The organism is Carboxylicivirga mesophila, from assembly GCF_018271975.1.
Lineage (GTDB): Bacteria > Bacteroidota > Bacteroidia > Bacteroidales > Marinilabiliaceae > Carboxylicivirga > Carboxylicivirga mesophila.
The window spans coordinates 57,672-110,756 of the sequence record NZ_JAGUCN010000022.1 but is presented as its reverse complement, the minus strand read 5'-3'; the positions used below and the strand labels follow the sequence as shown (position 1 = coordinate 110,756).

Annotated in this window: 40 protein-coding genes (1 of these 40 cut by a window edge); 9 read left to right on the top strand and 31 right to left on the bottom strand. The window is 40.2% G+C overall.

From position 1 onward, the window contains the following. Positions 1–568: 568 nt before the first annotated feature. From KEM09_RS17250 to KEM09_RS17235, 4 genes are all read right to left on the bottom strand, one after another. Positions 569–907 (bottom strand): heavy-metal-associated domain-containing protein, encoded by a 339-nt coding sequence (locus KEM09_RS17250; RefSeq protein ID WP_212230182.1) that lies wholly within the window; start codon positions 905–907, stop codon positions 569–571. A 22-nt stretch (positions 908–929) separates the two neighbouring features. Then, positions 930–3,182: a TonB-dependent receptor plug domain-containing protein gene (locus KEM09_RS17245; protein ID WP_212230181.1), complete on the bottom strand. Its 2,253-nt coding sequence runs from the start codon at positions 3,180–3,182 to the stop codon at positions 930–932. A gap of 143 nt (positions 3,183–3,325) precedes the next feature. Beyond that, positions 3,326–3,778 carry a hypothetical protein gene (locus KEM09_RS17240; protein ID WP_212230180.1) on the bottom strand — a complete coding sequence of 151 codons (453 nt, stop codon included), beginning with the start codon at positions 3,776–3,778 and terminating at the stop codon, positions 3,326–3,328. An 80-nt stretch (positions 3,779–3,858) separates the two neighbouring features. Beyond that, positions 3,859–4,950 carry a hypothetical protein gene (locus tag KEM09_RS17235; protein WP_212230179.1) on the bottom strand — a complete coding sequence of 364 codons (1,092 nt, stop codon included), beginning with the start codon at positions 4,948–4,950 and terminating at the stop codon, positions 3,859–3,861. A gap of 111 nt (positions 4,951–5,061) precedes the next feature. On the opposite strand from KEM09_RS17235, the gene KEM09_RS17230 reads away from it, so the two are divergent. Together KEM09_RS17230 and KEM09_RS17225 are read left to right on the top strand one after the other, a co-directional pair. Further along, a complete protein-coding gene (locus KEM09_RS17230) occupies positions 5,062–6,246 on the top strand; it encodes an ATP-grasp domain-containing protein (RefSeq protein WP_212230177.1) in 1,185 nt (394 codons plus the stop codon). 45 nt (positions 6,247–6,291) lie between these two features. Next, positions 6,292–7,623, top strand: a complete 1,332-nt coding sequence (locus tag KEM09_RS17225; RefSeq protein WP_212230175.1) for a GH1 family beta-glucosidase — start codon at positions 6,292–6,294, stop codon at positions 7,621–7,623. A 213-nt stretch (positions 7,624–7,836) separates the two neighbouring features. Here KEM09_RS17225 and KEM09_RS17220 read toward each other — a convergent pair whose 3' ends face one another. The 6 genes from KEM09_RS17220 to KEM09_RS17195 all read right to left on the bottom strand — a co-directional run bounded on the left by KEM09_RS17220 (position 7,837) and on the right by KEM09_RS17195 (position 13,070). Then, positions 7,837–8,550 (bottom strand): phosphatase PAP2 family protein, encoded by a 714-nt coding sequence (locus tag KEM09_RS17220; RefSeq protein ID WP_212230173.1) that lies wholly within the window; start codon positions 8,548–8,550, stop codon positions 7,837–7,839. A 164-nt stretch (positions 8,551–8,714) separates the two neighbouring features. Then, positions 8,715–8,909: a sporulation protein Cse60 gene (locus KEM09_RS17215; protein ID WP_212230171.1), complete on the bottom strand. Its 195-nt coding sequence runs from the start codon at positions 8,907–8,909 to the stop codon at positions 8,715–8,717. A gap of 101 nt (positions 8,910–9,010) precedes the next feature. After that, positions 9,011–10,006: a tetratricopeptide repeat protein gene (locus tag KEM09_RS17210; RefSeq protein WP_212230170.1), complete on the bottom strand. Its 996-nt coding sequence runs from the start codon at positions 10,004–10,006 to the stop codon at positions 9,011–9,013. A gap of 93 nt (positions 10,007–10,099) precedes the next feature. After that, positions 10,100–11,116 carry a DUF4837 family protein gene (locus tag KEM09_RS17205; RefSeq protein WP_212230169.1) on the bottom strand — a complete coding sequence of 339 codons (1,017 nt, stop codon included), beginning with the start codon at positions 11,114–11,116 and terminating at the stop codon, positions 10,100–10,102. A gap of 202 nt (positions 11,117–11,318) precedes the next feature. Continuing rightward, on the bottom strand, positions 11,319–11,984 hold the full coding sequence (locus tag KEM09_RS21965; protein ID WP_244825085.1) for an energy transducer TonB: 666 nt from the start codon (positions 11,982–11,984) through the stop codon (positions 11,319–11,321). A gap of 405 nt (positions 11,985–12,389) precedes the next feature. Further along, entirely contained in the window at positions 12,390–13,070 is a 681-nt protein-coding gene (locus tag KEM09_RS17195) for an energy transducer TonB (protein ID WP_212230168.1), read from the bottom strand. Between the two features lie 329 nt (positions 13,071–13,399). Between KEM09_RS17195 and KEM09_RS17190 the strand changes: the two genes are divergently transcribed. The 6 genes from KEM09_RS17190 (at position 13,400) to KEM09_RS17165 (ending at position 20,236) form a co-directional block, all read left to right on the top strand. Then, positions 13,400–15,172 (top strand): sigma-54 interaction domain-containing protein, encoded by a 1,773-nt coding sequence (locus tag KEM09_RS17190; RefSeq protein WP_212230167.1) that lies wholly within the window; start codon positions 13,400–13,402, stop codon positions 15,170–15,172. A gap of 187 nt (positions 15,173–15,359) precedes the next feature. After that, positions 15,360–15,626 (top strand): (2Fe-2S) ferredoxin domain-containing protein, encoded by a 267-nt coding sequence (locus KEM09_RS17185; RefSeq protein ID WP_212230166.1) that lies wholly within the window; start codon positions 15,360–15,362, stop codon positions 15,624–15,626. Then, on the top strand, positions 15,617–17,326 hold the full coding sequence (locus KEM09_RS17180) for a [Fe-Fe] hydrogenase large subunit C-terminal domain-containing protein (protein WP_212230165.1): 1,710 nt from the start codon (positions 15,617–15,619) through the stop codon (positions 17,324–17,326). Before KEM09_RS17185 ends, KEM09_RS17180 begins: the two co-directional genes overlap by 10 nt. Continuing rightward, positions 17,319–18,506: a SpoIIE family protein phosphatase gene (locus KEM09_RS17175; RefSeq protein WP_212230164.1), complete on the top strand. Its 1,188-nt coding sequence runs from the start codon at positions 17,319–17,321 to the stop codon at positions 18,504–18,506. The genes KEM09_RS17180 and KEM09_RS17175 overlap by 8 nt, the downstream gene beginning before the upstream one ends. A gap of 13 nt (positions 18,507–18,519) precedes the next feature. Then, the gene (locus tag KEM09_RS17170) at positions 18,520–18,789 is read left to right on the top strand and encodes an NAD(P)H-dependent oxidoreductase subunit E (RefSeq protein ID WP_212230162.1); all 270 of its coding nucleotides are present in this window, start codon (positions 18,520–18,522) and stop codon (positions 18,787–18,789) included. Further along, entirely contained in the window at positions 18,776–20,236 is a 1,461-nt protein-coding gene (locus tag KEM09_RS17165; protein WP_212230161.1) for a monomeric [FeFe] hydrogenase, read from the top strand. Before KEM09_RS17170 ends, KEM09_RS17165 begins: the two co-directional genes overlap by 14 nt. Before the next feature lie 271 nt (positions 20,237–20,507). Here KEM09_RS17165 and KEM09_RS17160 read toward each other — a convergent pair whose 3' ends face one another. The 4 genes from KEM09_RS17160 to KEM09_RS17145 all read right to left on the bottom strand — a co-directional run bounded on the left by KEM09_RS17160 (position 20,508) and on the right by KEM09_RS17145 (position 25,248). Next, complete coding sequence (locus tag KEM09_RS17160; protein WP_212230159.1) at positions 20,508–21,206, bottom strand: LrgB family protein; 699 nt, start codon at positions 21,204–21,206, stop codon at positions 20,508–20,510. Then, a complete protein-coding gene (locus KEM09_RS17155; RefSeq protein WP_212230156.1) occupies positions 21,199–21,552 on the bottom strand; it encodes a CidA/LrgA family protein in 354 nt (117 codons plus the stop codon). Before KEM09_RS17155 ends, KEM09_RS17160 begins: the two co-directional genes overlap by 8 nt. A 198-nt stretch (positions 21,553–21,750) precedes the next feature. After that, a complete protein-coding gene (locus tag KEM09_RS17150) occupies positions 21,751–23,145 on the bottom strand; it encodes a sigma-54-dependent transcriptional regulator (RefSeq protein WP_212230154.1) in 1,395 nt (464 codons plus the stop codon). A gap of 12 nt (positions 23,146–23,157) precedes the next feature. Beyond that, on the bottom strand, positions 23,158–25,248 hold the full coding sequence (locus KEM09_RS17145) for a tetratricopeptide repeat protein (RefSeq protein WP_212230152.1): 2,091 nt from the start codon (positions 25,246–25,248) through the stop codon (positions 23,158–23,160). Between the two features lie 244 nt (positions 25,249–25,492). Here KEM09_RS17145 and KEM09_RS17140 point away from each other — a divergent pair, with 244 nt between their 5' ends. Then, positions 25,493–26,266 (top strand): hypothetical protein, encoded by a 774-nt coding sequence (locus KEM09_RS17140; protein WP_212230151.1) that lies wholly within the window; start codon positions 25,493–25,495, stop codon positions 26,264–26,266. Positions 26,267–26,340: 74 nt separating this feature from the next. Here the strand turns inward: KEM09_RS17140 and folK are convergent, their stop codons facing one another. The 17 genes from folK to KEM09_RS17055 form a co-directional block, all read right to left on the bottom strand. Further along, positions 26,341–26,733 carry a 2-amino-4-hydroxy-6-hydroxymethyldihydropteridine diphosphokinase gene (gene folK, locus KEM09_RS17135; RefSeq protein ID WP_212230149.1) on the bottom strand — a complete coding sequence of 131 codons (393 nt, stop codon included), beginning with the start codon at positions 26,731–26,733 and terminating at the stop codon, positions 26,341–26,343. 20 nt (positions 26,734–26,753) lie between these two features. Further along, positions 26,754–27,104: a FolB domain-containing protein gene (locus KEM09_RS17130; RefSeq protein WP_212230147.1), complete on the bottom strand. Its 351-nt coding sequence runs from the start codon at positions 27,102–27,104 to the stop codon at positions 26,754–26,756. A 34-nt stretch (positions 27,105–27,138) separates the two neighbouring features. Continuing rightward, positions 27,139–27,858, bottom strand: coding sequence for an SDR family NAD(P)-dependent oxidoreductase (locus tag KEM09_RS17125; protein ID WP_212230145.1), 720 nt, complete (start codon positions 27,856–27,858; stop codon positions 27,139–27,141). Continuing rightward, positions 27,858–28,319 carry a GAF domain-containing protein gene (locus KEM09_RS17120; protein ID WP_212230143.1) on the bottom strand — a complete coding sequence of 154 codons (462 nt, stop codon included), beginning with the start codon at positions 28,317–28,319 and terminating at the stop codon, positions 27,858–27,860. The genes KEM09_RS17125 and KEM09_RS17120 overlap by 1 nt, the downstream gene beginning before the upstream one ends. A 158-nt stretch (positions 28,320–28,477) precedes the next feature. Continuing rightward, on the bottom strand, positions 28,478–28,978 hold the full coding sequence (locus KEM09_RS17115) for an RNA polymerase sigma factor (protein WP_212192222.1): 501 nt from the start codon (positions 28,976–28,978) through the stop codon (positions 28,478–28,480). A 249-nt stretch (positions 28,979–29,227) separates the two neighbouring features. Then, complete coding sequence (locus KEM09_RS17110) at positions 29,228–33,190, bottom strand: T9SS type A sorting domain-containing protein (RefSeq protein WP_212230141.1); 3,963 nt, start codon at positions 33,188–33,190, stop codon at positions 29,228–29,230. Between the two features lie 48 nt (positions 33,191–33,238). Continuing rightward, positions 33,239–33,643 (bottom strand): hypothetical protein, encoded by a 405-nt coding sequence (locus KEM09_RS17105; RefSeq protein WP_212230139.1) that lies wholly within the window; start codon positions 33,641–33,643, stop codon positions 33,239–33,241. A 123-nt stretch (positions 33,644–33,766) separates the two neighbouring features. Next, complete coding sequence (locus KEM09_RS17100) at positions 33,767–34,564, bottom strand: DUF4984 domain-containing protein (RefSeq protein WP_212230137.1); 798 nt, start codon at positions 34,562–34,564, stop codon at positions 33,767–33,769. 10 nt (positions 34,565–34,574) lie between these two features. After that, the gene (locus tag KEM09_RS17095; RefSeq protein ID WP_212230135.1) at positions 34,575–35,957 is read right to left on the bottom strand and encodes a RagB/SusD family nutrient uptake outer membrane protein; all 1,383 of its coding nucleotides are present in this window, start codon (positions 35,955–35,957) and stop codon (positions 34,575–34,577) included. Between the two features lie 21 nt (positions 35,958–35,978). After that, positions 35,979–38,981 (bottom strand): SusC/RagA family TonB-linked outer membrane protein, encoded by a 3,003-nt coding sequence (locus tag KEM09_RS17090; RefSeq protein WP_212230133.1) that lies wholly within the window; start codon positions 38,979–38,981, stop codon positions 35,979–35,981. 482 nt (positions 38,982–39,463) lie between these two features. Further along, positions 39,464–40,276: a hypothetical protein gene (locus KEM09_RS17085; protein ID WP_212230131.1), complete on the bottom strand. Its 813-nt coding sequence runs from the start codon at positions 40,274–40,276 to the stop codon at positions 39,464–39,466. A 23-nt stretch (positions 40,277–40,299) separates the two neighbouring features. Beyond that, positions 40,300–41,769, bottom strand: coding sequence for a SusD/RagB family nutrient-binding outer membrane lipoprotein (locus KEM09_RS17080; protein ID WP_244825082.1), 1,470 nt, complete (start codon positions 41,767–41,769; stop codon positions 40,300–40,302). Between the two features lie 10 nt (positions 41,770–41,779). After that, the gene (locus KEM09_RS17075) at positions 41,780–44,956 is read right to left on the bottom strand and encodes a SusC/RagA family TonB-linked outer membrane protein (RefSeq protein WP_212230129.1); all 3,177 of its coding nucleotides are present in this window, start codon (positions 44,954–44,956) and stop codon (positions 41,780–41,782) included. Between the two features lie 1,067 nt (positions 44,957–46,023). Further along, the gene (locus tag KEM09_RS17070) at positions 46,024–47,670 is read right to left on the bottom strand and encodes a RagB/SusD family nutrient uptake outer membrane protein (protein WP_212230127.1); all 1,647 of its coding nucleotides are present in this window, start codon (positions 47,668–47,670) and stop codon (positions 46,024–46,026) included. Positions 47,671–47,701: 31 nt separating this feature from the next. Continuing rightward, entirely contained in the window at positions 47,702–50,830 is a 3,129-nt protein-coding gene (locus KEM09_RS17065) for a SusC/RagA family TonB-linked outer membrane protein (protein ID WP_212230125.1), read from the bottom strand. A gap of 312 nt (positions 50,831–51,142) precedes the next feature. Further along, positions 51,143–52,657, bottom strand: a complete 1,515-nt coding sequence (locus KEM09_RS17060; protein ID WP_212230123.1) for a RagB/SusD family nutrient uptake outer membrane protein — start codon at positions 52,655–52,657, stop codon at positions 51,143–51,145. A gap of 11 nt (positions 52,658–52,668) precedes the next feature. Continuing rightward, positions 52,669–53,085 carry the 3' end of a SusC/RagA family TonB-linked outer membrane protein gene (locus tag KEM09_RS17055; RefSeq protein WP_212230121.1) on the bottom strand. It continues 2,727 nt past the right edge of the window, so 417 of the gene's 3,144 nt are visible here — the last part of the coding sequence; the start codon falls outside the window, past its right edge — the gene reads right to left on this strand; the stop codon is at positions 52,669–52,671.

Below are 53,085 nucleotides of genomic sequence, written 5' to 3'. Positions count from 1 at the left end.
TACTTTTTCGCTTTCCCTCGTTTGAGAAGCGGCTGCAAAGGTAAAAACTTTTTGAGCTATTCTCCAAATGTTTTTTCAGGTTTTTTTGAAGAAAAAGATTCAAGACTTAAAACCTAATATGTAAGACTTAATTTCATCTTCTAAAACCCTCTCAATACCCCGCCGTATCTAACAACCCTTGTTGTTTTTTGCGGCTGCAAAGATAAAGGTTTTTATTTGCAATATCCAAAACTATTTTTGAAAAACTTTTAGCCTTTTTTTGAGTCAGGAAAGCTAAGATATCACCTCTTATCTGCCTTGTCAAGACTATGCCCTTTTTACCTTTCAATATGTTATTGATATATACCTGTAAGCCTTATCAATCCTGCTTTTCGCGACAACCGTTGTTCTCAAAAGCGGGTGCAAAATAACACAGGATTTTTTTATTATCCAAATGGAAAATCGAGAAAAAAGATAAACCCGTTGTGAGTTTGATGGCTTAGAGGCTGAATGGGTGGGTGTTGGAGAGAAGAAAAAATATAAAAAAAGCTCCCGAATGGGGAGCTTTGATTTTTTCAGTAGATAATAATTAGTGGTGATGCCCTTCACAACACTTGGCTTTGGGGTTAACGCATTCTCCATCCTTTAATTCTTCAACCTCAAACTCGAGTTTCTCAAAAGCTTTAACCAGATTTTCTTTAGTTGTCTTATCTTCACGGTATTTAACGGTGACCGTCTGGCCTTCAAAGTCAACTTTCAGATCTTTGACCCCTTTCTCGAAAGGCATATTCTTGGTAATCTTATTAACACAACTTTGGCAATCCATTTCCACTTTATAGGTTACCTCTGTCACTTTTTTCTGCTTATCGTCGGCATATGTGCTTACAACAAATAATGCCATCACAACTAATACTAATAGTTTTTTCATGATTCTATGATTTATAAAATTATTAATCTCTATCTATTGAAAAGCGGAGCCCGAAATAAAAACGGCGCCCCATGATTGGTCCCCATATAAGAGAGCTGTCAAAATAGTTGCCAAATGGGTCATCACCAGCAATTATCGGATTATCTTGCTTGAAATTTCCCAGGTTTTCAGCTCCGACATACACATTCCATTTACGAAAGTATTTTGTCACCTGTGCATTAACAACCTGATATGCATCAAAAGACTCCGGGCGTTGATATTCTGCAGGATTATCAGCTACTGAAGGCACACGCCCTTTACCATTGAACTGGGTAGTAAAATCAAATTGCCACTTTTTAAGGGGCGTTGAGTACGAGAGATTTATTAATCCTTTTGTACGACTTATCAACGGACGGTCCATTAACTCTCCACTGTAAGTAGCTTTAACATCATTCAAACGCCAAGCAGCCACCATATCCAAACCTCTTAGCAGTTCATACTTTCCTTCTATCTGGAAATTATTGGCATAGGATTTACCATCCAGGTTATAGAAATAAACCGCACTTGAGCTTTGATCCATATCGACAATCAGCTGATTTTGAAAATCCGTCCGATAATACTCTGCGTTTAACGTCAGCTCTCTTCCTCCAACCTTTATATACTGTGTAATATTTGCACCATAATTCCAGGCTTCTTCCTGATCTATATTATTGGCGATATTAATTTCACGAGCACTGGCCAGTAAATAGCTGTTTTCGGCTAAAACATTAGGTGTACGGTAGCCTTTACCTGCCGAGGCCCTCAAAATAGTATTAGGTAATAAATTGTATTTGATATGCAAACGAGGAGTCAGTAGCGTGCCAAATTCGTTATGAAAATCAGCACGTCCACCTGCAATCAACGTTAATTTGTCGGGCAACGAATAGGTGTACTGAAAATATGCACCGGGCACCAGCTCTTTTCTGCCCAACATTTGCACATCGGCTGGTGACGCAAAATTCATCATGAGCGTTTCATCGAATTCATCGGACTGAAAGCTAAACCCTGTATTAAATTTGTTATTATCATTACCGATGACTGACTGAAAAATCAGGTTGGCATAGAACGATTTTTGCTCAGCATCATATACTTTTCTTCCATAGAAAGAGTTTTGCTGGTGATAAGCATAGTTAGCCACCAGCGCCAAACTGCTTACCTCATCGTCAAAAACAAAGCCTGCTTTATAGAATCCTTCATATCGGCGGGTATCAATATTGATGCCATACAACTGGCCTGATGCTCCAATCTGCTGATCTTCGGGCTGCGTTCCATCAAAACCCATTTGACCACCCAAGCGATTCTCATCCAAAACCTTAATACCTATTTGAGATGTAAATCCGTTCTTATTATTGTAGTCCCATCGGTTTATAAAGTTCACTTGTTTCAACAAAGGCTCATCACGAAAGCCATCATTATTATCATCAGTTGATTTCTGATCTTCAGAATAATGTGCCAAAATAGCAGTCGTCCATTTGTCATTAATATGGATGGAACCATTCACATTACTTTCCCAACGACCAGTATGATTGGCATACACATTCAAAAAGAACTTTTCAGAATTGACCGGTTTTTTGTATTCGACATTTATTTGACCAGTTAATGACTCATATCCATTGACAACCGTTGATGTCCCTTTGGAGATCTGAATCGATTCCATCCAGGCACCTGGTATGTAGTTTAAGCCATATAAAGTTGCTAAGCCTCTGAAGTTGGGAATATTCTCGGTCATCATTTGCACATAGTTACCTGACAGACCGAGTAACTGAATTTGCTTGGCACCTGTTGCCGCATCGGAGTAGGACACATCAACTGATGCATTCGTTTCGAAACTCTCGCTCAAGTTACAGCAGGCAGCTTTACAGAGCTCAGCGCCCGTGATGTTCACCTTCGTCAGCGGATCGATACGCGACATGTGGGAGCCTGCTTTTTTGCCGGCAACCAATACCTCATCCAATTCATCGCTTTTAAGCACAACCTCCAAAGGTCGGTCATCGTTAACAATTAAAGTATCCGGTTTATACCCTATATAACTAATCACCAGCAGTCTATTACCCTTTGGTTGCTCAATTACGAACTCGCCATTAAAGTCAGTCACCGTACCAATTTGAGTATTGGCCCAGTACACATTGGCACCAACCAGCTCAAGGGTTTTATCCTTTTCGATGGCTTTAACAACGCCGGTAATCTCCTTTGTAGCCTGAGCATAAAGTGATAGTTTACAAACTACCAGCAGTAAAATAAAAAATATTCGATTCATTTTTAATTGGTTCATCGGGCCATTCGCACCAGATATGTGCAAAAGACCATGTTATTAGGTTGATAACACAGGTTAGCCAAATAGCGAGTACTCCAACAAAGTACCCATCTATTTAATTTCAAATACATGAACTGATGAATGAATCATAAAAGAAAAACGCAATTCATCTCCGGCGAAGGCTCGTCGGGTACTTTTTGAATTACGTTATAATGATTTTTTGCGGTTTTATGAGATACAACCTCTAATTCGGCATAAAACTTTTCATGAAACAAGACCTCAAGCGCTGCAGCTTCTAAGCGAATCTGGCCTATATTTGTTTTTGCCAGCAAGGAAGCTTTCTTAAAATCATGCTTGCAGTTCCCCTCGTCTGATGCGTGGTGATGAACATGCTGACCCGTTTCCTCCTGACATGTCATGCACTGATGATCGCAACTACAATCGCTGCAGGCATGGTCGTGCGAATGCATGGTAGTGATGATGCGCGTTATTGTTTCGTTTTCGTCACAACCATTACAATGATGCTGAAATATATGCACACCCAATACCGATGGCAAAACAGCCATTACCAGTAACAGGCTCAAAACCCTATATTTCATTGCATACTTCTTCATCGCATGCAAAACAACAAAATTTTGCAATGCCACCCAAAATTTTAACAACTGATTTACATCACTGACTAATCTTCACTTATGCCATCCCATCCACTGATGCGGGCTAAAATCCACCACATGGCATAAGCTTTACGATTGGCTGTAATATGCTGTGTGGTATGTTGCCCGAAGGCCACTTTGTTGTTGGGATAAACCTTGTTTTCAAAATAATCAATCCCCAGCTGATGCGAGTCCTGCCAATCATGATAAAAATAGCCCTCTTCAGCAGTGCTATTGTTGTATTTATAGGAATTTCCATCATCCCCGGCATCATCCCAATAATTATCATTCATACAGTGTGAATCAATACTGAAATAATCAAGGCATAAGAATTGATTCTGCTGACAATATTCATTAACAATGGCTGCCTGCGGAGCAGGGTCGCCCTCATCAAGGTTACCGCTATCACTTGCATGCCCGGTCATAAAAACAAAATACACCGGATTCTGGCGCTGTCCATCACCATTGCCTATTTTGGTTCCACCTACACCATACTCGTCAATCAACGTTTTCATTCCGGGCAGATAAACACCCTGCAAATCATGATTTCGAATACTGCACCAGGCCCACATCACGACGTTTATTTCTGCATTATCAGGATCATCCAGGTAATTGCGAGTGGTTTGAATAAATGCGGTCTCATCACGGCTCAAATCAGAAGCATCAACGCCGTCCTCAGCATAATATTCAATTACATAATCCTGGAGATCCAACTTCCCCTGCTCTGAGTTATCATTGAATTTTCCGTCTTTATCTACGTAAGACTTTGTAACCGCAAACAATGCATCATCACCTGTTTTATAATCCTGAAGACCAAACAGTCCGTATGTAACGTGCGTTCCGTGCGATGTATGCTGATAGGCAATGTGCAGATTGTTTCTGGCGATATCGATATATTTCTGTGGTATCGACCTTAACACTTCCTCCTTTGCAACCAGATAATCAGCTATAAATTTATCACCGGTCAACTCGTTTAATTCAAAATCTCCAACCACTTCATCCTGTTCCTCAATTCCTTCCTCCTGCTCATCAACAGGCTTACTACTTTCCTTTTCATTACAGCTAAATAGCGATACCGACATGCTAAATGCCAATAAATAGATACATGTTAGTTTCATAGTCATCAAGTTTGAGCAGGAAGATATTTAAGAATTTCGCATTAGTCAAGTTATTGGTGAAATTACCTGCATAAGTTCATTATTCATTTTTTCCATCTAATTTTGCCCTTGATGGCAACACTTTTCATATACAATCCGACTTGCGACATGGCTGTTGAAAACGGGACATTCAGTTATATGCCCCCGCAACAACTTGCTAAATTCGAAGCAGACATCAGCCCCTTAATGGCATTTTTAGGACAAGCCAACGACTTTGTGTTATCTGAAAGTGAAAGTTCCTTAGGTTTTGAACAATTCTGGAAAAAGCTAAAGGTGAACTTACCACAGTTCATCAATAAAGAGCATCTGCAAAGCATTGTCGTTGATCAGGTTTTCCCATGGGGATGGAGTCAACTTATCGGACATCGGTATGGAAGGCTATGCCAATCAGAATCACTGCAAATAAATGCTAGTCCGGACACTTTCAAGAACTTCTTTAGCAGACAAACCAGTGTAAACCTGGTCAATGAATTAAGCAGTCATACGCTACCTCACTTTATTGAATTACCAACACTTCCCAAAGTCGTTTCTGACATTGAGGACATCTATCAGCGGTTTCATCATTCCAGCCAGGGCATTGTGCTAAAAACCCTTTGGAGCTCCTCGGGACGCGGACTACTTTTTATCCGTAACCAACAACAGCTGCAAAGTGGCACTAAATGGGTCGAGGCGCAGATTAAAAAACATGGTTCATTAATACTGGAGCCTATCTACACAAAAATTCAGGATGCCTCTCTTCAGTTTAATGTATTGGCCAACGGCTCCATTGAGTTTTTGGACATTAACTTTTTTGATGCTAATAGTAGTGGACATTTTGACAAAGAATATTTCCATGTTCCTGACACTATAAAAAAATACCTTCCCAAAGACAAAAACTGGTTAAGGTTGATAGCCGACAAGATTATCCTGAGCCTGCAAGCATTGCATATTCCTGATTCCTACCAGGGTCCAATAGGTATTGATGCCATGTTTATTCTTAATGATGACCATGCAATCCGATTTTACCCCTTGGTAGAAGCGAATTTAAGATGCAACATGGGCTTAGTCAACCTGAACATTAAACACCTGCTACATCCAAAAGCATCGGGAAGCTGGCAAATATCACAGTTTAAACCAGGTGAAGCGGATGAATTCTACCACAGGCAACTTCAGGCTCACCCCATTGAAACAAGTGATGGTAAAATCACTAAAGGTTTTTTTCCGCTAACCCCTTTTCTTTCAAGCAGTCGATTTGCCGCCTGGGGCATCGTAAATTAAATTGCAATTAACATACAACTCATCAAGGGCATTTACTTTTGCTCCATGATGAAACGTGAACAGTTCGGCGCTAATTTCAAGTGGGGTGTTACTATCAGCGCCTTTCAAAATGAAGGTGCAGCCAGTGCCGATGGCAAGGGCCCATCAATATGGGACACATTTACCGAAAATATAGAGCAGATTAAAAACAACGACCGCATAGGAGAGGCAAGTCAATTCTACACGCGTTATGAAGATGACATAGCATTGGCCAGGCAGCTTGGGCTCAACACCTTTCGTTTTTCCATCAGCTGGTCACGCATTTTACCTTTTGGCATCGGAAAAATCAACCAATCTGGCATTGACTATTACAACCGCGTCATCGATTGCTGCCTTTCGAATGGATTAATGCCCTTTGTGACACTCTATCACTGGGATTTACCGCAGGCACTTGAAGATAAAGGTGGCTGGACGAATCGTGATATAGTGGAATGGTTCACCAATTATATTGAGATATGTGTGACAAACTTTGGCAAGCTCGTAACCAACTGGATAGTGATGAATGAACCCATGAGTTTTACCGGACTGGGTTATTTCATGGGTTACCACGCGCCTCAGCGAACGGGGATCAATACGTTTCTGAAAGCCGCTCATCATACTGTTTTATGCATGGCACTGGGTGGTGCCAAAATAAGGGAACTGCAACCTCATGCCAACATTGGTGTGGCCCTGTCATGTTCCTATATTCAACCAGTGAACCAATCACCAAAAAACAGGCGTGCCGCTAAACGCATTGAAGCTATGCTTAACCGGTTTTACCTGGAGCCACTTTTGGGCTTGGGTTACCCCTTCGATGTAATGCCGGCACTAAGTATTATCAAGTCCTTTTTTAAAGACGGTGATAAGCAGCGAATGGTTTTTGATTTTGATTTTATCGGTATCCAATATTATTTCAGAGTGGTAGCCAAACACAGCCTGACACCTCCAATTCTTTTTGCCAAAGAAATTGAACCAACCACCCGAAAAGCCAAACTGAACAGCATGGACCTGGATGTTTACCCCAAAGGACTCTACAAACTTTTAAAGTTTTACAGCCGCTATCCACAAATTAAGGAGCTACTGATTACTGAAAGTGGGGTGTGCTACCCTGATTACCTGGTAAGAGACCATGTTTATGATGTCAGACGTACCAGATATCATCAGAAAATGCTTAAACAAGTTTTAAAAGCGCAACGTAAAGGCATTAACATCAATGGATATTTTATATGGACCCTGGTTGATAACTTTGAATGGCGCGAAGGTTTTGAACCGCGCTTTGGCCTAGTACATGTTGATTTTGAAACGCAAAAGCGAACCATCAAACATTCTGGCAGGTGGCTTAATGCGTTCTTAAAATAAAAAACCGGCCTTACTCGTTAGTAAAGCCGGATTTTCAATAACCTAAACCCAAATCTATGAAAAAAATCTACTGATAGGGTTATTTCAATATGCGTGCCAAAAAACACCACAACGCACGCTTTAGATTTTTTTAATACATGCGTTAAAATACCTTTACTGTTTAGGTGATTACAAGCAATATTATTGACATCTAATAACCTATCTTTATCATTATTAGAAGAAAACAATTACTCCATTGGCAGATACCTGCACATTACTCCTGGGATGATGCGTAAACATCCATCCGCTTAAAAATCCCAGACCGGCCCCCAAAACTGTATCTGAAAGCCAATGTTTGTTTTTATACATACGCGCAAAAGCTACTGATACCGGAGCAACATACAGCCAGCGACTATAGGTCTCGGCATAAGGCGTAAAAGCTGCAAAGGCCAGCGACACATGCCCTGAAGGCATTGATTTATAAGCATCATTGCCATTGAATGGATCAAATTCAAATGCACCTTCGCCTACAAATGGCCTGGCACGACCAAGAGAAATTTTTATGATCTCAGTAGCTATAGCAGTAGTGGCAATCGCCTTTATGGCGTTCCAGGAAGTTGAACGCAGCTTTTCATCCTTAAAGACATATCCTGCGCCATAAGATAAGCCTACAGCCGGCACAATGAATAGCTTCTCACCAAACACATTTGCCACATCGGAAAGTGCATCACCTGCACCTCCCTGATTATTTTGCATCCATGTATTAAGTGGCTGATCCACTAAAAAAGCCAAGGCTACACACGAAGTGCCGATAACAGAAATACGGGTAACGTTTTTTCGGTAGTTTTTCAGTTGCAACTGATAATCCTGTGTTTTATCAGCGTACTGGGCATGCATGGCATAACAGACAAGTATACCAACCAATGCTAAAGTGAATTTTTTAATCATCAAACAAAGATAGCAATTGACCATAAAAGCCACCACTGTCAGCTTTGCATTAAACGATTGAATAGAAGAGGGAATATACTGAGTTTAACTTTGGTAGTTGACTCAGACAAATAAAATTGGGATGAAAAGCATCACTTATATGCCATTCATCCCAATAAATACATTTAGCTTTTCTTATAAAGCAACAATGCCGAATAGGTGGCCACTCCCTGATCAGAGTGTCCACTAAACTTAATATCTATCAAATTATCGGTTGTTATTGCTTCTTTAGTAATAAAGTCATTGATTTGCTCATCTAAAGACTTATCAAAATCATCCGTTCCGGTATATTGAAAATGCTTTGTTAGTACGTTACTCATAACACCTCTTTTTAAAATTCAACATCAATTTCCTACTCCTACGGCTGAGGGCTATTTAAGATACAAAAAGATTTTCAATTTTTGACGAAATAACCAATTGCTTACTGCTGCAGCTCCATCCAGTTTATGAATGCACTAAATTGCGATTGGTTATCGCTTAACCACAGCAAAACTTCTGTACTATATTTGGCATTGCAAATAAAGTAAGCATACGACTGCGCATGGCCAGCAACATATAACTGCTTGAAAAAATCGACATATTGAATATCAAAAAAATCCATCTCCCCTGTTTGCTCCTCATTCAGCATAGAAAACAGCGCCAATGTTTGATTTATTAGGGTATAAGGTTCATCAGGATTATTAACTACTACTTCCCTGGCAATGGCATTTAATTTTGATTCAGCCACCTTTAAACCCGATACTCTTGCATGCTTACTCACCGGAGCTGCGAAAGCTGGCTTTTGAACCATGGCCACATGCCATCTCACCTGCAGATCATCAAGTAATACCACTTTATTCTGCTCATCAACTTCAATCAATAAACAGTAATACAATGGCAACATACTTTTCAGCACTTCACCACGATACTTCATAATGGATGACAGAAGCAGATGACTGGGAATATGATTGTTATTTAATCGTAATGCTTTTAATAGTGCGTCTTCTGCCTTTTCACCTTCATTGATACGCTGGTAACTTTCTGCTATGTTATAATAAAGCAAATACTCATCCGGGTACTTCTTAAGTGCCTTGTTATACTCTCTGATGGCGCCTTTGGCATTACCTTTATTATTAAGCACCGCGCAATATATTAAAAGGGCATCCAGCCAATAATCACTTTTCTCGCCTAACACATTTCGACTATAAAACAGGGCCTCGTCATAATCCTTAATCGCCAAATAAGTATATGCCAACTCATAATGAGCTTCTACGCATTTCTTATCAAAAGCGATTGCCTGCTTATATTTATTGATGGCATCCTGATACAATTCATGTCCGAATAATGCCTGTCCCTGCCTGATAAATTTTTCAGGTTCGCTCTGCTGAGCCTTTACAGAGAAAAAGCCCATCATCAGCACCAATACTATATATCTCATGCTGTAATGATAGACTTTTATTTGTTATCCATCAAACTTTTTCAACCTGCGGCAACTCTTTAACGCTTGTTAACTTAATGGCCCACTCAACTTCTAATTGACATGGATGGTTTTTAAAACAGCTTCAACCTCGCGCATAAAAATACCCTTTTTAGGTTTGGCTGGTGCATAAACATACCCGCTAATCATCAGTAGTTGGTTGTTTTCGGTATCCTTATAGAAATAATCAACAAAAGGGCCTCCCATAAAATCGCCTTGCACTTTCCATAGGCCACGAAGCTCTATCCACTGCCGGTTGGCAAACTTCGCTTTATTAACTGATACCGGAAACTGCTCTTCAGTAGTCATAAACGATCCCCGGTTCTCTCCAGGCACCTGTTTGCGCAATAAATTATTCCGGAAGCGCAATAAGCTTTGGGCATTGATTTCTCCCAAAGAGTCTAAGGGGCATTGATAAACAAAAATTCCCAGTTGACTCCCCAGTCGCTGAGCATCGAGCCAGCTAAACTGTCCTTTGTTTTTCTTGAGTTTAAAACCCTTGGGAAAATAAATGGTGAACGGGTAGTTGGACTGTATATGCGATACGGCTTCTGGTTGATAAAGATTGATGTATGAATCGGCCATTGACTGAATATCTCCACCATAAAAGAACCCTTTCATGGTTGGCCATTTTTGCTCAAGCAGCGACTCCAAATCGCCTGCCGACCGAACAATCACCTCAGCCACATATTGGTTAATGGCCCATTCATGCTTGCGATACTCCACCCTATTGACAACTTCTTGCGGGCGAACTGATACTAACATGATATTACGATACGTTCGGAAGTGCCGCTTAAACTGTTCATAATTAATGCGCGTTTTTTTGAACATGGTTTCTTCTTGCGGCAAAGCAGGAAACTCGTCCTTTAAAATGGCTTTTAGATATTGTCCTTCATCAGCCTCCCAATACTTATCTTCTACCACCACCAACAATTCGCCAGGCGAGCCAATGGCACGAGTTTTAAATGTCGTTGGCTCATCGGCACAAGCAGCAACAATAATAATCGACACCACTACGGTAATAGCCAATAACCAAATACGATTGCTAATATTATTCATATAGTTTTTCATACCATTGGGGTTTTGAGTTAATATAAATGAGGTCAGTATCAGAAGCTTTCTGATAAAGCTAGGGTTGTCATTAATAAAGTAAGGTTGCAGAAGGAAAACGACACCGGCTAAGCTTTTATAATCGCTTAATCTTTAGGCACGGATGAAACAATTTTTCTTAGCCCAACCAGTGTCGATTCTATATATAGATTGGTTTGAAGAGTTATTGTAAAACAAAGTTGACAGGAATGGTGTAGGCTACGCGAACCGCTTTATCTCGCTGTCTGCCTGGTGTCCATTGAGGCATATTATTAACCACGCGCAAGGCTTCGGCTGATAAATTGGCATCAGGGCTACGAGCCACCTTTGCTTCAACCACCTCGCCCTTTTCATTTACTACAAACGAGATGAAGACCTTTCCGGTAATGCCAGTCTCCACACAAATCACCGGATACTTTATACTTGTCGCTATATATTTCAGTAAAGCAGCCTGGCCACCCGGAAATTCAGGCATGTGTTCCACCACGTAAAAAGTAGATGGTTCGGCATCGGGTTCAGGAGCAACCTCAGGAATTTCAAAAGGCTCCCCGGTATCTTCACCAATAATAACCGGATCACAATCGGGCCCATCAAAAGTGTCATCAACCAGTATTAAATCCGTAAGAATTTTTGGCTTTGGTAATTCTTTTTTAGGCTCTTCAGGATGCGTTATCGGTATAATATCCTGTACCTCAAAAGGATCATCTTCAATAGTTTGATATGGTACTGAAGCGGTGGTTCCCCATTCAAAGGCGGCCAAGGATGCCCCCAATGCAACAATTAAACCAACCTGAAAAAAGATACCTCTCTTATTCTCTAAATCTGCGTGTCTGTATTTTTTTGCTTTCATGACGATGTAGTTTTGTGAGGTTACTAATGTTAGTTGTCTGATTAGTTTCAAGCAGCATTCCATTAATTGTATTGCCGCGAATAAAAATCTTCACCAAACCCCCTAACAGCTCTTTTACAGAACTTTACAAGTCTCAATTTTTCACTTATTGAATTAAATGCCAGCCAACCAAACTTTATTCAAATCGCCCGGCCGGGCGATATCGCCCATGTCTTATCCGCAAAATCGCACAATAAAGCCGATGGGTTCACCTTTTGTCTTTCGATTCGAATATTGCAGGGTCGTTGTGAACTCATCGGCTTTTATTCTGAAAAATTATTGAGAACGTTTTCTCAACTTTAAAAAGGGTCTTCATTAAATTATTTCGTCATACACAATACTTTTTACATAAGTTAAACATCACTGCTATTGCAGCTTAAATACCACAGGAACAGAGTATGATACTTTAACGGGTCGTCCACGCTGCTTGCCCGGCTTCCATTTGGGTAATGACTGAACAACACGTATAGCTTCACGCTCCAGATTGGGATCGACGCCACGATAGGCTTTCACATTGGTGACCTCCCCTTTTTCATTAATGACGAATGAAACACTTACCCTTCCCTGTACGCCATTCTCCTGGCAAATGACCGGATATTTCACATGTGAGGTAATGTACTTGATTAAGGCCGCATCGCCCCCCGGGAACTCGGGCATCTGCTCAACAATTATAAAGATCTGGTCATCGGTATCTTCCTCTTCCATGTTTAGTTCTGATAAGTCAACTTCGAAATCTTCATCAACGTCAACATCATCAATTTCCAGCTCTTCATCCAGTTCAACATCATTATCCACTATCTGAATAATATCTGTTGCACGGGGTGGTGGAGGCGGTGGCGGAGGTTTTACCTCTTCCTGTCGGGTTATTGGTGGAGCTTCTTCTTCCAGTACCTCCTCATCCACCCATGCCAGGGCATCAGATGTGGCATCCATACTACTCCACTCAAAAGCCACTAATATGGCTCCCAAGGTAATGATCAGTCCTATTTGGAAAAACAGAGACCGCTTGCGCTCCAGGTCGGCTTTTTTACTTTTCTTTACTTCCATAGGCTACGGATTTTTAAAAGTTATACATCATCATTGGTCGCATTGCTACTATCAGCGCAATTAACCAATGGGGTATTCATCTATTGCCAAGTAGCATACCAAACCTTGCTTTTAAGCCATCAACTCACGCCACAACAAGTGTCAACTTACTAAATTTATGACAGTTAAACCCTAAAGCAAATACACTGAGTTAGCCTTAACACCAGATTCCATTGTGCATTAATGCCGCCCAGCTGGGCGAAAACAGACTGACTACTTAGGCGAATGAGAATTAAAAGAGTAATTTTGCAGACAACACAGACAACAAGCGAACAACAAACTGACTTACAATGAAATCAAGCAAAGTCTCATCTTCACACAAACTGCTGCTTAATGAAGCTCTAAACATGTTTGTTAAGAACATGGACACTGCGTTTTTTAAACTGGTGGTAGTTGATGAGCAAGGCCATATTATGCAGCTACATGGCAACTTGTCCTTTCCAAAGAAGTTTACCCTTGCCACAGGGCAAAACTGGATGATGCTTGAAGAACGTATTCAATGGGAAGCCACCAAACATCAGGGTATAGTTCGTTTGGGTAACTCTGTTTACAACCTCATCAAGTATGAGGAAGAAGACACAGTGCAACTGCCTTACAAGGTGTTTCTTATTTCATCGATCGATATTGATTTTCCATGGCTAAAACTGGCTACCTCAGTAATCAACACTAATATTGGGGCCTTACTAAAAGGAGCTGACCTGCAAAAGCAGATGGATGATACCCATCAGTTTACCTTTGCGATGATGAATGCCTTAAAAGTAGGGATTATATCGGTCAGCACTACTGGTGAGATACGATACGCCAATAATCAGGCCTGTCAATGGATCAATATTCGCAGGCGCGATTTGCTGAAAATCCCCATTAAAAACCTCATCCCGAACTGGAAAAATATTTATCAGCTGGTGAGTTCAGGCGAAAAGTTCCTCAATGAAGAAATCGCCATTACCACACCCGACCGCAAAGCCAAATTTAACGTTACAGTTACACCCATTCTCAACCAGGAGCAGGTAAGCCTGATTGGGATGGTTATTGCTATACGCGAATTGGAAAATGTGTATCACCTGGTGAATAAATACACCGGTATGCAGGCGCGCTTTACCTTTAAAGATATTATTGCCAAAAGCCAAAAGATGCGCAAACTGGTGGACTTTGCTAAAAATATTTCTGACAGCCCATCAACTATATTGATAGAAGCCGAGAGTGGAACGGGCAAGGAAGTATTTGCGCAAAGCATACATAACGCCAGCTGCAGACACGACAAAGGATTTGTCGCCATTAACTGCGCGGCCATCAGCGACAACCTGATTGAAAGCGAATTATTCGGATACGATGACGGGGCCTTCACCGGTGCTAAAAAAGGTGGTCATCCTGGCAAATTTGAACTGGCCAATGGCGGTACATTATTCCTGGATGAAGTAGGCGACATGAAACCTGAAGTACAGGTTAAGCTGTTACGCGCCATACAGGAAGGTGCTATTACACGTGTAGGGGGAGAAAAAACCATTCCCGTTGATGTGCGCATTATTGCTGCCACCAACAAGAATCTGAAAGAAGAAGTTGAAAAGGGTCATTTTCGATTAGATTTATTCTACAGACTCAGCGTTATTCCTTTAAAGATACCGGCATTAAGAGAGCGAATGGAAGATCTGCCATCACTTATCCGCTTCTTCCTGAATAAAAAATCAGTACGCCTGCAAAAACAAGTGCCACAAATTCGCTACTCTACTTTACAACAATTTCTGGATTACGACTGGCCTGGCAATATCCGCGAATTGGAAAATGCCATTGAACAATATGTTATTTTGGATGGTGATATTTCTTTCGAAAACCTGAAGAAAGAGCTTGAAAGTCCGCAGCCCGTTGTGCAAGCCACAAACACTCCTCAGACCAATGACAGCGACATATCGCTTAAGCTGACCACCGTAAAAGAAATGGAACGCGAGCTCATTTTAAAAACCATCAGGCACTTCAACAATAACATGACACACGCTGCCAATTCCTTAGGAGTAAGCAGAAATACCTTATACCTCAAGATTAAAAAGTACAAACTGCCGATTACTTAATGCAAGTGTACTATTTTATTACACTGTACTATTTTATTACATTTTTCAATTGCAAGTGTGTATTTTTAGTACACTGAATTTGCTGTATCCCCACTATAATTAAAGATGAATTTCTTTATTGCCTGAAATACTTACTATTAAGTCTTTTGGCACACCCTTGGCTCTTATGCTATCAAACAAAATGACCATGGAAGCAACAATTTCTCACAAGATTCTGATATGCCTCGGCAGCTCATGTCATTCCAGGGGCAATGCCGAGAACCTAAAAATCATACAGGATTTCGTGAAAGAGCGAAAAATTGATTCTCAAATTGATTTTAGAGGACACCTGTGTCATGAGATGTGCAATAGGGGCCCAGTTATTGAACTTGATGAAGTTGTTTTTGAAGAAGTCACCCCAAGCAACCTGCCCACTATTTTATCCAACCATTTTGATAAGGCCGCATGCATTTAAAACCCATATACACCGAAACAAACGACTGCAAGGATTGCTATAAATGCATTCGCGAGTGCCCAACCAAAGCCATTAAGGTTAGCGACAACCGGGCTTCGGTGGTTGATTCCTTATGCATCTATTGCGGGCATTGTGTGGCCATTTGTCCGACCGGTGCAAAAAAAGTAAGAGATGGAATTTCCAGGGCAAAATTGCTACTCAAAGAAAAAAAAGAAGTATATGTATCACTGGCACCATCATATGTAGCTGAATACGGCACAGACTCACAACACATCCTGAATAAACTTAACGCTTTGGGATTTACAGGTGTTTCTGAAACTGCTATTGGAGCTCAGGAAGTATCCAGACAAGTAGCTAATTACCTGAATGTGCGACAATCAGGTGTATATATTTCATCGGCTTGCCCGGTGGTGGTTGAGCTCATCCGCAAATACTATCCTCAACACACTATGGCCATTACACCCTACATGTCGCCCATGCTGACACATGCACGCATGCTACGACAGTGGTATGGTCAGGAAATAGGTGTGGTATTCATTGGTCCGTGCATTGGCAAGAAATCGGAGGCCGATTATTCCGATCTAGTGGATGTATCCTTGACCTTTCAGGAGCTGAATGACTGGATCGAATCAGAAAAAATCAATACACAAACAGATAAACAAATATCCTTTAGCCCTTACCAGGCTCATGAAGGTGTCATTTACCCGTTGGATGGTGGCATGGTAGAAACAATCAAACGTGAGAATAAAAATGATGAAAGCACCTTCATGAGCTTTACTGGTCAGAACATGGTACGGAATGCACTGGACAATCTGGATGAACTGGGGCACGACAAACCTCTGTTTTTGGAGTTGCTAGCCTGCGAAACGGGCTGCCTTAACGGTCCGGGCATGAGCGCTAAATCAGCTATTGCCAGTAAATACCTGCAGGTACGCAACAGTTTTTGCCAGCGTCAGACCTGTGGCGATACGGAGAGAAAAGAAGAGCAGGCTGTGAATATTGAACGTGACTTTTTCAATATAGAAACGGTTGAGAAAGAACTTTTCAGGGCAGAACAAATAAAAGAAGCCTTGCATAGCATTGGCAAAAACAGCGTGGCTGACGAGCTCAACTGCAGCGGTTGCGGTTACGATACTTGTCGTGATTTTGCTCATGCACTGTTAAGTGGCAATGCCGAAACAGCCATGTGCGTATCATACATGCGTATGGTAGCCCATCATAAAGCAACTATTCTGCTTCAAAAAATTCCATCGGGGGTAGTCATAGTGGATGAAAACTGCAAAGTGGTGGAGATGAATGCCAGTTTTGCTCGTTTAATGGGCAACGAAACAGAGTTATGCTACGAGGCCAATCCAGGTATGAGAGGAGCTGACCTAAGTAAACTAAGTGCTTTTGCCAAGCTGTTTAAAACGGCACTTCTAACAGGTAAGGAATACTATGAGCTGCCTGTACAAGAAAACAACCGCAACCTGCAGCTATCGGTATTTAATATCCAAAAACATAAACTGGTAACCGGTATTATCCAAAGTGCCCAACAACCACAATTCAGAAAAGACATTGTTGAGAAAAGAACTAAAGAGGTAATTAAAAAGAACATGGAGACCGTTCAGAAAATTGCCTTTTTACTGGGCGAAAATGCCTCTTACACCGACTCGCTTTTGAATTCCATTTTAGATGCCCAAAACAACGAGCATGCATAACCGGTGTTTTTACATAGAAGCTGAATTGTGCCAGGAGACCAAAGCCTTACAAAACGTTTGCGGTGATTCATGTGAGTCGCGCAAGCTAAAAGAGGAAGACAGGTTGATCACGGTATTGTCTGACGGATTGGGATCGGGCGTAAAAGCCAATATACTGGCCACCATGACCACCAGCATGGCCCTGCAATTTACTGCCAAGAACGATCCGTTGGAGCACACCTCCGACTTTATAATGAATACGCTACCGGTAGATTCGAAGCGCCAGATAAGTTATTCTACCTTTAGCATCCTGGATATTAACTGCTTTGGCGATGCCAATATTGTAGAATACGATAATCCGCCCATACTGATTTATCGCAACGGTGACTTTATCGATCTTAAGCCAACCGCTAAAAGAGTGCAGCGCCCCGAGGGTCAGTCGGCCGAGGTTTTGTATTCGAGCCTTAAATTACTGAAGGAAGATCGCATTATTATGGTGTCGGACGGCATCACACAATCGGGCATGGGCAATGCTAGCACCCCTTTTGGCTGGGGCACAGATGGATTAAAACAATTCATCAAACAAAATATAAAAAGTTGCCCTGATTTGTCGGCCCGCCAGCTGGCTCGTAAAATAATGCAACGTGCCAAAGCCAATGATGCCAATAGCTTTAAAGATGATGCCACCTGCCAGGTCATTTACTGTCGCGAGCCGCGTAAACTGGTACTGGCATCGGGACCTCCATACTATAAAAATTGTGATGCCTTGCTGGCTGAACGCATTGATAACTTCAGAGGTAAGAAGATTATATGCGGAGGCACCACCTCCAAAATTATTTCGCGCGAACTAAAACGTGAAATACGTATCGAACTCAATAATTACAACCCCGAACTGCCGCCAATTGCCGAGATGGAAGGCATTGACCTGATCACAGAGGGCATCCTGACACTGGGAAAAGTATCATCCATACTGGAGCAATTAAACAGTCATTCGGTCAATGGCGACGGACCGGCTGAAAGAATGGTCAAGCTCTTTCTTGACAGCGATTCAATACTCATACTGGCGGGCACACAAATCAATAATGCCCATCAGGATCCCAATCTGCCCGTTGAATTGGAGATACGACGCAACATCATTAAAAAGATAGCGGCCATACTGGAAGATAAGTTTTTAAAAACATTGGAAATAGAATACCTATAAGCAACAATCAATTATGCTGACAACACCAAAATACAAAGTTCAGATATGCTGTGGCACCATGTGCTACATAATGGGTGGTGCCGAGCTGCACTTGCTTATTGAAGCACTGCCTGCCCAATTAAAAGACAAAGTCAGCATCGAAGGTATTCCTTGCTTTGGCAAATGTGACACCAATGAGAAACTACACCCCTGCGTACTGATCAATGGTGCAGAACTAAACAACGCAAGCACACAAAAAATCATAAAACAACTACTAACACTCGATAATAATGACCTATTATAACAATGCTGTTATAACAAAACGGGAGCTACTGGTGCGCCTGATTAAGCTGTTGAACAATGACACCCTGCTGGATGAGATTGATCGGATTCCGCTGCAGATGCGGCCACGCACCAACTCACCCATCCGCTGCTGCGTGCATAAAGACAGGGCTGTACTCAAGTACAAGATTATGGCGCTGCTGGGTTTTAACATTGCCGATGAGGAGGATGAGCTAACGCCACTACGTGAGTATGCCGAACAGGCATTGAAAGGCTATACACAGAACGGTAATTTCCTGACAGTTGTGGATGAAGCATGCAGCTCGTGCGTACAGGTCAACTACACAGTGAGTAACTTGTGCCAAGGGTGTGAAGGACGCCCTTGCCAGGTCAACTGCCCTAAAGATGCCATTATGGTGATTAACGGCAAAGCTAATATTGATCATCAGAAGTGTGTTAATTGCGGCATTTGCCAAAAAGCATGTCCCTTTCACGCCATCGCATACTTGCCGGTCCCTTGCGAAGAATCGTGCCCGGTAAAAGCCATTCGCAAGAATGCAGATGGCATTGAGGAGATTAACTTTGATAAATGCATCCATTGCGGCAAATGTATGACGGCCTGCCCTTTTGGTGCCATCTCAGAGAAATCACAGATTCTTAATCTTTTTTATAATATCAAGCATCAAAAAGAGAAAACGGTAGCCATGGTGGCACCTGCCATACTGAGCCAGTTTAAAGCCAGTGCTAAACAAATATTAAGCAGTATAGAGTCAATTGGCTTTGATGCAGTGATTGAAGTAGCCGAAGGGGCTAACATGACAACCGACCACGAGACCAGCGAACTACTGGAACGCCTGGAGGAAGGGGCTCCCTTTATGACCACCTCATGCTGCCCGTCATATGTACAGTTTTCTGAAAAGCATGCACCGGAATTGAAACCATTCATCAGTCACACGCCATCACCAATGGCATATACTGCCCAGTTAGCTAAAGAACGCTATCCCGAGCATAAAGCAGTATTTATTGGGCCTTGTTTGGCAAAACGTTCCGAAGCCTATCAGCATCCGAATATCGACTATGTGATTACCACCGAAGAGCTGGGCGCCCTGTTTGCCGCGTTGAAAATTGATCTGGAAACAGTAAGTCCCAACGCTGGTATATCTGATAATGTGCGCCCCGAAAGTCGTGGCTATGCCGCCTCGGGTGGGGTAACCAATGCCATTCGGTCGGTATTGTCAGCCGGCCTACAAATCAGTACCGAACTGATAGACGGCATCGACAAAAAAAGTATTCGCCTGCTGAAAGCGCTGCCAGCTAAAAAACAACATACCACGGCTTTTTACGAGGTAATGGCCTGCGATGGCGGGTGTATCAATGGCCCGGTGAACGTATCGCCTCTAAAAGTGAGCCAGACAAAACTTAAAAATGCTATCAGGGAAATTGAACCCGCTGAAGCGCTTAACGAGTAATTGCACATAAGCGAATGGCCGCTGCTAACGAGCAGTCACACACCCATTCGGTTATTTTTTATACATTCCTTTTGGTTATTTAAACCCATCCGGTCTCCACATGCCGGGTGGGTTTAATGCATTATAGAAATTTGGGTTATTCTATGGCTTAATCACTCACAGGATCATTATTCCCCATAAACTGCAATAACCAAACAAATATACTTGCCCCTATAGGCTTTTCTACAAAATGTGCATTAACCCAGCCTTAACGTCACATGTACATAACAACTCAGTACCAGCCTGCCATTTGCATAACAGCTACCAACACAACAGTAGTAATCGCCGCCACACCTATAGACAAGCTACTGACAGCCCCTTCGGTTTCACCCAGTTCAATGGCTTTAGAGGTGCCAATGGCGTGGGCCGATGTACCTAGGGCCAAGCCCCTGGCCACAGGGTGTGTAATGCGTAACAAGCGAAAGAACACGCCTGCCACCGAAGCGCCTATTAGTCCGGTCAGGATGATGGACACTACCGTAATCCCTTCCATCCCGCTTATATCGTTACTCACGGCAATACCAATGGGCGTTGTTATGGAATGTGGCAGCAGGGAGCGCTCCAGCATGTTATTGAGGCCAAACACACGCCCCAAAAGCAACACCGAAACAAGAGAGGCCAACACGCCGCTGACAATACCACTGATAATAGCCAGCTTATATTTCACCAACAGCCTGCGCTGGCGATACAAGGGTAAGGCCAGCACTACCGTCACGGGTCCCAGGAAATCGTGAATAATCCCGGCTCCCTGCATGTATTGCTCGTAGGGTATTTGCGCCAGCTTCAACAGCAGCACAATCACAAATACACTTATAAGCAATGGGTTGATCCAGTTCTTACGAAAATGGTTACGCAATGCCATACCGCCGTAAAACAAGCCTACGGTAAGCAATATGCCAAACAGGTGATTATTGGATAATGCCTCAATCATTGTTCTTCTTTTTAATAATAACCTGGCTTACCAGTGCCGAAACCACTATTACAAACAGGGTAGATAGCACAATAGTACCAATAACCGCTGCCAGGTGGCCGTCAATAAACTGGTAAGCCACCATTACACTCACCCCGGCAGGAATAAAAAAGAATGGCATCTTCTCAAGAAAGAAGTTGGCCGTCTCGGCAATATGCACCTCTTTTACAACTCCGGTCAGTAAAAGGACAAGCAAGATAAGCATGCCCACAATACTGCCGGGTAAGGGCAATGACAAGCCTTTACTAAGAAGTTCGCCCGCAAAATTGATTGATAGTATAATGGCTAATTGCCTAAAGATTTTCATGTTCCCTTGTTTTATGAAGCTGACAAAGGTAAGGGATTAGCGTGGAAATATGGTGTTCGTTACACTTTAGACACAAGCATTAAGATTGATTTACAATCCTTGGATTAACCGCAGAGAACACAGAGAGCGCCATGAACACAGAGCATTCATGAACATGCTCTGTTTACTCCTCTAACTCTGCGGTGGAGAATATAGGCATTACTCATCCAGCCCTATCCCCTTCACTATCTCAATGTTGAACTTTTTGATTTTTCGCTTGAGAGCATCACGACTAATACCGAGCAGGGTTGCTGCCTTTGTCTGATTAAACTCAGTCTGTTTCAGGGCGGCCTCAATCAGCTGCTGTTCGTGCTCATCAATATTAAGCGTACCGTTGGTCAAGGCTGGCTTAGCTGCTGTATCTTCACCCCTTAAGGGAAAATCTTCGGGTTGCAGGGTGTCGCTATCGGCTAAAATCATGGCCCGCTCCACCATATTACGTAACTCGCGCACATTGCCCGGAAAGTGATAACGCTGCAGCTTAGTGACCAAAGCTGGTGTAATACCAGGTACGCTTTTACGCTTGCGCTTGGCAATGTCCTTTACAAAATGTTTCAACAGGGGCAGCACGTCTTCGGGGCGCTCGCGCAAAGGCGGTATATTTATTTCAATGGTGTTAATCCGGTGAAACAAGTCAATTCTGAATTGCTTTTCGTCGATTAGTTCCTCTATATTTTTATTGGTGGCCGAGATGATACGCACATCCACCGGTATCTCCTTGTTGCTGCCTACCCGCTTAATCCGGTTCTCCTCGATGGCCCGCAGCAGTTTGGCCTGCAAAGCATAGGGCATGTCGGCAATTTCATCAAGAAACAGAGTACCCTTATTAGCCAGTTCAAAATAGCCCTTCTTCTCATCGCGAGCATCGGTAAAAGCACCTTTTACATGGCCAAAAAACTCACTCTCCAGCAAAGTCTCAGGTATGGCCGAACTATTAACCGGAGCAAATACCTGCTTCTTACGCGGACTGCCAAAGTGAATGATGCGTGAGATGATTTCCTTACCGGTACCGTTCTCGCCTGTCACCAGCACATTTACATCGCCATCTTCGGCCGCCTTGAGGGCCATCTGCAGTACCTTCTTAATCTGCGGGCTATCGCCAACAAAATCCTTTTCAATCATACCCTCCAGCTCTTTCGACACAAGTGCACCACGGTTTTCCGCTGCTTCGAGCTTCGACTGCATCAGCAGAAACTTCTCTGTACGCTCAATGGCCAGCTGTATATCCATAATCTGAAAAGGCTTGCGTATAAAATCAGATGCTCCCTGTCGCATGGCCTGTATCACCATATCCATATCACCATAACCGCTAATCATGATAATCTCCAGGTTGGGGTACTCTTGCTTTACTTTCTTCAAAATGTCCAGCCCGTTCATGCCCGGCAGCATCACATCCAGAATAAGCACCCCTGGCCGCTCCTTTTCCAATACAGCAAAGCCCTCATTGGGTGTATTAGCCGTAAAGACATTGAATTTGCGCTTCTCTAGGTGGTATTTCAGTTTCTCGGTTATACGAGATTCATCGTCTAGTATGAGTACTTTCAGCTCGTTCATTTAATTCTGTTTCTATAAATTATCGGCCAGTGGTAAAATCACCACCATGGCGGTTCCTTTGCCCGGTTCACTTTCAACTTCAATGCGCCCACGCATTTCTTTAATCAAACTGTAGGAGATGGATAGGCCAAGTCCGGTGCCTTTCCCCAACTGCTTGCTTGTTACAAAAGGCAGGAATATATCTGTTTTACGGTTATGCGAGATACCCACACCGTTATCCCGGATGCACAAATACACATTTTCATTCTCATAGTAGGTTTCAATGCCCACCTGCATTTTGAGTTCAGGCTCCTGCTGCTTACGTTCCTCCACAGCATCCTTGGCATTCGACAGCAAATTGTGTATCACTTGCTCCAGTTTGTGTGGATTACCCAACACGCAAGGCAGATCACCCGAGAGTTTTGTTGTGAGACTAATATGATGATTGGCATACTGGCTACCTATCATGGAGGTGGCTGCCCGCACACACTCACTCACATCAAACTCCTCCTCCACTTCGTCTTTCTGCCCACTGCTAAATATCCGGATATGATCCACAATTTGCCTCACCCGCACAATATCCTCGAATATTTCATTCACCGATTTATTGAGGAATGCTTTATCTGCCTGTTCCTCCATCAGCTCGTACTTAATGCTCTCGGCCGACAGAGAAATGTTCTGCACCGGCTGGTTAATTTCATGTGCAATACCGGCTGCCAGCTCACCCAATGAGGTCAAGCTGCTTTGGTGCATAATAATTTGCTGCTGCTCTTCTTGTTTTTTCAGGGCTTCGGCAATACGCTGCTCCAGGTTTTTATTCTCCTGCCCTTTAAGGTAGTAGCGATAATAGATAATAAACACCAAAATGGAAGTAATGATGATGGTAAACCCAAATGACAGACGCCACTTTATGAGGTTCTCTTTTTCAAGTTCGAGCAGGTAATTTTTGTTTTTGGTTTGTAGTATCTCATTCTCACGCTGCTTCTCTTCCAGGGCCTGCAGAGCCAGTGCATCCACAAAGTTGGTGATGTTCTCTTCCATCACCATGGCTTCCGACAGATCGGAATGCAAAATCCGGTACTCATAGGCCTTCTGGTAATTACCAAGCGCTTCGTACGCTTCCGACAATACGAGGTAGTTATCGCGCAGCAAGTCATTGGCATCCGCCACCTTAGCCAGCTTCACACTCTTATTGTAGCTATTAATGGCTTTTCGATAATTTTCTCTTTGGGCCTCAATCATACCAATACGCATCAGACTCATGGCTGCTTCCCAATGGCCATTTTGCTCAATCTGCATCTTCAGCGCGTCCTGGTAATACTCATGCGCCTGCTCCAAATCGCCTTTAAAAAAATAGGCATTGGCTATGTTGCTCAGCAGTATGGACACATTCTGCCGGTCGCCCCTTTCTTCCAGCATCTGCTGCATGCGGGTAAAATAAATCAGGGCTGTATCATATTCTTTCTGGTAAAACCATATCTGGCCAATCTGATCCAACAGGCGAATCACCTCACTTTTAGCGTCGTCGCCCTCCTCCTCTTCTACCATCTCCAGTGCCTTTTCATAATAAGCCAATGCCTGCGAATAGTCAGCTATATTTTTGTACACATCGGCCATATTCTTATAGGTCTCGGCAATTTTTTTCCAATTCTTTTCTGTGATATAAAGATTGAGCGAGCGCTTGTAGTTCTTCAATGCTTTTTCGGACTGACTCAAGCGAAAATAGGTAGACGAAAGGGTGGACATACTCTGGTTATCACCGATGAGCCTATACTCTAGCAGTGACTTCCGATACGACTCCAGCAAGCGCTCATAGTCGTTGGTAAAATAATAGCCCATTCCCAGGTTATTATAAGCTTCTGCTTTCCCCCGCTTATCATCAATACGGCTAGCAACCTGCAAGGCCTGCTCGGCATACTTAATTGCGCGCTGTGGGTCACTGTAGATATGTGATTTTGATAGTTTATTGTAAATCTGCACCTGCTCTTTAGTAGAGGCATTCTGTAGCTTTTTCAGCAAAGCTTCATTGCTATCATCCTGAGCGTTTATACCAGGCCAATGACACAAAGCGAGTACCAAACAAAGTAACGGAAACAGGTATTTAGAGATTGTTGGCTGACGCATGGGTTTTATGGAATCGTTTGTTGTTTAAAAATAGAAAAGTTTTTATTAACACTACTGCCAACGGTCTACTTCTTTAAAAAAGCCGACTTATGTGCTTGTAATAGTGGCACATAGGAGCAATCATTCACATCTGTTAACACAGCGATTTTTATCATGTTTTTTTGCCGCATAAAGTCATTGTTTATCAGTGGTTCAGCGCATTATTTTTGTCCCGATTTTATCAATGCAATATTAAGGGAACACTATGAAAAAATTAGTTTTGATGGCTCTATTTGCTGTCATTGCGACACAGGTTGACGCCCAAAATAACCTAAGCGTCGACTGGGGAAACACTACTAACTACATTGCCCACGGCCGCACATTAAGTGCCAATCAGGCCTGTTTTCAACCTGGCGTGTATTATAGTTTTAACAATGGCCCAACTGTTATGGCCTGGTTCAGCCTTCCATATGACAGACAATTTCATGCGCTGGATGAGTGGGACATCATAATCGATCACAGTGTTAATATTTACAAACAAGAACAGAATTGGAATATAAACCTGCATGGCTATGTTAACTACTGGTATCTGCCAATTAACGAAGAGTCGGACAAACAGGACTATTACCAGGGTATGAAATATAATGCAGGCATTCATTTTCCGTTTATGTTATCCAAAAGTAACGGTCTGAAGCTAACAACCGGTTATGATTTTTACTACTATCATCAACTGGGTAGGGACATGAACATACGCGCTGCTGGCATTCATGAATTTTTAATGAAATTTAACAAAAGTTACAAGAAGGTCAATCTAGAAGCTAAGTCTGTGATTAGCAATAACCAAGGAGCTGTAGACAACCGTATTGAGCCCGGTTGGGGATTCTTCTCACAACATTTGTCATGTTCCTTTAATATTAAGGCAATATCTTTGCGTACAGGTATTAATTATCAGAGAACAATGAAGGCACTTGAGCCAACAGGAATAGATAAAGACCTGCTATGGTTCTCGTTAAATATCGGCAAGAGTTTTAAACTGTAATTTCTTTTCATACCTAGCAAAGGTTAGGTTAATAATGGTGATAAAGGTGTAGAGTTGGTTCTGGCGAGCCAACTCTATTTTTTTGTCCACACCTGATTAACCAACTCCTTCAAAAAATCACGGGTATAATAATCATCATCTGTAATCTCATCGTCGTAAACAACAATATCCAGATCAATTTCGCGCGGACCAAATTTGGGTCGGCTCCTATCCCTTCCCATTTTGTCTTCTATCGCCTTTAGCTTTGTGTTCAACACTTCAAAAGGCATGTTCACCAGTATGAGAGCCGCACTATTTGAAAAATCGGCCTGTTCGGTAATCCCAATTGGTTGTGTAGTCATCACCTTGGAAGTTTTAATGACTTCTGCAATCCGATTAAGCTCATGCAAGGCTTCTGGTATTTTCGCCTCGGCATTAATATTTGAGCCAAGTCCTATAACGGCATATACTGCACTATCTTGTTTCATTGGCTAAAATTATAAAGCATTTATTTTTGAGCTGAAAGAGTAATCGAAACACTCTCGGAGAAACGCAATGCATGCAGCTTATCCACCTCTACTTCGGCCGACTGAACCCGCTCATACTGCATAATAGTGTCGAGAACCATACGCACTAGTGCTTCGAGCAAGTTAAAGCGGCTATTCTCTACCTTCTCGATAATTTGTTTTGTAATGGTGCGATAATCAAGGGCATCATCGGGCAAATCACTTAGTTCTTCGTTGCCACATGCATAGTGAATGGTGATATTCAGCATTACATCTTGTCGCTTACCAATTTCATGTGGATTAAAGCCAACATAACTCCGAATCAACAAGTTCTTTATTTTTAATTTACCCATAGTATAGTTTTTGGTCTATGGATAAAACGAACAACTATATTAAATGTTGAGCAGAATCACAATAGATAATCTGGCCACTCATGTTTTCATTAGCAATAATAAAATCGATGGTTGATGTAATATTAGCCAGTTCCACTTTGTTTTTCAGCGGTGTACTTTCAACCACTGAATTAAAAAAACTATTATCTTTGCCTTCCGGTGGCAGTACAGGACCAAGCGCTATGCCATTCACTCTTATTTCAGGCGCCCATTCTAAGGCAGACATTTTGGTATATTCTGCCAAACTCTTCTTAGCTAACAGATACATGGCATGCGACGTATCATTGGTAATGATGGCTGTATCTAACAGGTTAATAATAGATCCATGTCCTCCGACTTTACGATACTGCTGCCCAATAATCATAGGGGCATACAAGTGAATGGCCATCATCTCTTCCATAGTTTGTACCGAAGCCTCGTGCAAATAACCTGGCGCATAACGGCTGGCGTTATGAATAATTACATCGGGTAAACCATAATCGTCAAACGCCTGCTTAATATAGGCAGGCAGTTGCTTCCAATCGCTTAAATTGTAGGTCAAGAGTACAAACTGCTGGTCAGGATATTTTTCACTCAACTCAGTCACCAATAACTCCCCTTCCTTCTGGCTTTGGTTAACATGAATCAGCACATCGTATCCAGCCCTTGCAAAATGCTGTGACAAATACCTGCCTACACGCTTGGCTCCCCCTGTAATTAACACCTGCTTATTCATTATCCGTAAATTAGTGCAACAATCTTTTCTAACCCTACTTTATCAGCCTGGTCAAATGCAGAGTATTCCTTACTATCGACATCCAATACGGCTACCACACGCTTTTCTTTATCAAAAACGGGTACTACAATTTCTGAATTGCTGGCCGATGAGCACGCAATATGTCCCGGAAAATCATGCACATTATCAACCACAACAGTTTCTCCACTATTTATGCCGGCCCAGCAAACACCTGTATCCTTTTTTAACTTTAGGCATGCAACGGGTCCCTGATAGGCCCCTACCAGCAATTCACCTTCAATTAATTCATAAAAGCCAGTCCAATAGTAATAGCTAAATTTATGATGCAGAATAGCATTAATTGTGGCCATGCGCGACACTGGGTTAGTCGTTGCCTGAATGAGCTCTTTAATCTGTTCATATACGCGCTCGTATCGTTTAATTTTGCTTTGTTCGTTCATATATAATATCGCTAAGATTTAATCTAAGTATTTTTAACTTTTTTCCTTTAATTAGTCAAACCCGAGAGGAATATCTTCCCCAAAATACTTTATTTATTAATAAAAAACCGGTGCAAATTACAAATTTACACCGGTTAATATGTTTTCAAAACAGAAATCTATTTATCCTTAAGCATTTCCTGCAACTTCTTACGGGTAAAGAAAATACGGCTCTTGACTGTACCAATCGGTAAATCCAGCTTTTCCGCAATCTCCTTGTATTTAAATCCTTGCGTATGCATTTTAAACGGAATTCTGAATTCATCATCCAACTTTTCGACCTTAGAATTCATTTCCATTACAGCATAAACATTTTCCGGCGTTTCGGATGCGTAATTCCTTTTATAGGCCGCACGAATAGCATCTTCAGTACTGTCGAATGTGCTTCTAGTTTTCTGCACACGGCGATAGTTGTTAATAAAGGTGTTCTTCATAATTGTAAATACCCAAGCTTTAAAGTTGGTATTATTCACAAACTGGTCACGGTAAGTCAGTGCCTTCAGCGTTGTTTCCTGCAACAAATCGCGTGCATCTTCATCATTGGCAGTTAAACTTAATGCAAAGTACAAAAGCTTATCCTGCATGCTAAGTAATCGTTGATCAAATTGTACTGCGGTCATATCGTTGTGTTTTACTTCGTTACAAAATTGTTGAACAAATATACTTCAAAAGAACATTCCTTACAATATTTTCGGATGCTTTTATCTTTTTTAATGCGTATCATTCTAAATAACGATTTCTCAAAATCCTTATATAACAACTAATACAGGGTTTATTTAATGTTCAATCTAAATTACTGAAGGCAGGTAAAATATTTGGACAAAAAAAGAGGCGCTTAATGCGCCTCTTTCCTTCTGTAATAAACGTTCCTATTTAATTAATAGCTTTTGCTTATAGGTCTTACCATTAATACTCATGGTTATAATCTTCATTCCTTTGGGCATTTCACCCAACTGTAACTGCTGTGTCCAGTTAGCTGAATTTTTGTAGAAATCTCTTACTACAATAGCTCTTCCCGCCATATCATAAATAACAACTGATACCTCACCTCTTTCATCAGACTCTAATATCAAATCAACAAAGGACGTGGCCGGATTAGGCCCAACCCTAAATACGCCATTGTCATCGCCCTTAATTGGACTAATGCTTGTACCGGTTTCCTGAATAATTAAATCATCAATCACCCATCCCCATCCAACAGTGTAGGTATCAGAATATAAACGGAATCGGATAAGAATGATATCGCCTTCTGCAAAATTATCGTGCAAATTGATGGTATGCTCAACAAACATATCCGCAGTATTTGGAGTAGCATTAATATCAGATTCTGCAAAGGCTTTCCATTTAGAATCCTTATTTACATCATAGCCATCAGCTAATGGCAGCCAGTTAATACCATCTTTTGTGGCTTCGACAACTACATAGTCCCAGAATTCATCATCACCAAAACTTGTTCCTGCCTCTCCTGGTTCTACCAATGCTATATCACGATATGATAGAAGCGCTTTACCTTCCTCCAGTACTTCAACTGGATAACTCAACACGTAGGTAAGTTCCTCGTTCTCCCCGTATGGATGATCGGTATGAATCGCCCAATCATTAAATAGCTCCCTGGACACACGAAATGAAGACCCAATAAAATCATATTTGTTGAGTGAAAAGGCATTCATATACTTCTGCACAGGAGTTTTTAAAGTATAATTGTCAATATCTATGTAGTTGGATGCCACCGCAGCATCACCAACAATTCCTTTTGCTTGAATACCAATTTTTGATGATGCTGAAACTAGTTCTATCTCTTCATTGATAGTACCTGCAACAACATTGGTATATGTTTTATTCAATTCATCATCAATAAAAAGTTCCACTTTATCATAATCCCTTGCCAGAGTTATTTCAACGGCTATTTTACCAAGCGGATGTTTACCGCCTCGTACAACGGGTCTTTCAATATCTCCGGGCAAGTCTGGTATATCCACTGTCCATACTCCTCTGCCGTGCGTTCCTACAACAACCTGCTTTCCAATAATCTTCATATCCCAGATACAAACGGCAGGCAAGCCATTATCAGCATACAACCAGGTGTTGCCACCATCTGTTGATTCAAATAAACCAATTTCTGTTCCTACCCAAATAATATCCGGATTATGGGGCATAACAATTAATGTAAACACAGCCACATTTGGAAAACCATTATTACTTGTTCCTGAAGTACCAAAACCAGAAAGTTCTTTCCAGGTTTCACCCAAGTCATTTGTTTCGTAAATTTTCGGTGCTCCATATAACGAGAACAACACAAAAGCTGAATTTTCATCAGTTGGATGCGCAATGATACGTGAAATGTTAGCGTCATGCGTATCAAATGGAGAACTAACCAGTTGGTAAGTAGCACCCCCATCTTTTGACAAAGCCAATGGCTGGCTGGCTGAAACTGTTGTTCCGGCCCAAATATATCGTGGATTGACCGGACTAATTGCCGTTTGTGGATTATACCCCCCCTGACTCCAGGCTGCAGCAGGTACGGATACAAGTTTCCAGCTTAATCCAAAGTCTTCAGAAGTAGAAATACCATTCTTACTACCTACCAACAGTAAATCCGGATTACTTTTTGAATTAGTGATTCGGGTAATAAACGGAGATACATCACCATCGTAATAGCCGTGTACGCTCTTAAGATCCACCCAATTTGCTCCTCCATCATATGTACCAAAGAGCGTATTATTATAATAGCAACCTACAATTTTATTAGGATCAGACTGATTCCAAACTGTTGAAAATCCATCTCCACCAGCTACTTCACTCCATGCTGTAAGATTCTCCGGGTTCTCACCAGACATCCAGGTACCATTATCTTGCAAACCTCCTGCATAACGGTTCAGTTCCGGATGGCGCGTTACTCCATAAAATTGAGAAGTATTATAGCCATCATTTGGACTAGTCCAACCATTGCCACCGTCATCTGAAACAGCCACACCTCCATCGTTACAACTAATTAACCTGAATGGATTTCCATTATTGGTATCTACAATGAGGTTATGATGATCGGCATGTACATAATCGGAGGCCGCAATATCAGCATTCCATTTACTGATTTTCGAATAAGTCATTGACTGTGCTTTCACTTCGATCTTATCAAGCACCAGCGTGGCATCAACCATTGAGGCAGGCTCCCAGGCAAGTCCCTCAATCAATTTTGGATAAACCATTGCAACTCTATCTGTGGCGACGCCACCATCAACAGCAATTGTTGCTGAGGCCGTTGTTGCATTGTAATCACTGCTATGCACAACTAACTGCTCCAGACTACTAGCAGTTAAATTGAAGCCTCCATTATTATCTGCATCCCTGAATGACACCATCAATTGTTTTCCACTCTCTGTATCCCAAGCTTCAAATGGTACATCAACGTAATCGGCATATGCATACTCACCAGCATCCACCACAGCTGATACATTTTCTACAGTAAAACGGTGTGCTTTTTGCGAGTTTGCACCACCAAAACGTATTTCAATAGCACCTATACCTTCAATATTATCACTAGAGATGGCAATACCTCCACCCAGGAAGTCCCCCTCAAGGTCTCCGTAAACGAAATACGTATTGGTATTATCAATGATATCAAAAGAGGTAGTTCCATTGGATGCCCCTTCTTCAGTGGTTACATTAAATAAATCAACACCTCCAATAAACAATTTGGTTTTATCAATAGGGTTGGCCACCATTGTGTTGTTATACCAGCCTTGCCCACCTAAATATGTAGTAGAAGTACCCGAAAAAGTGACGTCTACCCAGTTGTCACCACCATCGACCGACATTGATAAGTTAGATTTTGAGCTTAGGGCATACATAATATCATTGTCCAAAGCAGAAATACATACCTCGATGCGCCCCTCTGCTATTGCATTCACCAGCTTCCATGAGATACCTCCATCGAAAGATTGAATGACACCATAGTCATTAACGCCTGCAATCAGGACTTTAGAATTAGATGGTGACATTCTCAAATCCTGCACACGACGCGCATATCGATCATTGTTATACAATTCCTGAAAAACCTTATCCCAGCTTAAACCTCCGTCCAAAGACTTATAAATCCCCCAATTGGTGGCTGCATATATAATGTTCTCATCATCCTTATCAATGGCTATACGATTAACATAGCGAAATGCTCCATTTCCTTCTGTTGAACTTAGTAAATTCCATGTTACTCCACCATCTACAGACTTAAAAATGCCATTACCCATGATAGCATCGACGTTGTAAAAGCCTTCTCCTGTACCAGCATAAAGAACGTTTGGATTAGAAGGGGCAATCGCCAAACTACTAACGGCCATATTTGGCCAATCATCGGATACCGGCACCCAGCTTTGCCCTGCATCAGAGGTTTTCCAGATACCACCTCCAACAGAACCCGCAAACCACGTATTACCAGTGTTATCCTTAGGATCAATGATAAAGCCACGAGTTCGGCCACCAACATTTCCAGGTCCACGCTCTACCCAATCCAATTGAGCTTTACTTGCTTTTAAACGCGCGGACTTCATTCGGGCGCTTTTAAGTTCTTTCAAATGATGATTATGCGGATACTCCTTGCTAGGATCATTACCGGTTTTAAGGTAATACAGGTAATTTAAGTACTCATCAGGCTTATCAGGCTTGGCATATCCCTGCTTACGACGATCTTCTTTCCGCTGTATTTCTCTTTGATGAATTTCTTCAACTGTATAGGCTTTCTCACCTTTTACAGGTGATTGAGCCGATTTGATTGGTACCAGACAATAAATAACTATTGCTGTTAATACCAAAACTAAAGCTAGGTATAGTTTCTTCATTAAATATTGATTAAAGATTTAAGTATGGATTTAGTTCTTGCCAGTCTATTACTTAACATTGTAGACCTTCTCTCCAGTCTTCACATTGATGTAATAGACAGCCATTTTCTTATTTTGCTCACGATCAATTGATTGTACCTCAGGCTTGGTTTTAATCATTACAAAAGTGTTGTTATGCCAGTCTACGGAACCACCACGAATTTGTTCGCTAAAAATAAGTTGCTTCTTCTCGACATTATAGATTCCGTAACTTAATGCACTTGTGGGTAAGTTTAGCACGGATTCTTTCATTGTAGTAGCCAATGCATAATCACCTTTGGCATTGTAACGAATTGTACTTGACTCTCCGAAAGCTTCTTTTACAATGGCTTCAAATCCATTTTCACTGGTCTGCCGGGCACAATTACAGCCTATTAGCAAAACCATCATAGTGGTAACACAAATAAATTTCATAGATGTAAGGTTATAACATTTAGAGGGTAAATGTAGAAAATAGTAGATTAATTAGAGTTTATTTTTTACAAAAAAAAGAGACTGTCGTCTTTGACAGTCTCTTTCTATTAAATAGCTTTAATCTTACTGCATAATAATAATACCTGATTTAGCTCCATATGAACCTAAATTTGGATTATAATGTTCCACCGTATAATTAATAGTTTTAGCACAGGCCGAGAAAGTACCATTACCCTTAACATAGAAGTCAAGTTCATAATAAGAACTATACCAACCAACCTGTTCATCAATAGTCACAACAAAGTTTGCTGGGTCAGAATCATCAAATTTAATAACAATATCATTCCCATTAGAGAACATATTCTTAACTTTAACAGATGTATCATCTACTTTCTCTAATGTAGCTGCATAATAGTTTTCATCTTCAAACCACCATATATCCTGGTGTGCCGCATCACCAACAAAGGCATCAATATTGAAAGGACAAAACTGATATAGTAATAAATCATACGTATTCTTAAAATCGGCTATTTCTCCGTCACTAACTGACACTATTTCGAGCTTTAATAGATCCCCATCCGGAGAAGCTTCTGCATAATTGCCATTAATGATTAGTTTTCCGAATACTTCACCCGCAGGAATTGTTACTTTAAGATCTGCAGTATATACTCCACCTTCAACAGCGGTAGTACCATCTTCAACCACACCAAGAGTTACAACTCTTTCTTTGGAGGATACAGTAGTACTTCCAACTAAAATTTCAAATTTTTGATTATCCTGATCTTGAATATAGAATGCACCGTCAGTCTCTTTAAAATGAGCTAAATCTGGGCCATTGTATAATGCCTTTTCTTTCTCACAAGAACTTACTAAAATGATAAGCCCAAGCGTTAAAATTGAAAATATAATATTTCTCATCATCTTACTCTAATTAATTAGTATAACCTGGATTTGGATCCATATTCTCATTAGCGAAAATTTCTGATTGAGGTATTGGGAACACAAAGTGATAATCACCTGCAGGTAAATTTTTACCAGATGCCAGTTCAGTATCTTCTTCAATACGATCAACGCCTAAATTCCATCTACGAAGATCATAGAAACGGTGTCCTTCATAAGCCAGTTCTTTTCTTCTTTCGGCCATTAACACATCCATTGCAGCAGTAGCATTTGTAAATGGATCTGTAATCTCAATACCTCCTCGTTTAGTAATAATCTCATTTAGGTCAGCTCTGGCCTTTTCTAGATTATCTGCACCACCCTCGCTAATATAAGCTTCTGCTCGAATAAGGTACATTTCAGATACTCTAAAAACCTTATAATCGTTTGTATTCTTCGCCTCATCAGGCCGCCCAATGTGCTTAACAACAATATCAAACCCATCATCATCTTTACCAAAATAAGCCACTGCACGAACATCTGTGTCGTCAAACTGATTTTGCAAATCATAACTTGGATGAAAAAAGATATCATCATTGGTTGTTCTATTATAGATACTTCCTAAACCACCAGCTGTTCTTAAAAGCTTAAAAATGACTTCAACATCATCATCATTAGCATCTTTCCATACATCTGTAATTTGACTACTATTCGCTAAAACGAAATCTCCTCCAATAGCTGCAGAAGCTGCACTGATTGCATTTGTCCAGTTGCCTTGATATAAAGCAACTCTTGCCTTTAAAGCATTAATAGCAGTGAGATTCGCCCTACCTTTAACCATGTAATCACTTGGAATTAATGTGGCTGCCAGATCTAAATCAGAAAGAACTTCAGTGTAAAATTCACTTTGTGGTAAGCGTGCTGGATTTGAAATAGTAGATTCTTTCATATAAGGAAGCCCCAAAGGATCATCCGCCTTATAGTTATTACAAAAGATCCTAGCCATATCAAAATGAGCAAATGCTCTTAAGAAATACAATTCACCTTTCAATTGTTTTACCAACGCATCATTCTCATCAAAATTAGATAATCCCTGAAGAACACGATTTGCTCTATCGGCAGTATGGTATCCTACAGTCATCGCAGTCGAAAATTCTCCATCGCCTGAAGTATATGTCCAATTATGAGCTTGAACCCCTTGACCAGTATTTTGAGCTGACAATCGAAGGTCATCACTAGCCAAATCTGAAAGCTCAACTTGCGTGTATATGCTTAATTGAGAATATACACCCAGCACGGCTTTCTCTGTTCCCTCAATTGTTTCAAAAACCTTATTACCATCTACTTCATCAGTAGGGAAAAGTTCTAACTTATCTTCGCAACTAAATAAAGATATGCAAAAGACAAATAATATTATATAGTTTATGATTTTCATAATATTCCTCTTTTAAGTTAATTAAAATGAGATATCAACACCCATTGTAACAATTCGCGATGCAGGATATTCATAAGTAGCAATATTATTGCTATCCTCTGGATCAAATCCTGTGAAGCTAGTCCATGTGAACAAGTTTTGCCCTTGGGCATAAAGACGAACTTTTTCTATAAACTTAGTTTTCCGTAATAGGTCTGATGGCAAATTATATGAAATCGTTAAGTTTCTCCATCTTAGATATGAAGCATCTTCAATATCCTTAGAAGAAAACTCACGCTCAGTTCCTAACCTCTGAATTTCTGTTATATCTCCTGGCTGTTGCCAGATATTTAACATCTCGCTTGATAAATTAAATTGAGTAAAGTTTGGGTTTTCCTGGAAGAACGTTTGGTTATTAAAACGAGCGAAGTCATTCGCAAAAGTAAATTGCGTACTCAACTCTATACCTTTCCAAGAAACACTTGCATTAAAACCTCCAATTAATGGTGGCTCAGATGTACCAAATGCAGTTACTGCATCATCTTCTGAATATTTTTCGGTTACAGCACCATCCTTGGTATAATAAAGAGGATTACCTGTCAATGGATCTACACCAGCCCACTTCACAATGTAGTGAGTACCATAAGGAAGTCCCTCTTTAATAATTGAAGTTCCTTGTTCAAACTCTGAAACCTGACCTAAATCGAGGATTTCGTTATCGTTATAAGAAAGGTTACCTCCAACTGAAACAACTAAATCTCCAGCTCGAATAATATCAGCGTTTAATAATAATTCAATACCGCGATTTCGCATCTTACCTGCATTGACATCTTTGGAATTGCCAATAATACCTGCAGTATGACTCACTGTTTGTGTAATAAACAGATCCGATGTAATGTCATTGTAAAAATCGATAGAGCCACTAATTCGGTTCCTGAATAAATTATAATCTATTCCAGCATTGAACTTTTGACCGATCTCCCACTTAATACTTGGGTCACCTGTTCTGGCCAAACCTATGGTTTGAACACCACCATATGAACCTGGAGCCCACGTTGTCAAGTGCTCATAATCAGCAATCCCCTGCTGATTACCAGTTGTTCCATAACTTACTCTTAATTTTAAATTATCAATCCAATTAGCATTGCTTAAAAATGCTTCTTCACTTAGAGTCCATATTGCTCCTAATGAGTACAAATAAGCATATTGATTATCTGTACCGAAAGCACTAGAACCATCCCTTCTTATACTAGCAGTTAAAGCATAACGTCCAGCATAGTTATAATTAAATATACTGAATAAAGAATATAAGGCCCTCTTTGTTTTACCACCTCGAACTTGAGGAATCATATTATTCTCATTAGTCCCTGGAGTAATTGCTGCTGGTGTTTTAGGCAGCAGTGGATCTAACCCATAACCAGTAAAACCCCATTCTACATAATCTCTTTCGTTAAATTCAACACCAAGAAGACCGCCAAAAGTATGGTCTCCAACGACCTTCTTATAGTCTAAAGTATTAGTCCAGGTGTGCTCAAAGCGTTGCTCGTAATCATATGCGATAGCACCTTTGTTACCCCTAGTCACACTTTCACCTGCTCTCGAGTTCGGATCAGTCCAATCTTCATAGGTCGTATTACGATAGTCAATACCATACTGAGTCTTAAAGGTAAGATCCGAGATGATATCCCACTCAACTGAAAGAGCACCAACACCCTTTAATTCTTGTTTATCATCAGAAGACTTTAATAAGCGTTCCAAAGCGTTTGCTCCTGTCTTACCACTTCCAACAGGTATGTTTCCATCTTCGTCATAAGGGACCTCATAAGGATTAGCTAAATACGCGGCAGCAAAAGGGTTAGCTAATGCAATACCTCCTTCTGATTCAATTCTAGAAGATTTTGAATGCCCCAAAGATGTTTTAATCCCAACTCGGATCTTGTCGCTAATCTTATGATCCACATTTAATCTTCCAATTGTTCTATCAAGATCTGAGCGAAGTGCTTGGCCTTCTTGATAAAAGTTTTGTAATGCAAAGTAGAAAGTTGTTTTTTCACTACCACCCGACATATTCACTTCATGACTATTAGTGCGTCCAGTTCTTGTAAAAACGTCATCCCATTTGGTATTAATACCTCTTAAACGATTTAATTCAGCAGCATTGGCAGCTAATTCTTCTGGAGTTAAATCAGCATTGTCAGGATTAGATGGACTTAATCTCCATCCTTCCCCTCTTTTGGCTAGTTCTTCAAACCATAACTTCTCTTCAGAATTCATCATATCAAACTTCTCGCGGGTTTTAGAAGACCAACCTGTTTGATAACGATAGGTAACTTTGGTTTTTCCTTTTCTACCTTGCTTGGTTGTAACCAGTATAACACCGTTAGAGGCACGAGAACCATAAATAGAAGTCGCTGAAGCATCCTTAAGAACACTGATAGTCTCAAAGTCGTTTGTGTTTAAAGTAGCAAAAACTCCTCCTTCAATAGGCACACCATCAACAACATATAAAGGCTCATTGGAACCTGTTATTGATGCATTACCCCTAATACGAACTTTTGTATTATCTGTACCAGGCTGACCTGAACCACTCCCGATGTAAAGGCCAGAGGTCTTTCCTTGCAATGCCTGATCAAATGTAGCCATAGGCACCTGCTCAAGCTCCTCAGCTCCAACAGTAGTAATTGCTCCTTTAAGACCAACTTTGCCTTTGGTACCATATGCCGTAACTACAACCTCTCCAACATCAACAGCATCACTCTGCATAACTGCATTAATTGTAGTCTGCCCTGTATAAGCGATCTCCTGCGTTGACATTCCAACAAAAGAGAAAACAATGGCAGTTGAATTATTCGGAACAGCAAGGGTATACTTACCGTCAGGCATTGTTACGGTACCAATGGTTGTTCCTTTTACAAATACTGAAACACCGGGGATTGGACTTCCATCCGCCGCGTCAGTCACTATACCAGTTACATTAGTAGTTTGCGCAATCACCTGCAAACCAAACATAACCATAAACGAAAGTGCAATTAGTACTTTCTTCATAGACTAAAGGTTTAAATTAATAAATAGGACAATTTTTGTTTTAATTGCGTCAAAAATAACACAATGAATTCAATTTTTAAAATTTTTTAACAGTGCAGAATGCCTTAGGTTGGTGGCGCCACAGCTAATTAAACCATTTTGCAATAAGACACAAACAAGTTACTAATCATTTGAATGTAATTTTACACTTTTGCTTTCAAATTGATTTTAACTTTTTTTAATTTTTTATTGCATTATTCCATTTTTTGAACACATCAATTAACACCTACCATAATATCTAATCTTATTGCATGAGCAATTTATATAGTTAGACTCTTATTTGTACAATATCGCATAATCCATAACGACACAAGTTACTTATCACCCTTTACTTCACGCATACACCCAATAAAAAACTGATACTGGAAGAAAAATATTGCAAAAAAGGGGTTCTATATTAGAACCCCTTTTATCTTCATATTAAAAGAAAGCAGAACAGCTACTTACTTTTTAACAAAAACATAATCTGAATATGTACCAAAAGAGCCTTGATCAACCGTAATTGTAAAACTCATCATGAAGGTAGACGAACAAGTATTTAAACTACCTGGAGCACTTGATTGATATGAAAAGTTATCATACCCCCAAGCACTTGTTGCCAGTGTAGCCTTTGGAGCAATAACGCTATAATCAAGTGGATTTACTTCAAAAATCAGTGGCCCCTGATCTTCATTCAACCCATCCATTGCTGCCAATCCAAAGACTTCAAATTTATATGGCTCACCATCAACTTGTGTAAACGTTACGACACCAGCTGAACCCCAGCTTGAAGAACTCACATCATAATCACCAACAAGATTTGTTGGATCATAAGCACAAGCAACAAGTGGATTTATCGCTGTGTTTGAACGATAAAATTCGTTGTTAACCTCTGTCAAAACTTCAATATTAACAACATCTCCTCCTTTTATATCAGCAAGACCAATTCCTAAGGCATCTGCTACATCAGATAATTTAACTGTAATATCAGCAGGAAAAGTAGTATAATCACCAACATCGACGCGTTCAGACTGGCCATTTAATGAGATTTGCAGCTTAGCACCAGCAACCCCAGAGGCACCTTCCGGTAGGCCAACAGTAAACTTAACAAAGGTGTTCTCTTTATCACCTTCATCGAAGAAAGCAGCATCAACTTTTTCAATTGTCGCAGCAACACCTAAGCCTCTAGGACCAATGTCAACTTGCGTATCTGTTTCACATCCGACAAAAAGCAGGGACATGAATGCAACTATACATATGTTATATATAAACTTCATTACAATTCTGTTTTTAGTTACTACTATTTTGAGCCACCTGCCCACCATACATTATCTACAAAAACATCGACATCAGCATATGCATTTTCAATATTTTTATTTGTAGTTACATCACTTGAACCATAAGTATATCTCAATGGAAATTTACTTGCCTCAGGGTGTGAAAGTGAAATTATATCACCTTCTCCTAGTGCTTTTAGGCGACGGATATCACAATAAGCTTGAAAAGCTTCCTCTTCAAACAATGCAATGTATTTCTGAATCATCACCTCTGACAATGGATTGGCATCAAACCTTGGCTTCACTTGATTAGTGAAATAATCTTCTGCGATTTGCTCAACATCATCATCTTCATCAAAAACATATGCAATCTTTTCAAATGATGCGATAATAGCATTTTTTAGAGCCTCTTCTGCTTCTGTGTCCATATCCTTTCTTGCAAATGCTTCCGCCTTAATAAATTCTAATTCGTGGTAACTTATTAAAAACGAAGGTGCATCCTGAGAGGTAACTGCCGAAACTGAAAATAAGTTCTGAACTTGACCAACTTGATCTGGATCACCACTCTTAGCAAATACAATATTATCTTGATCTTCAGCTTCTGGATGTACTTTCCACAAAACATCAGCTCTTGGATCGCTAAGCGCAATTAACTTATCATGAAGACTTTTACTAGCTCCATAATAATCCCTGTCATCAAAGAATGCCTGAAACGGACTTTTACCACCGATAGTATTATAGTCTAACTTACACTCCTCACCTGCGCTAGAAAAACCTGCTTCTGCATTTGCCAATACACCATTCAAATCAGGTTTAACAGCATGTAAACGCAGTTTATATCTCGCCAATAGGGCATTTGCAGTCTTTGCCCAAGAGTCAGCATCACCTCCAAAAATAGGATCTTGCTTATCCAAGGAAGGATATTCTGTTTCTTTAGCTAAATTGGCAACAGCCGCATCTAATAATCCAATGATATCATTATAGATATCCTCTTGCTTATCCAATACAGGATTAAAAATTTGACCTGGCTGTAACGCTTCTGACCATGGCGCATCTCCAACACCATCAGTAAGGGTAGCAAGATTAAATGCTGCAATAGTTTGCGCAATACCTAATGTATGGAAATTGCCGGCTTCACTTCCCTCTTCAGAGCATTTATCAATTATAACTTGTGCATTATACAAATTAGTATACAATGCCTCCCATGTATTATTATAGGTCGCAGCAACCTGAGGACCAGTTGTCCTCACTTCAGCAGTGTAAAACTGATTATAGATACCTACATTGTGCTCGGCATAAACTGACGCATAATAGTTATAATCACCACTAGCCACTCTAAACGAAGTACTTACGATTAAATCAGTAATAATTAAGCTACTACTAACATCTGTTGGGTTGTTAGGATTGACATTAATATCATCCATATCCTCACAGCTTGTAAAAGCAATGAGCACAACAACCAATATTTTCGATAATATATTTTTCATCTTCATCTGCAAAAATTTAGAAAGTTATATCCAACCCAAAGCCATAACTGGTAGTTTGTGGCATTGAAAAACGTTCAAAACCACCTGCCATGTTGTTATTACCTTGCGACGACTCAGGATCGAAGTTCTCCAACGCTGTCCACAACAGCAAGTTACGTGCAAACACATTAACTCCAACCTCCAATGACTTATATATTTTCTTAGGATGCTTATATCTTAACGAAATCTCGCGCAATTTAACGAAGCTATTATCGTGAATATAATGCTCGTCAATATCACCTAATACTGAGGACCATAGAGTTTGATATGCTCCTTCATCACCTTCACCACCTCTTACGATGTCGTTAGGTGTACCGTCTGGTTTAACACCTGGATAAATAAATGTAGAAGTACGATCTTCGGTTCTGGCACTCATACCGTATAGATCAAGTAATCCATTAGACCCTGAATACATTTCACCCCCTTCTTTCCACTCTAAAACTGCAGAAAGTGAGAATGCTTTATAACCAAAGGTTGATGTATGTCCTAAGATAAAATCCGGAGCTACACTACCAATAACTTTATCAGTTCCAACCTTAGGCATACCGTGAGTGGATGTACCAGGCGCATCATTTACTACAATATTACCATTATCATCACGCAAGAATGAAGTACCATAGATAACGGGGAAAGTATCACCAATTCCCGCTCTTACTTGTGGCGTTACATAACCTCCTAAGAAAATACTATTTACACCATCAGCCAACTCATCTACAACATTTTTCATATAAGTGTAGTTAAACTGCATTTCCCAGTAAAAATCATTGATGCGAATAGGGGTTGCATAAATAACAGCTTCATGAACATCTGTAGAAATAGAACCACCGTTAGTAACAAGAGAACTTAAACCGGTTGAACCAGCCAAAGGTACAGGGAAGATTTGATCTTTTACATTTTGCTTAGAGAATGTATAGTCAACGCCCAATCTGTTGTTAAAGAATTTCAATTCAAGACCAAATTCATAAGATTGTGTATTCTGAGGCTTTAAGTTCGGATCATATAAAGTAGAGTTAGGTGCAAAAGAACTTGTACCGTTTCCTAAAGGATAAACAATTGGCTCATTGTTCCACCAACTACCTCCATAAGTTGGCTTAGCATAGTAATCCTGAATATAACGTCCGGCTTGACCAACTTCAGCATAAGAACCTCTAATCTTTGCAAAGGACAACCATGGCAATCCCTTAAGTGCATCTAATTCAGAAGCTACAAAACCTAGACCTACCGATGGATAAAAGAATGAACGATTGGCAGATGGCATTGTTGATACTACATCGTTACGCCCCGTTACAGTAAGAAATAGCATTGAACGATAAGATAAATTTGCACTACCGAAATAACCTATAGTGCGATCCCTCCATTGGGTCTCATTCAATGATTGAGTCACTGTATTATTAATATGATTCCATCCGCCATTATTAAAATCAAGACCTCCCTGACTGTAAGTTTTCTCATCAGTGTGGTTCACCTCGTTACCTACTGTTAGGTTTAAATTAAAATCTTCTCCAAAATTCCAATCTAAATTAGCTGTCAAAAGACTGTTGTAGTTGGTGCTTGTTACACCATAATTATCAATCTTACCAGAGCCACCCTTAGAACCAAAGCCAAAAATATCTTGATAATGCGTGGTATATGTATCTGCCCCTAGTTGGTATTTAATGACAAGATTTGCACCACCACCAAGGCTAGCATTATAACTTACATTTGCATTTCCAAAAAAGCGCTCCGTCTTTTCGTTGAATGTATTGTTTTTTTCCACCCAATATGGATTATCAAAGGTTAACCCACGATAATAAATCTGTTCGAAAGGCGAACCTGGCACGTGGTAAGGAATTCCTGTAAGATCGTATGAAGCAGGTGCTGCATAAACTCCAGCGAGAGAGGCATCATTACCAGCACTTAATTTATCAATGTCAAGCTTCACATAGTTTGCACTAAACCCAACTTTGAAATTATCATTTAAATCTTTATTGGCATTGGCGCGAGCATTCCACCTTTCCATCCCAGTATTTGGTGCAATACCAGTTTGATCAGTATTACCCATACTAACAGCGAAGTTACCTCCTCCTTCAATATTTTGCGTTACACTTATATTAGTAGTAGAAGTATAACCTGTTCCAAAATATGAATCGTAATTATTATAAGCAGCTGGCTTAACCCAAGGATCCATCCCTGCCTTTTCAAGCTGCGGAACTCTGTAAAGTCCATCTTTACCATCTACACCATTACCTCCATAATTTGGGTCGTTTGGCAGATCCGTAATTTTTGGTCCCCAAGACATCGATGTGTTAGGATTAAAAACACCACCAGAACCCTGAGCATATGTTTGCTGAAAATCTGGCGTTCTAGACACTTGATCAAAGCTTGAAGTATGAGAAATATTCACGATAGGCTTACCAGCCTTAGCTCCTGCCCCGCTCTTTGTTGTAATAATAACGACACCATTAGAAGCCCTAATGCCATACAAAGCGGCTGCCGCTTGGCCTTTTAAGATGTTGATACTTTCAATATCTGCCGGGTTGATATCAACAGCACGGTTAGAAATATCAGAACCAGTAACACTATTCCCTGTACTAAATGGAGCAGTAGAGGCAATTGGCTGCCCATCTACAACATATAGTGGCGTATTATTACCAGTAAAAGAGCGAGCTCCCCGAATTTGAATTTGCGAAGAAGCACCGGGCATACCAGATGAAGGCTTAATATCTACACCTGCAACTTTACCTTGCATCGATGTCATAACATTGGAGTTACCTGTTCTGGTTAACGATTCACTGCTTACATCCTGAACAGCATACCCAAGAGCCTTACGCTCTCTTTTAATACCTAAAGCAGTAACAACTACTTCATCAACATCGACAGCTTCACTTTGAAGACTAACATTAATTGTTGTTTGTCCAGTAAAGGCCAATTCTTGCGTAGTCATGCCAACAAATGAAAAAACTAATGTAGTTGCATCATTTGGAACAGCAAGATTAAAAGTACCATCAGGCATAGTAACTGTACCAATGGTTGTTCCTTTTACAAAGACTGATACACCTGGTATGGGAAATCCATCCCCAGCATCAGTCACAGTACCGGTTACATTTGTCGTTTGCGCATAAATCTGCAAACTAAACGCAACCATTAACGAAAGTGCAATTAGTACTTTCTTCATAGACTAAAGGTTTAAATTAATAAATAGGACAATTTTTTATTTAGTTGAATCCAAAAGTAACAAATACTCTGCTATTTTAAAATTTTTTAACATAGTATTTTACTGACAAATATCATACTTACACCTTCCCCTTACACTTTGAAGTCTTAATCAAAGTCACAGTAACATCATAAGACGCCTATCGACCATTTCTCTTACATATTCCATTTATCATTTTTTAACATCCCCTCCATGCAAGTACACTTTTTAACTTTATCTTCCTACAAAGCATGACTTTTATCTTTCTTTTTCATCGCAAAACAATTGAAACTCTTAACTCATGCGTTAATGACCAATAAAAACCAATACCACTAAACAAACTAACTTTGCACTCGAATAATCACATGATAAAAAAGCGCCTGCTCGTGATGAAGAGCAATAAAGTACAAGGCCCGATCGAACGACCGGGCCTTGCTGGAAAAAATAACCAATACTTATCCTATTTAAGCATTAGCTTCATAATAATTAGCCATTCTTTAATAGCTATCATTATCTCTTATTAATATATCAAATAATAATTTGATTATTACGCCATTAGAGTGTGACAAAATATATCAAGTCACGAACTTTCAGAGTATGAATATACATATTAATTTTAACTTTCATAATAACTTGTCATTACTCAAATTTCGAAAACGATAAATGACAACGAGTAAACAATACATTTAAAAGACCAGGTTAAATCCAAAGACAAAACCAAATAAATCAGCACAAACGCCTATATCCTTCATCACCAAAGAGCTCTTCTTGAAACTGTTAATAATAAACTTAGGAATATCTAACACATAAATATACCAAACATAGGTGTTTCAATAATTTTCTATCAAGCCTAGTAATCGAACTCACTGCATATCATTTTCTTCTAAAGATTACATCAATCAGCCTTAATACAATTGATAAATCGCGTATAAATAAAAATACTGATTAGGTCGAAATCACGTTAATTACCTGCCTATATACAAAAAAAGCTGCCCTTTACTTATAAGGACAGCTTTTCTTATCTATTCACAGATTAATTAAAACATTGTTTAATTTTGATCCTCAGGACCTAAGTTTGGATTCGCATCAATTTCTTCTTGAGGAATTTTAAATATCCACTCATCATTAACTGATGGCCTAGCTTGTTGAAATCCGCTTTGGTACAAATCAGCAGATGCACCAGAACCACCATTTGCAGCATGGTCAATTCCCTCATCCCAACGAATCTTATCTGTATAAAGGAATCCTTCTCCCCATAATTCTAATGCTCTCTGGAATTTAATGTGTTCTATTAATTTTTCTTTAGTATCGTATATAGTAACATCATAGGCATTATCACGTTCTTCGCCTAAAGGTTTTAACGCATTTTGTGCAGCACTAATATTGTCTAACATAGCTTCTGCCTCTGCTTCGATCAAATACATTTCAGAAGAACGCATTAAAATAATATCATCCGGATCTGTAGTTCCAGGAGCTTTATTTCTCATTTTTACATGCATATATGGATGCGTATTATGGCTGGAAGTCCATCCATACACACTGGCAAGCCTGTCAATTTCAGCCTCAAACTCTTCTTCTGTAGTGTATATTGGGTTTGTATTATTTTCCCAACCACCCTCACCATTCGACGCAGATAAGTTTGAATTTGGAGCATCTTTTAAGAACTGGTCTTTTCTATAATCTGTATCAGGAATTTGAGCGTATAATCTCTTATCCATAATTTTAGGATTATTACGCACCTGACTACCATTAAATGTATTACTCATTAAATAAAAGTAAGAACGAAAATAAGTAGTTTCTGTAGAAATTACATTACTCCCCCAAATAACCTCAGGCAGAAGTGTTGTATTAAATCCAGATTTCCAATCATCTTCGTCCATTATAGGGTAATTTTCACGTGCTAACTTAGCTGCATCTGCAGCTGTTCTCCAATCCCCCATATTTAATGCAATACGAGCTTTCAAGCCATACGCAACATCAATGTTTAGTTGAGATTTGTCAAAAGCATTACCAGTTGGCCTTGGAGTTGCACCTTTAAAATAATCTATAGCTGTATTAACATCTGACATACATTGGTCATATATAACCTCAACTGTTGATCTGGGCTCACTGGTAAAGGGAGCTTCAGAAGAAAATAACAACGGCACACCGGGATCTGAAGCTGGGTTACCAACTAAATACCCTTTTGCATAGTGCTGAACCAAAGAAAGGTAGGCATACGCTCTGTAAGTATACGCTTGTCCGATGATTTCTTTCATTTTTGCATCCTCAGGAATCGTTCCTTCAGCAGCTTTATTAATAATGGCATTAGCACTTGCGATTATATGATAACGCTGATACCACAACTGCTTAGTTGTTCTGGATGTTTCCAGATTATGGGAAATCCATCTGGTTTCGTCTTGCCAACCTAGATTATTTGCCGGAGCACTGTGTATTAGTCCTCCTGCTAAATTATCTCCCATTGGCACCCAATAATGATTACCGGATCTATAACTATCTCCGCCAGAAAGCAGAGTTTGTGGCTGGACATATAGTAAACGATGCAATCCGTTAAGGATTAGCGCCATATTTTCTGCAGATGCTAATGCATCATTGGAAGAAATAGCATCTGTTGGTTTTGTTTCCAGAAAATCATCGCTACACGATGTTATTGCAATAGCTACTATCACAAATAACACAATTATCTTTTTAAACATAGTTATTATGTTTTAATTATTTGCTTATTATTTAAAAGGAAACATTTAATCCTATCGAAATTATTCTTGATGGCCTAAAGTCATCACCATCAGTTGTTCCCGACAAGTTATATTGAGGATCGAGCCCGTCTCTCTTACTTTTTAGAAATAAATTCTCTCCAGTAAGTGATAATCTTAAATCATCAACACCTAATCTATCAGTAATAGAACTGTTAAAAGTATAGCCAATATTAATATTTTTCAATGTCCAGAATGACGCATCTGTTAAAAACCTGGAAGATTGCGACTGTACTAAATCAACATTTCCATTTTCCATCCTAGGCACACTAGTTACATCGTCCGGGTTACGCCAAGCATTAAGAATGTCCGGATGAAGTGAACTACCATAACGTCCACTGTGCATCATAGCCGCATATCCATAGTCTAAATATTTACCTCCAATACCAAAAGTCATTAACACATTTAAGTCAAATCCTTTAAAACTAAAATAATTAGATACTGAACCTAACAAATCAGGTATAGCAGAGTCTCCAGTGTATGCTCGTTCAGTTGCCTCCCAATCATTTGTTGTTTCCTGATTGCCATTCGCATCTAAAACAGGTACACTTTCACCATCTTCATTAATTTCATACATCCAGAACAGTTGATCTCCGTTACTAGGATCTACGCCCGCAGTTTGAAGGATATAGAAGTCATAGACTGATCTTCCTTCTGCCCACCTTTTTGAACCATCTATGAAAGGATCAGGAATACTCGTTATTTCATTTTTAAAGGTCGAAGCCTGTAAGGTCATATCCCACTTAAATCCACCCTTATTAATGAGATGTCCGGTTAAACCAAATTCAATTCCCGAATTGGACATATCGGCAATATTCGATGGCACAGTATTTAAACCATTACTTAAGGGTATAGGCAAATCATAAAGCAGATCCGTTGATGTTTTCTTATAATATTCAATAGTACCATCAAGAAGGTTATTGAATAACACAAACTCTAAAGCGATGTCAAAACTACCAACTGTTTCCCATTGCAGCTCAGAATTACCTATTTCTGACCAATAAATAGCAGGGTTACCTGCGTTTGATGTCAAACCATATCTTGGCTGAGACAGGAAGAAATCACCCAAATTATCATTACCTACCTGACCATACGAACCACGTAGTTTCAAATGGTTAACCCAATTCACAGATTGCATGAAGTTTTCTTGATCTATCCTCCATGATGCACCAACAGAGTAAAAATTACCCCATCTTGATTCTTTATCAAAAACCGATGAACCGTCTCTTCTTACTGATGCACTAATATAATATTTACCATTATAATTATAGTTTGCCCTAAAGAAGTAACCTTCAATAGTTTTTTCAGTAGTAGCTCCACCTAAACCAATTGGCTCTGCAAAATTATCAAACTCATAGATACCTGTGGCAACCTGCTTAATGGCTGAACCGTCAAAACCGGAAAAGATTCTTTGATAGCTTTCATGCCCTGCAGTTAGTTCTACACTGTGAACATCATTAAAGTATTTTTTAAATGATAAAACCTGATTGAAGTTTTCAACATCTCTCCGATACCGCTCTTCTCCATATCTTCCGGTTGGTTGTGCATCACCAATAATGTGATTCTCATATTCTTTAACAAGACCTTCATTGATATCCCTACTGTATGTTACTCTAAAATTAAGACCTTCAATAATTTCAGCATCGGCAAAGAACCTAAGCCCGTATGTATTATTTTTTTGTCTTTCATCGTTTAACAGTAACTCCTGAAGTGCATGACGTCCTTGGTATATTGGCCTTGAACCAATGTTGTATTCAGAATACCCTTCACCTGCATCAAAGACAGGCTTTCCGCCGGCATCAAGCACTAAGTTTCCATCTAAGTCATTTACATACACTGGATAAATCGAGCCTATGTTTTTTGCAAATCCGAAAGGATTGGCAATACTACCTTCTCCTGCGGAAGTAGGCCCGGCAGATTCCGAAATAGTGATATTTCCACTACCACCAAGCTTTAACCAATCTGTAGCCTCAAACTCAGCATTTAAACGTGAAGTAATACGATTAAAATTGGTGGTGACCACGTAGCCTTCTTCATCCAAGTAAGAAGCGGAGAAAAATACTTTATGCTTGTCGCCGCCACCACCGACATTAACATTGTAGTTTGTTCTCACTCCGGTCTGTTCCATTGCATCATACCAGTCCAGACTTTTATAAATTATCCTTGCACCTGGGTTTAACTTTCCGTCAGTCCCAACAATCTGATTGTTAGCTACATTAAAAGGATTATAGCCTAAGTTATTGTAAATATTTGCAGAAGCATAGGCAGGATCTCCACCTCCTGCACTTGAATTCTTTAAAGCTTCCCACATTGTTTCATAATATTGACCCGGAGAAACTTCATCATAATTTGAAATAGCTCTGCTAACCACACCAACCTGAGCAGATACAGACGTTCTTATTGCTCCTTTAGTACCACTTTTAGTAGTAATCATTACAACACCATTTGCCGCCCGCGATCCATACAATGCAGTCGAAGAGGCATCTTTAAGAATAGTAAATGACTCAATATCATCCTGACTAATCGTATTTAAGGAACCCTCATACTGCACACCATCCACAATATATAATGGATCTGTACTACCATTTAGTGTTCCTACACCGCGAATGACAATATCAGGTGAAGAACCCGGTTGCCCTGATGCAGAAGTAAATTGTATCCCTGTTGCTCTACCCTCAATAGCTGCAATTGGAGAGGTCACATTTCGAGATGATAATTCTTCCGCTCCCACAACGGCAGCAGAACCAGTAAACGCTTCCTTGGTTGTTGTTCCAAAGGCAGTCACTATAACCTCCTCCAATCCTAGGGCATCTGACTCTAAAACCACATTAATTGTGGCCTGCCCGGTGAATGCAACCTCTTGAGTTGTCATTCCTACAAACGAGAATACAATAGTTGCTGCGTCATTTGGAACGGAGAGCGTGAAAGTACCATCGGGCAAAGTAATTGTACCAATGGTTGTTCCTTTAACAAATACAGATACGCCAGGGATAGGAGTTCCGTCGGCTGCATCTGTAACAGTTCCGGTAACATTAGTATTTTGAGCTAATGCCTGTAAACCCACCAGAACTATAAACGAAAGTGCAAATAGTACTTTCTTCATAGATAAAAGGTTTAAATTAATAAATAGGATAATTACTCGTTATTTTTTCCGAATACAATATAACACTATTTGCTTTATTTTAAAACTTTTTAACTTTTGATGCGTATGGAACTATTCCATATCTCCTACATAATATTATTTTATAGCCCTATATAATACACTGACAAAAATCAGTTTTTGCGATTACCACTGGCACATACAAGCTTTTCAAAGCCACTTATAACAACCTTAATATTAACAGTATCCGACATATGCAGTCATAAAAAAAGGCAGCTAACAGCTGCCTTTTTAATCAATTTAGGTTTCCCCCTTCTATTTGTTTGGCTCAATTAAACCATTAACATCCGTTTCTAACATTGGAATTGGGAACATAAAATGACTATCGCCAGCTGGCAGTGTCACAATTCGAGCCAATCCCTCATTAAGGTTGTCAGCACTTCGATCCAAACCTATTTTTAATCGCTTTATATCAAACCAACGGCGGCCTTCACCCCATAATTCGATTTGACGATGTAACAAAATCTCATTTAATAAATCATCGCCTGTATTAGTTGATTTAGCATAGTCGGCATCACGAGTGGACATTAAATCAAACAACACGGTTTGTGCAACACCATTATTACCCAAACGGGCTTCACACTCAGCCTCAATCAGATAAGCTTCAGCCACACGCTGCTGCACCAAATCACCCAGGAAGTTACCAGATGAAACAAACTTATATTGATAATAAATTACCTTATCAACTTCCTCAGTATCCTTTCCATTCTCATCTTTTTTGTAGTAAGTAACTGGCTTAAACACCTGCTTACGAACGTCACTATCAAGAATTTTATCGTATAGCTTCTGACTAACCTGCTTATAATTACCAAGCGAACCACCATACCCGTTTTGATTAGGATCCATATGAGAATAGAACGATGGATAGATTGGATTATCATCTACATTAACTGCAAATCCCCACATCCATTCAGGATTCTTTGTTGAGTTAAAACCGGCAGTATACTCCGAGGCCGACATTAAGCCATAGTCCTTACCAGTGCGAGCTGCATGCGCCATATCACGCGCTGTATTCCAATCCTCCATTTGCAAGGCAATACGCGCATAAATTGCGCGAGCTCCATATACATCAATATGAGAATCGTGACCGTAAGAGTGCTCATTCTTTGGAGTCGCTTTCTCCAATAACTCAACACCTAATTTGATATCAGCTACAATTTGATCATAAACCTGCTGAACAGTTGAGGCTGCAACGCCTTCAGTAGTTTGCGACAAGTAGATTGGAACAGCTGCTTCTCCCTCACTCCCCTTATAGGTTTGCTGATAGAGGTTAACCAAATAGAAGTATGAAAAAGCGCGCAAAGTGTAAGCCTGACCTAACACATAGTTAATTTCTGCATCTTCACCTTCAAATGCATCCTTGTTATCCAGTATCCCGTTAACATTATTAATAATGTCATAGTAGAAATTCCATAGCATATGCGTTCTACTGTAATCACTGCGCTCGGTATACAGGTAGTTATAATCTGAACTATAAAAATAGGCGATGGTCATAGGCATATCATCACCCATTACATCAAGCATAATCTGAATAGCTGGTTGCCCAAAATCATCATGACGACCACCTGAGCGTCCATAGGTATTATAACTATACATGTAACGATAGATACCATTCAATACAGATACACCACCTTCAGTTGAAGTAAATACTTCAGAACTACTAACGCTATCCGTTGGCTGCTTATCCAAAAAGGTATCGGAACAGCTTTGAGTAGCTACAACACTAACAAAAGCTATTATGAAGCCTATATATTTAATTACTTTATTCATTTCAATACATTTTAAAGGTTAACATTTAAGCCAACTGAAATAGTACGCATAGGAGAGTACACTACTTCACTATTAATTCCATCGAGGTTTTGGTAAGGCACCAATCCCTGACGCTTCGACCATAAATGCAGATTATCTCCTTGCACATAGAAGCGTGCGCTTTGAATATTCAATTTTGACAACCAGGTTCTTGGAAGCGTATAACCCAAAGTCACACTGCGCAGATTCAAATAATCTGACTTAATTAAATAACGTGAAGAAACAGTTGTAAGCGCATTCCACTCCAAACGAGGCTGTGTTCCTGTTGGATTTTCAGGACTCCAAGAATCCAGAACATCAGGATGCCACGCTCCACCTGAAGCACTTGGCGACATCAAGCCTGCATACTGACTATCATAAGCATATCCACCAAACTGGTAAGCAAATGC

What these genes read in the sequence shown, in the direction of transcription:
- KEM09_RS17250 (WP_212230182.1), bottom strand. Translation starts at nt 907, where the DNA reads ATGAAAAAACTATTAGTATTAGTTGTGATGGCATTATTTGTTGTAAGC.
- KEM09_RS17245 (WP_212230181.1), bottom strand. Translation starts at nt 3,182, where the DNA reads ATGAATCGAATATTTTTTATTTTACTGCTGGTAGTTTGTAAACTATCA.
- KEM09_RS17240 (WP_212230180.1), bottom strand. Translation starts at nt 3,778, where the DNA reads ATGAAATATAGGGTTTTGAGCCTGTTACTGGTAATGGCTGTTTTGCCA.
- KEM09_RS17235 (WP_212230179.1), bottom strand. Translation starts at nt 4,950, where the DNA reads ATGAAACTAACATGTATCTATTTATTGGCATTTAGCATGTCGGTATCG.
- KEM09_RS17230 (WP_212230177.1), top strand. Translation starts at nt 5,062, where the DNA reads ATGGCAACACTTTTCATATACAATCCGACTTGCGACATGGCTGTTGAA.
- KEM09_RS17225 (WP_212230175.1), top strand. Translation starts at nt 6,292, where the DNA reads ATGATGAAACGTGAACAGTTCGGCGCTAATTTCAAGTGGGGTGTTACT.
- KEM09_RS17220 (WP_212230173.1), bottom strand. Translation starts at nt 8,550, where the DNA reads ATGATTAAAAAATTCACTTTAGCATTGGTTGGTATACTTGTCTGTTAT.
- KEM09_RS17215 (WP_212230171.1), bottom strand. Translation starts at nt 8,909, where the DNA reads ATGAGTAACGTACTAACAAAGCATTTTCAATATACCGGAACGGATGAT.
- KEM09_RS17210 (WP_212230170.1), bottom strand. Translation starts at nt 10,006, where the DNA reads ATGAGATATATAGTATTGGTGCTGATGATGGGCTTTTTCTCTGTAAAG.
- KEM09_RS17205 (WP_212230169.1), bottom strand. Translation starts at nt 11,116, where the DNA reads ATGAAAAACTATATGAATAATATTAGCAATCGTATTTGGTTATTGGCT.
- KEM09_RS21965 (WP_244825085.1), bottom strand. Translation starts at nt 11,984, where the DNA reads ATGAAAGCAAAAAAATACAGACACGCAGATTTAGAGAATAAGAGAGGT.
- KEM09_RS17195 (WP_212230168.1), bottom strand. Translation starts at nt 13,070, where the DNA reads ATGGAAGTAAAGAAAAGTAAAAAAGCCGACCTGGAGCGCAAGCGGTCT.
- KEM09_RS17190 (WP_212230167.1), top strand. Translation starts at nt 13,400, where the DNA reads ATGAAATCAAGCAAAGTCTCATCTTCACACAAACTGCTGCTTAATGAA.
- KEM09_RS17185 (WP_212230166.1), top strand. Translation starts at nt 15,360, where the DNA reads ATGGAAGCAACAATTTCTCACAAGATTCTGATATGCCTCGGCAGCTCA.
- KEM09_RS17180 (WP_212230165.1), top strand. Translation starts at nt 15,617, where the DNA reads ATGCATTTAAAACCCATATACACCGAAACAAACGACTGCAAGGATTGC.
- KEM09_RS17175 (WP_212230164.1), top strand. Translation starts at nt 17,319, where the DNA reads ATGCATAACCGGTGTTTTTACATAGAAGCTGAATTGTGCCAGGAGACC.
- KEM09_RS17170 (WP_212230162.1), top strand. Translation starts at nt 18,520, where the DNA reads ATGCTGACAACACCAAAATACAAAGTTCAGATATGCTGTGGCACCATG.
- KEM09_RS17165 (WP_212230161.1), top strand. Translation starts at nt 18,776, where the DNA reads ATGACCTATTATAACAATGCTGTTATAACAAAACGGGAGCTACTGGTG.
- KEM09_RS17160 (WP_212230159.1), bottom strand. Translation starts at nt 21,206, where the DNA reads ATGATTGAGGCATTATCCAATAATCACCTGTTTGGCATATTGCTTACC.
- KEM09_RS17155 (WP_212230156.1), bottom strand. Translation starts at nt 21,552, where the DNA reads ATGAAAATCTTTAGGCAATTAGCCATTATACTATCAATCAATTTTGCG.
- KEM09_RS17150 (WP_212230154.1), bottom strand. Translation starts at nt 23,145, where the DNA reads ATGAACGAGCTGAAAGTACTCATACTAGACGATGAATCTCGTATAACC.
- KEM09_RS17145 (WP_212230152.1), bottom strand. Translation starts at nt 25,248, where the DNA reads ATGCGTCAGCCAACAATCTCTAAATACCTGTTTCCGTTACTTTGTTTG.
- KEM09_RS17140 (WP_212230151.1), top strand. Translation starts at nt 25,493, where the DNA reads ATGAAAAAATTAGTTTTGATGGCTCTATTTGCTGTCATTGCGACACAG.
- folK (WP_212230149.1), bottom strand. Translation starts at nt 26,733, where the DNA reads ATGAAACAAGATAGTGCAGTATATGCCGTTATAGGACTTGGCTCAAAT.
- KEM09_RS17130 (WP_212230147.1), bottom strand. Translation starts at nt 27,104, where the DNA reads ATGGGTAAATTAAAAATAAAGAACTTGTTGATTCGGAGTTATGTTGGC.
- KEM09_RS17125 (WP_212230145.1), bottom strand. Translation starts at nt 27,858, where the DNA reads ATGAATAAGCAGGTGTTAATTACAGGGGGAGCCAAGCGTGTAGGCAGG.
- KEM09_RS17120 (WP_212230143.1), bottom strand. Translation starts at nt 28,319, where the DNA reads ATGAACGAACAAAGCAAAATTAAACGATACGAGCGCGTATATGAACAG.
- KEM09_RS17115 (WP_212192222.1), bottom strand. Translation starts at nt 28,978, where the DNA reads ATGACCGCAGTACAATTTGATCAACGATTACTTAGCATGCAGGATAAG.
- KEM09_RS17110 (WP_212230141.1), bottom strand. Translation starts at nt 33,190, where the DNA reads ATGAAGAAACTATACCTAGCTTTAGTTTTGGTATTAACAGCAATAGTT.
- KEM09_RS17105 (WP_212230139.1), bottom strand. Translation starts at nt 33,643, where the DNA reads ATGAAATTTATTTGTGTTACCACTATGATGGTTTTGCTAATAGGCTGT.
- KEM09_RS17100 (WP_212230137.1), bottom strand. Translation starts at nt 34,564, where the DNA reads ATGATGAGAAATATTATATTTTCAATTTTAACGCTTGGGCTTATCATT.
- KEM09_RS17095 (WP_212230135.1), bottom strand. Translation starts at nt 35,957, where the DNA reads ATGAAAATCATAAACTATATAATATTATTTGTCTTTTGCATATCTTTA.
- KEM09_RS17090 (WP_212230133.1), bottom strand. Translation starts at nt 38,981, where the DNA reads ATGAAGAAAGTACTAATTGCACTTTCGTTTATGGTTATGTTTGGTTTG.
- KEM09_RS17085 (WP_212230131.1), bottom strand. Translation starts at nt 40,276, where the DNA reads ATGAAGTTTATATATAACATATGTATAGTTGCATTCATGTCCCTGCTT.
- KEM09_RS17080 (WP_244825082.1), bottom strand. Translation starts at nt 41,769, where the DNA reads ATGAAGATGAAAAATATATTATCGAAAATATTGGTTGTTGTGCTCATT.
- KEM09_RS17075 (WP_212230129.1), bottom strand. Translation starts at nt 44,956, where the DNA reads ATGAAGAAAGTACTAATTGCACTTTCGTTAATGGTTGCGTTTAGTTTG.
- KEM09_RS17070 (WP_212230127.1), bottom strand. Translation starts at nt 47,670, where the DNA reads ATGTTTAAAAAGATAATTGTGTTATTTGTGATAGTAGCTATTGCAATA.
- KEM09_RS17065 (WP_212230125.1), bottom strand. Translation starts at nt 50,830, where the DNA reads ATGAAGAAAGTACTATTTGCACTTTCGTTTATAGTTCTGGTGGGTTTA.
- KEM09_RS17060 (WP_212230123.1), bottom strand. Translation starts at nt 52,657, where the DNA reads ATGAATAAAGTAATTAAATATATAGGCTTCATAATAGCTTTTGTTAGT.